We start from the raw sequence: 56,907 nt of genomic DNA, 5'->3' as shown, positions 1-56,907 counted from the left end.
CGACCGAAGACGATGGCGGTGAACGTCGTCGGTGACCTCGCACCGGGTGTTACCGCGAAAGACCTGGTGCTCGCCCTGATCGCCCAGGTCGGTACGGGTGGTGGCCGTGGGCATGTGGTGGAGTATCGAGGCGAGGCGATCCGGAAGCTGTCCATGGAGGGGCGGATGACCGTCGCCAACATGTCCATCGAGTGGGGCGCCAAGGCGGGGCTGATCGCCCCGGACGAGACGACGTTCGACTACCTCCGGGGACGGCCCAACGCTCCGTCCGGCGCCGACTGGGAGGCGGCGGTCGCGTACTGGCGGACGCTACCCACCGACGCGGGTGCGACGTTCGACTCCGAGGTGACCCTGGACGCGAGCCGGGTCACGCCGTTTGTGACCTGGGGCACCAACCCGGGGCAGGGCGCGTCGCTGGACGCGCGGGTGCCGAATCCGGAGGAGTTCGCCACCGAGCCGGAGCGGGCCGCCGCCCGTCGGGCGCTGGAGTACATGGACCTCGCCGTGGGCACCCCGCTGCGGGATCTCACCGTTGACGTGGTCTTCGTCGGCTCCTGCACCAATGGCCGGATTGAGGACCTGCGGGTGGCTGCCGACGTGTTGCGCGGGCGCCGGGTGGCCCCGGGCGTGCGGATGCTCGTCGTGCCGGGCTCCGCCGCGGTGCGGGAGAGCGCCGAGGCGGAGGGGCTGGACAAGGTCTTCGCCGAAGCCGGTGCTGAGTGGCGTTTCGCGGGCTGCTCGATGTGTCTGGGGATGAACCCGGACACGCTCCGGTCGGGCCAGCGCGCCGCCTCGACCTCGAACCGTAACTTCGAGGGCCGCCAGGGCCGGGGTGGGCGCACCCACCTGGTCTCCCCGCCGGTCGCCGCGGCCACCGCGGTGGCGGGCCGGCTGGCTGCCCCCGCCGATCTGTAGCAAGGGACACCGCTGATGGAGAAGTTCACCATCCACACCGGCACCGCCGTGCCACTACGTCATTCGAATGTGGATACCGACCAGATCATTCCGGCCGTGCACCTGAAGCGAGTAACGCGAACGGGTTTCGCGGACGCCTTGTTCAGTGCCTGGCGGGAGGATCAGGCGTTCGTCCTCAATAATGAATCATTTTCTGGCGCCTCGATTCTTGTTGCTGGTCCCGAGTTTGGCACCGGCTCGTCCCGAGAGCATGCCGTCTGGGCCTTGCGGGACTGGGGGTTCCGGGTCGTGCTGGCCCCGCGCTTCGGTGACATCTTCCGGGGCAACGCACTCAAGGGCGGGCTACTGCCGGTTGAGTTGGAACTGGAAGTGGTCGAAGAGATCTGGGATCGCGTCGAGGCCGATCCCAGCATGCCGATCACCGTCGACCTCACCGCCCGCCAGGTCCAGGTCGCGGATGCGACCTGGGCGTTCCCGCTGGACGACTTCAGCCGCTGGCGGCTGATGGAGGGCATGGACGACATTGGACTCACGCTTCGGCATGAACCCCTGATCGGTGCCTTCGAGGCGTCTCGGCAGCCGTTCCTACCCACCATCACATAGCCGCCTGCCCCGCCCCGCGAGGGAAAGTCGCCCCCACCGGCGTCGCTGGTGGGGGCGAATCTGTTGCGACACAAGGGTCTTTTTCTGTCGAATGTTTGTGTAGCGCCAGCACAGGGCATAACGTGCGCGCAGAATGGCTCGCGTCGAGTCAGTTGCACAATCGGGAGGAAGTCGTGAACAAGGCCGAGCTTATCGAGACGCTCGCCGTTCGCCTGGGGGACCGGAAGACGGCGACGGCCGCGCTCGACGCGGTCCTCACTGAGGTCCAGGCGGCGGTTACCAAGGGTGAAAAGGTATCGATCACCGGCTTCGGAGCGTTCGAGAAGCGTGTCCGGGGCGCCCGAACAGCGCGCAATCCACGGACCGGCGAGGCGGTGAAGGTCAAGAAGACCTCCGTCCCGACGTTCCGCCCGGGTACCGGGTTCAAGGAGATGGTGGCCAGCGGCAAGGTGCCGAAGGCCACGGCGGCGAAGAAGACCACCGCCGCCAAGGCGACCGGGGCCAGGAGCACCGGCGCCGCGGCCAAGAAGACCACCGCGGCGAAGGCGACGAAGACCACCGCCGCCAAGAAGACGACTGCCGCGAAGGCCACCGCGGCGAAGAAGACCGCCGCGGCCAAGGCCACTCCGGCGAAGAAGACCGCCGCGGCCAGGGCCACTCCGGCGAAGAAGACCGCGGCGAAGAAGACCGCCGCGGCCAAGACCACCCCGGCGAAGCGCGCCACCGCGACGAGGGCCACCGTGGCGCGGAAGTCCGCGACGAAGAAGGCGGCGCCCGCCACGAAGTCCACGGCGGCTCGGAAGAGCGCGGCGGCCACGAAGGCCACCGCGCGGAAGGCGCCGGCGAAGCGGGCGACCACCCGCTGAGCCGACACCGTCGGGGGCGTCCACCAGCACGGTGGGCGCCCCCGATGCGTTACAAGGGGCCGGTGGCGATGAGAGTCGTGCCGGCAAAGGCGAGCAGCCAACCACCTGCGTGCGCGGCGGTGAAGTCCACGCAGCGGCCGGAGAGGCGCTCCAGCGCCCCGGAAATCATCGGGCGCTGGCTACACACCACCGCCGACGTACCGGTGGCGCCGAAGGCGGCCAGGCGGGCGGCAGCGGCCAACGCGCACTCGTCCTGGCTCTGGCCCGCCCGCGGCTCGTCCAGCTCTTCGGTCACCTCAACGGACAGGTCGAGCAGGTCCGCCACCGGGCTGAGAGTCTGGACGCAGCGCCGGGCCGACGCGGCGAGCAGTCGTACCGGTGCAACCACGGCCACCAGCGGCGCCAGCCGTCGGGCCTGGGCCCAGCCGGCAACGGAGAGCGGTCGGCCGCCCTGGGAGCCGGCCCAACTGCTCCGCCCAACCGCGTGCGCGGGCCGCACCAACATGACTGTCGCGGTGACCGGTGGCAGGGCTGCGAACGCGCGGACCACCGCCGCGTCGTGCGGGTAACTGACCAACCGCACCGCTTGGTCCACCGCGAGCCAGCGCACCTCGTCAACCTCGTCGTCGGCCGGAAGGCCACCGGCCGCGACCGCCCGCATCGACCAGTAGTCGACCACCTTCGGTCGGCCCTGGCTGCGGTAACGCACCCTCGGCAGCCGGGCCTGTGGCACTGCCCGTGCGCCGGTCTCCTCGGCGACCTCCCGGAGCGCGGCGTGGAGCGGGTGCTCGCCCGGCCCGAGCCTTCCCTTCGGCAGGGACCAGTCGGCGTAGCGGGGGCGGTGCACCAGGCAGACCTCGACACCGCCCCGGACCGGCCGCCAGAGGAGTCCGCCGGCCGCTCGGATCCCGCTCGCCATCTGGCTAGCGTACGGCCGTGCCGCCAACTCGGCGTAACAGCAGGTCCTGCAGGTGCGCCCGGGGGGCGTCCCCGCTGCCCACGCGCCGGTGCCAGCTGCCCTCCGCGTCCAGCTCGAACGCCTCCACGTCGGGGCTGAACGCGGCGGTCAGCACGTGATCCAGCTCGGCTCGGGCTACCGGATCGGTGACCCGGACCAGTGCTTCGACCCGCCGGTCCAGGTTGCGGTGCATCAGATCGGCCGAGCCCATCCAGAACTCGGCGTCGCCGTCGTTGCCGAACCGGAAGATCCGCGAATGCTCCAGGAACCGGCCGAGCACCGATCGGACCCGGATGTTCTCCGACAGGCCCGGAACCCCGGGGCGGAGCGTGCACATACCCCGAATCAGCAGGTCCACGTGGACGCCGGCCTGGGAGGCCCGGTAGAGCGCGTCGGTGATCTCCTCGTCAACCAGCGAGTTCACCTTGAACTGGACCAGCCCCGACAGGCCGAGCCGAACGTTGGCGACCTCCCGTTCGATCCGTTCGATCAGGCCGCTACGGATTCCCTGCGGCGCCACCAGCAGCTGCCGGTACGTCGTCTGCCGGCTGTAGCCGGTCAGCACGTTGAACAGGTCGGTCAGGTCGGCGCCGACCTCCGGGTCGGCGGTGAGTAAACCGAAGTCCTCGTAGAGCCGGGCGGTTTTGGGATGGTAGTTGCCGGTGCCGATATGGCAGTAGCGGCGGATCTGGTTGCCCTCCTGCCGGACCACCAGCGCTGTCTTGCAGTGCGTCTTGAGGCCCACCAGGCCGTAGACGACGTGGCATCCGGCGCGCTCGAGCGTGCGTGCCCAGCCGATGTTGGCGATCTCGTCGAAACGGGCCTTCAACTCGACCAGCACCACCACCTGCTTGCCGGCCTCCGCCGCGTCCACCAGGGCGTCCACGATGGGGGAGTCACCGCTGGTGCGGTAGAGGGTCTGCTTGATGGCCAGCACGTTCGGATCAGCGGCGGCCTGCTCGATGAAGCGCTGCACGCTGGTGGCGAAGGAGCGGTACGGGTGGTGTACCAGCACGTCCCCATCGCGCAGGGTGGCGAAGACACTGCGTGGTACCTCGCCCTCGGCGAGCCGTGGGTGGGTGGCCGGCACGAACGGCGGATCCTTCAGGTCCGGCCGATCCGCCTCGCTGTAGAGCTGCCACAGCGCCGACAGGTCGAGCAGACCGTTGACCCGCTGGACATCCTGGATATCCATGTCCAGTTCACGGATGAGGAGCTCCAGCATGTGTTCGGAGATCGAGGCGGCCACCTCCAGGCGTACCGAAGGGCCGAATCGACGCCGGGCGAGCTCCCGTTCGAGGGCCTGCAACAGGTCCTCGTCCCGGTCCTCGTCAACCTCCACCTCGGCGTTGCGGGTCACCCGGAACAGGTGGCACTCCACCACCTGCATCCCGGAGAAGAGCTGGCCCAGGTGCACCGAGATCAGATCCTCGACCGGCAGCACCTGGACGCCCGGCTGGTCGCGGTGGACGCGGACGAACCGGGGTACGTTGTTGGGCACCTTGACCCGCGCGAACAGCTCCGGTCCGCCGTCCGGGGCGCAGACGGAGACCGCCAGGTTGAGGGAACGCCCGGAGATGTACGGGAACGGGTGGGCCGGGTCAACCGCGAGCGGGGTGAGTACGGGAAAGATGTGCTCACCGAAGTAGGTGTACAACCGGGTCTGCTCGGCGTCGGTCAGGTCCGCCCAGCGGAGGATGCGCAGGCCGGTGGCGGCCAGCTTCGGCAGGAGGTCGTCAACGAAGCAGGCAGCCTGCCGGGAAACCAGGGTGGCGGTCTTCTCCGCGATCAGCTCGAGCTGGGTGCGCAGCGGCATCCGGTCGCCACCGCGGACCGGTAGCCCCGCGGAGAGCCGTCGCTTCAGCCCGGCGACCCGCACCATGTAGAACTCGTCGAGGTTGCTGGCGAAGATGGCGAGAAACTTCGCCCGTTCCAGCAGCGGGGTGCGTGGGTCCTCGGCGAGCGCGAGGACCCGCGCATTGAAGTCCAGCCAGGAGAGCTCGCGGTTGAGGAACCGGTCGTCCGGCAGCGGTTGCGCGGCGGGCGGTTCGGCGGGCAGCGCCGGCTGGTCCGGCACCGGGTCGAGTGCCTCTGCCAGGCCGGCTGCGTCGTCGGCCGGTTCGGCGTCTGTCGGTTTGGCTGGCTCGATGTCCGTCGGCTCGGCCGGTGCGGCGCTGGTCGGCTCGGCCGGGTGGTCGGCGGTGTCGGTGCCCCGGGCGGACAGGAAGCGGCCGTTGGCCCCGCGCGGGCGGGACCCGTTGTGGGATGGAACCGCCGGTCGGCCGGCGACGGAGTCAGCGTGGTGCTCGCCAGGGGTGCTCACCCGCCCATCTTGACCTGAGCCCGGTTAACGCCAAATGAACTTGGCCGGGTTGCTCAGCTCATCGTCGGCAACGTCACGCGAATCACGGTTCCCGCCCCGTCGGTCTCCACCCGCAACCGTTGGCCGAGGCGGAGCAGCCGCAGGCCGGAGGCGTCGAAGGCCGGAGCCGGAAACGCCAGCTCGGTGCCGTCGTCGAGGAGGAGCACGCCGCTGCGGGTCGTCGCGTCATAGGTGGCCACCGTGCCCTGCATGACCGGCAGGCTACACCGGCCGACCGACGGTGGGGCGGCCGTGCCACACAGCGACGCGGTGCGCGCCCCCAGCCCGAGCCGGGTCGCCGCGGCCAGGTCGGCGGCGGTGTCGACATCCCGTCGCAGGCTCGGCCCGGCGCCGAGCAGGGGAAGTGCACCACTGGCCGCATGCGCGGCCGCGGAGCCGCCCCCGAAGCGGGGGTCCAGCGGCACGCCGGGCGGCGCGGCCAGCAGCACGGTGCCGGTGCCGGGGGCGTCGGGTACGTACCGGCGGGCCGTGGGGCCGGACCGTGCCGCCGACAGGGCGGCCGCCAACTCGACCGGGCGTAGCGCGGGCAGGTCCGCGGTGAGGCCCGCGACCCAGCCGGCCCCGGCGACTGCCGCGCCGTGGCGGAAGGCGGGGTTGAGCCCGCCGGTGGGGTGGTCGGGCACCACCCGGGCGCCGGCCGCCCCGGCCGCCGCCGTCACCGCCGGATCGTCTGTCACCACCAACACCCCGGCGACCACCGGACAGGCCCGTACCGCCTCGATCGTGTCGACCGCCAACGCCAGCGCCAACGCCTCGTGGGGCTGGCCTGGCAGCGCGCCGCGGAGCCGGCTCTTCGCCGCGTCCAGCCGCTTCACCGGCACCACCACGGTCCACACCTGGGTCACCCCGCCATCCTGCCAGCCCGGTGCCGGTACCCTCACTGGCCGGACCCGGGGCGAGCAGGCATGATTTCACCTCGCGGGCGTTGAACCGGGTGGGGCGTACCGGCGGGCCGGACGGTGGCGGTAGAAGGAGGCGTGGGTGGCGCGGCGCAGGATCGGGTTCTGGCCACGGTTCGCTGTGGTGCTGGTCAAATCCGTGATGACGATCTGGACGCGGCGGAGTTGGCGCGGCATGGAACACCTGGGTCGCTCCGGCGGGATGATCCTCGTGCCGAACCACATCTCGCACGCCGATCCGCTGGTCGCCGCGCACTTCATCTACGACTCCGGACGTTGGCCGCGGTTCCTCGGCAAGGCCAGCTTGTTTCGAATTCCGCTGGTCGGCCTGATCCTGCGCCGCTGCTGGCAGATCCCGGTCGAGCGCGGCACCACGGCCGCGGTGCAGTCGCTGGACCGCCTGGTCGAGGTGGTGAACAGCGGCGGTGCGGTGGTGATCTACCCGGAGGGGACCACGACCCGGGAACCCGAGCTGTGGCCGATGAAGGCCAAGACCGGAGCGGCGCGGCTCGCCCTGGCCACCGGCGCCCCGGTCATTCCGGTGGCGATGTGGGGGCCCGAGCGGATGTTCGATCCCCGGACCGCCCGGCTGAACCCGCGTCCCCGAATTCCGGTGACCGTCGTCGCCGGGCCCCCGGTCGACCTGGACCGGTGGGCCGGCGTCCCTCCGACGAAGGCGGTGCTTGAGGAGATGACCGAGGTCATCATGCTGCATCTGCGCGATCTGCTGGCCGAGGTCCGGCAGGCCGACCCGCCGGCGCTCTGGGAACGCCCCCACCGCCCCGAACGCCCGGGAGCGGCGGCATGAGCGGGCACGTCGCCGTGTTGGGGGCCGGGTCCTGGGGGACAGCCTTCGCCAAGATCCTCGGTGACGCGGGCCGGGAGGTCACCCTCTGGGCCCGGCGACAGTCGGTCGTGGCGGCCCTGCGGGCCGAGCGGAGTAACCCGGAGTACCTGCCGGGTCTGGTCCTGCCGGAGCGGGTGACGGCCACCGGTGACGCCGGGGAGGCGATCACGGGCGCTGAGCTGGTGGTGCTGGCGGTCCCGTCGCAGACACTGCGCGGCAACCTCGCCGAGTGGCTCCCGTACCTGCACCGCGACGCCACGCTGGTCTCCCTGATGAAGGGGATCGAACTCGGCACCACCAAGCGGATGAGCGAGGTGGTCATGGAGACTGCCCGCGTCCCCGCCGACCGGGTGGTCGTGGTCTCCGGGCCGAACCTGGCGCCCGAGATCGCCGCCGAGCAGCCCGCCGCCACCGTCGTCGCCTGCCCCGACGTTGACCGGGCCACCCTCGTGCAGCGGTCGATCACCACCCCGTACTTCCGCCCGTACACCAACGACGACGTGATCGGCTGCGAGTTGGGGGGCGCGGTCAAGAACGTCATCGCTCTCGCGTACGGGATCGCCACCGCGATGGGCTTCGGCCACAACACCAGGGCGATGCTGGTCACCCGCGGGCTGGCCGAGACCGCCCGGCTCGGGGTAGCGCTCGGCGCCGACCCGCTGACCTTCGCCGGCCTCGCCGGTATGGGTGATCTGGTCGCGTCCTGCTCCTCCCCGTCAGCCCGCAACCGCACCTTCGGCGAGCACCTCGGCCGGGGGGCGACCCTGGAGGAGGCCCGGATCGCCACCCGGCAGACCGCCGAGGGGGTCAAGAGCGCGCTGGCCATCCGGGATCTGGCCCGGGCACACCAGATCGAGATGCCGATCACCGAGCAGGTCGAGCTGGTCTGCCACGAGGGCGGGGACCCACGACGTGCGGTCGCGGCGCTGATGAGCCGTACGACGAAGCCGGAGTGAGGCGATGCCAGGCGACCGCGACGGAACCCGCTGTGTCCGTGCTGGGCTGCCGGAGCCGGTACCCGGGGATCCGTTCCTGCCCGGTCCGGTCTTTGCCGCGCCGTACCACCTCGATCCGGCGGCCGGTCCGGCGGGCACGCCGAACGGCTACGGTCGGACGGACAATCCGACCCGGCGGCGGCTGGAGGCGGCGATCGGTGAGCTGGAGGGGGCCGACTGTCGGGTCTTCGCCAGCGGCCAGGCGGCGATCACCGGGCTGCTGCTGAGTGTGTTGCGTCCCGGCGACACGGTGCTGCTCCCCGCCGACGGCTACTTTCCGGTGCGGGCGTTCGCCACCGAGACCCTGGCCGGCATCGGGGTACGGGTACTCCTCGCGCCGACCGCCGGGCCGTATCCGGAGCTCACCGGCGTACGTCTGGTGTTGGTGGAGTCCCCGGCCAACCCGGGCCTGGACGTCGTGGACCTGCCCGCGTTGGCGGCGCGGGCGCGGGCGGCGGGGGCCCTGTTGGTGGTGGACAACACCACCGCGACCCCGCTCGGGCTGCGTCCGTTGGAACTCGGCGCCGACCTGGTGGTGGCCTCGGGCACGAAGGCACTCACCGGCCACTCGGACCTGCTGCTCGGGTATGTCGGCACCCGGTCAGCCGAGCTACTCGCGGCGGTGACCCGGTGGCGGGACCAGACCGGCGCGGTCCCGGGCGCCTTCGACGCCTGGCTGGCACACCGATCCCTGGCCACCCTCGACCTGCGGCTGGCCCGGCAGACCGCGAACGCCGCGGCCCTCGCCGGGTTGTTGGCTGAGCAACCGGGGGTGACCGGGCTGCGCTGGCCGGGCCGACCGGAGGACCCGGCCTACCCGGTCGCCGTGGCGCAGCTGCGCCGGATGCCGGGGGTGCTCTCGTTTGATCTCGGCGACGCCGACCGGGTCGCCCGCTTCGTCGCCGCGGCTCGGCTGGTGGCGGCGGCCACCTCGTTCGGCGGGCTGCACACCACGGCCGACCGGCGGGCCCAATGGGGGGACGACACCCCGCCCGGCTTCGTCCGGCTCTCCTGCGGTGTCGAGGACACCGCCGACCTGGTTGCCGACGTGGCCGCAGCGCTGCGGGTCGTCAACTGCTGACCGCCGCCGGTTCCCCATGGCGGGTCACCGGCGTGGGAACTAGCCTCACGTCATCGTCTCCGGAGCGGGAGGGCAGACGTGGGCAGCGCGGCAACGCCGGTGGTCGTTGGTTTGGACAACGGCGGCACCAGCAACAACGCCACCGTTCTGACGGTGGATGGACGCTTCCTTGTGGACGGGTTGCTGGAGAGCCCGAGCGAGGTCCAGGCCGGTCCGCAGGCGGCGATCGAGGCTCTCGCGGGCGCCTTTGCCGGGGCATTGGCGTCGGCCGGGGTAGCTCGGGATCTGGTCCGGGCGGTGGGGCTGGACACCCCCGGACCGGCCAGCGCCGTCGGGGTGATCTCCTCGCGTGGTTCGACCAACTTCTCCCAGCCACAGTGGCGGGGTTACGACGTGCGGGGTGCACTTGAGCGGCGGCTCGGCCTGCCGGTGGTGTATCTCAACGACGGCAACGCCGCCGCCCTGTACGCGCACCACTCGTACTTTGGCGCGGATGCGGCGCGTCGCTCCTCGGCCTCCGTGGTGGTCGGTACCGGGCTCGGTGGTGGGCTGGTCGACGGCGGGCGAGTGATCGCCGGTGCGGCCGGCATGGCGGGTGAGTTGGGGCACGTACCGCTACCGCTGACCGGCCTGCTTGGCCCCGGTCAGCCGGATCCGGTCTGCGGCTGTGGGTTCGTCGGGGACGCGGAGAGCGTCGCGTCGCTGACCGGGATCGCCCGTAACCTGCTGCCGTACTGGCTGACCCGATTCCCCGGGCATCCGCTGACCGCGCAGCCGCTGGCGCGGGCCGCGAAGCTGGTCCGTGGGCTTGGCGAGCGGGGCGACCCACTGGCCCGGGAGATCTTCACCCAGCAGGCGAAGGCGATCGGCCGGCTGTTCACCCTCGTGGCGAATCTGGCTGACCCGCACGCCTACTTCGTCGGCGGGGGCGTGGTGGAGGCGGCCCCGGAGTTTCGCGACTGGTTCCTCGCCACTGTCCGCGAGCACACCGTGCTGCGGAAGGAGCAGGCGGCGGTGGCGACATTTGCGCTGGTGCCGGAGCGGGACATGGCCGGGGCCCGGGGGGTGGCCCTCGCGGCGCTGCGGGGGTGGTCGGCGCCGGGGCGATGACGGGTGCCCGGGCTTGACTACCGGTGGTCGGGCGACGGTGGGACCAGTACCGCCGCCCGACCGGTCATCGGCGTGGTGGCGCGGCGGTGAAGGTCGTCCAGGCTGCGGGGGTGAAGAGCAGCGCCGGGCCGGTGCGGTCCTTCGAGTCGCGCACGCCCACCACCTGCGGCAGCGTCGCGATCTCGACGCACGCCCCCTCGTCTCCGCTGTGGCTGCTGGTGCGCCAGTGGGCCCGGGTCAGCTCCGGGCCGAACGTCGGGGTCATCGTCCTACCGTCCCTCCATGAGGTGCCGAAGCTGGTCCCGGCTGTCTGCCGGGCTGAGGGCCACGCTCCGTAGGTGCTCCATGATTTTGGTGCAGGTGCGGAGGTCGCCGGGGCGGTCGAGGACCATCTGGCCGGCGACTGTCTCCACCGAGGCGATGACGGGGTCTTCGGGGTCCGCGAACTCCAGGATGTGTAGTGAGCCGCGGGTGCCACGGTGGTAGCCGGCGGCCAGTGGGATCACCTGGACGGTGACGTTGGGCAACTCGCTTGCCTTCAGCAGGTGGCCCAGTTGCGCCGCCATCACCGTCCGGTCGCCGACCGGTCGGAGTAGGGCGCCTTCGTCGATGATGGCGTCGAGGATCGGCGGGTGCGGTGCGGTGAGTCGCTGCTGCCGGTCGAGCCGAAGCTGGACCCGCTGCTCGACCTCGTCATCGATCAGGGTGTGTGGGCCGCCCCGCATCACGCCGCGGATGTAGTCGGCGGTCTGGAGCAGGCCGGGCACCACGGAGGGCTCGAAGTTGGCGATTCCGGTGGCCTCGGCCTCCAGCGCGATGAAGTCGATGGTGCGCCGGTCGAGAAGGTACGAGTAGGAGACCCACCAACCGGGCTTGCGTGCGTCCTTGGCGAGTTGTGCCGCTGCCGCGATCTCGTCTGGCGCGACACCGTAGAGGGTGAGGAGCGCGCGGACGACCGCCGGGCTCACCAGCGTCTGCGCGTTCTCGTAGCGGGACAGGGTGCTGCGGGTGCTGCTGATTTCGTCCGCTGCGGACTCCAGGGTGAGGCCGGCGGCCTCCCGGTGCATGCGCAGAGCGATGCCCAGCCGGCGGGCACGGGCGGTTTTCGGGGCCATGTATCGATCCTTGCACATATTTGGGAGGTGGTAAATGAGAGAACGCGGGTGAGAGTTGCATTCACGGCTGTCGCAGTGTCACTCTGTTATCAGGTCCTCGCTGGCGGTTGTCGTGGCGACGGTGGTGGCGAGCGACTCGGAGGGATGAGGCGCGCGGTGGTCGGGTTCCCTCCCCCGGACCCGATTGCCGCGTGCTGCCCCGATGGCTCGCCGTCCGGAGGGACTCGACATGCGAACTGCCCGGCTGCCCCGACAGGGCCGCGACGCCACCGAGTCCGGCCAGGTGGCGCTGACCCGATTCCTGGTGGTGCTCACCGATGTGCGCTCCCAGGACCGCGACCGGGACGAGCGGGCCAGCCCGGAGCGGCGGCGGCAGGTGGTGGGCGCGAGTAGCCGTGAGGCGGCCGAGCGCATCGCGGGAGCGTTCATGGCGCTGGGCATGGTGCGGGCGGGTCGGCAGCGGGTCAAGCTGATCGCGACCGGCCGGCGGCGCACCGGGGGGTAGTCGACGCCCCGGGCTTCCGGAAACAACCGGACCGTCTCCTTCCTGCCCGACTGAACCGATACATCCCAAAATTCGGTTACCCACCGTATTGTGGGGTCGCCTTGTTACCAAGCCCTCGCGCTCTCAACGGGGTATCGCCCGCCGACGTTCACCACGCACAGTAAGGTCACCAAGGTGAGCGCCCCGGCAGATGCGGCGAGCCGACGGAGAGGTGAGGGCCAGTGACCACCCCAGGCAAGACCCGCGTGGCGGTCGTGTTCGGCGGGCGTAGCCCGGAGCACGGCATTTCCTGTCTCAGCGCCGGCAGCGTGCTGGCGGCGCTTGACCCCGACGAATACGAGGTCGTGCCGGTAGGGATCAGCCGCGCCGGCCAGTGGGTGTTGACCGGAGGCGATCCGGGTCAGTTTGAGATCAGTGCCCGGCAGTTGCCGGAGATCACCGCCGAGAGCGGGGACGCCGTCATGCTGAACGCCGACCCGAGTAGCCAGGGGCTGCTGGTACTCGACGCGACCGAGGGCCCCCGGGCCCTCGCCGACGTGGACGTGGTGTTTCCGGTCCTGCATGGAGCGTACGGGGAGGACGGCACTATCCAGGGGATGCTGGAGATGGCCGGCCTCCCGTACGTCGGGGCGAACGTCTTCGCCTCCGCCGCCGCCATGGACAAGGAGTTCACCAAGAAGCTCTGCGCCGCTGAGGGGATTCCGGTCGGCCCGTACGCGGTGCTGCGCAGCGGCATGACCCTGACCGAGCGGGACAAGCAGCGCCTCGGCCTGCCGGTCTTCGTCAAGCCCTCCCGGGCCGGCTCATCCTTCGGGATCACCAAGATCAGCGACTGGGCGGAGTTGGACGACGCGGTCGCCACCGCCCGGAAGATCGATTCCAAGGTCCTCGTCGAGGGTGCTGTCGTTGGCCGTGAGGTCGAATGTGGCGTGTTGGAGGGCGAGGCCGGCGGGACGCCGGAAGCCTCCGTGCTCGCCGAGATCCGGGTGGTCGGGGAGCAAGCCTTCTACGACTTCGAGGCGAAGTACATCGACGCTGATCTCGCCTCGGAGTACGACATCCCCGCCGACCTGCCGGAGCGGGTCACCCGTCAGGTCCAGGAGTACGCGGTCCGCGCCTTCACCGCGCTCGACTGCGCCGGGCTGGCTCGGGCTGACTTCTTCATCACCCCCGAGCTGGATGTCTACCTCAACGAGGTCAACACGATGCCCGGCTTCACTCCGTCGTCGATGTTCCCGCGGATGTGGGCCGCCGCCGGCCTGGAGTACCCGAAGCTGATCAACCGCCTCGTCCGGACCGCCCTGCACCGTGGGACCGGGCTGCGCTGAGTCGCCTCGCCGCCGCCCGTTGGCGGCCGGTCCGGCAGGTCCGGTCGCGGCGGCCCGGTGACGGGTCTACGCGGGGCGGCAGCCCGTCGGGGCGTCGGCAACGGAGGGGACCGTAGCGATGATCGTCTCCGAGATGGGGGAGACCCACTGGAGCGGCTGGTCGTAATCGTCGGGCACCCGGACCGTGACCGTCGTCTCCCGGTCGACGGTGCTCAGCACGGTGCTGCCCGCCGCCTCGCTGCCGTACCAGCAGACCCGGTTGACCAACCAGAGCTTGTCGGTATCGGCGACGGCCGGCGCTGCGCCGCCGCAGGCCACGGTGAGGGCTGGGTCACCGTACGCGGCGTTCTGCTCGGGGCCGGCGGTGACCGGACGCTGCGGCAACTCCCGGATCGCCGGCGGAAGCTGGGAGAGCAGGGCCCGGCAGACGGTGGCGGGGCGCTCGGCCAGAGCCGGAGCGGCCATCTCCACCGGGGTGGTTGCGAGCGGCGCGGGAGCCGTCGCCGACGCACTCGGCTCGGATTCCGGCTGATTCGGGGCGAACTGGTTGAACGCCAGGACGCCGGCCAGCACGGTGGCCGGGAGCGCGACCGCCGTCGCGATCAGGGCCGCGCCGCGGTTGGAGCGGTCCCGGCCGCCCTCCGGAGACCCGTCGGTGGCCGCCGGGCGGGCGGCGGTGTCGTCTCCGAGGGCGGGCGCGGCGTCGCGGGCGGTGGTGGTTTCGGATGAGTCGGGCAGCTTGCTCACTTAGAGACGCACCACCGAACAGGTGAGGGTGCGGGTGATTCCAGGCACCATCTGCACCTTGCTGACGATGAGGTCGCCGAGTTCGTCCACGGTCGGCGCTTCGCAGAGCAGCACCACGTCGTAGGGCCCGGTGACGGCGTCGACGCGGACAACGCCGGTAATCTTCGCGATCTGACCGGCCACGTCACGCGCCTGGCCGACCTCTGTCTGGATGAGTATGTACGCCTGTACCACGTTCGACCTCCCTCCGTCGCCGCCGGATGCGCGGCCTGAAGGGAGAAAATACCCTACCGACCAGGCCGAATTCCGATCGGCGGAGAAGGAGAAGCGGTGAGCGAGCGCGGCAACGGCGTTTCGGGGCTGGGTGAGTTCGGTCTGATCGACCGGGTCACCGCTCGGTTGTCCTACGGACCAACCGTCCTGCTCGGCCCCGGAGACGACGCGGCGGTGGTGGCCGCCGCGGACGCCCGGGTCGTCGCCTGCACCGATGTGCTGGTCGAGGGGCGGCATTTCCGCCGGGACTGGTCCGCGGCGCAGGACATCGGCCACCGGGCAGCCGCGGCGAACCTCGCCGACATCGCGGCGATGGGTGCGCGATCGACCGCCCTGCTGGTCGCCCTCTGCATGCCACCGGAGCTGCCGCCCGGGTGGGCGGAGGAGTTGGCCGACGGCCTGGCCGCGGAGGCCACCATCGTGGGGGCCAGCGTGGTGGGCGGGGACATATCGGCGAGTCCCACCCTGACCATCGCGGTGACCGCACTCGGTGATCTCGGCGGCCGGGCACCGGTGACCCGGGCCGGGGCCCAGCCCGGTGACGTCCTGGCGCTCGCCGGTCGGACCGGGTACGCGGCAGCCGGCCTCACCGTCCTGTCCCGCGGCTTCCGGACCCCGCGGCTGCTGGTCGAGGCGTACCGACGACCCGAGGTGCCGTACCCGGCCGGACCGGCCGCGGCCGCCGCCGGGGCGACCGCGATGATCGATGTTTCGGATGGGCTCCTCGCCGACCTGGGGCATGTGGCCCAGGCGAGCGGGGTGGCGGTGGACGTGCGGCGGGACGCCTTCGCGGTGCCCCGGCAGATGCGCGATGCGGCCCAGGCGCTCGGCGTCGATCCGTACACCTGGCTGTTGACCGGCGGGGACGATCACGCCCTCGCGGCGACCTTCCCCCCGACGGCGGTGTTGCCGGCGGGCTGGCAGCCGATCGGTGCGGTCACCGCTGGCGCCGGGGTGACCGTCGACCAGCGGCAGTGGGAGGGCTCCGCCGGCTGGGACCACTTCCGGTAGGCGCACCGGACGGTCGTACCCTGCACTGGTGCAGAACCTGCAGATCTACCTCACCCGATTCGACTCGCCGACGGCGCAGCGGCTGATCAAGGCCGCCCTCGCCGACCTGGGCGTGCGATACGGCGGCAGCGGCGACGAGACCCCGGTGGACGCGGCCGAGTTCGAGCCGCCCGCCGGGACCTTCCTCGTCGCCGAGCTCGATGGCGAGTCCGTGGCCTGTGGCGGCTGGCGTAGCCACGACGGGTCGGTCGAGACAGCCGAGCTGAAGCGGATGTACGTGACACCGCACGTCCGGGGACGGGGCGTGGCCCGAGCCATGCTGGCGGCGGTGGAACAGTCCGCGCGTGAGCAGGGCCGGCAGCGGATCGTCCTGGAGTGCGGCGACCGGCAACCCGAGGCGCTCGCGCTGTACCGTTCATCCGGCTACGCGCGGATCCCGAACTTTGGCTTCTACAAGGATGCCCCGGGCTGCGTCTCGTTCGGCCGGGCCCTCTGAATCCGCGCTCCGCTCGGCGGCCGCCCCCAGGCTCCGCTCAGCGGACGACCGGCCCCGCTCGGCGGGCATGCCGCCTCCAGGCTCCGCTCAGCCGGTGCGCGGGGCCCAACAACGCGAAACCGGCGGACCCGTCAGGGTCCGCCGGCGCGTCTGGCTGGGCTACCGCGTCAGGCGCGGGTGACCTTGCCGGCCTTGATGCAGGACGTGCAGGCCTTCAGCTTCTTGGTGGTGCCACCACCGGCCGGGGTACGCACGGACTGGATGTTCGGGTTCCAGCGGCGGTTGGTCCGCCGGTGCGAGTGGGACACGTTGTGGCCGAAGCCCGGCCCCTTACCACAGACGTCGCACACGCTAGCCACGGGATACTCCTGGGATTGATCCGTTCATGAGGTCGTCACCAGGCGCTGCCCGGGCAACCCGGTCAGGTTACCCGATGCCTGCTCGCGATGCCCAACCCCCCTCCGTTCCGCCCCGGCCCTGGGCAGACCGCCCCGGCCTGGGCGGGACCCGTCCGGCGTTGCGCGGACACGCCCGGCGCGCGCCGCCGGGCCAGACGCGGGTCGGAGGGCGCCAGTAGGCTACTCACCGTGCTGGACACCCTCGATGCCGCCGCGGTCCGCCGTTGGTGTGCGGGTGGGCTGGTCGCGCTGAAACGCCACCAGGGCGAGATCGACCACCTCAATGTCTACCCGGTGCCCGACCGTGATACCGGCACCAACCTGGTCCTCACCCTCACCTCGGCGCAGCAGGCGTTGGCGATGGAGCTGGACAAGCTGCCCGACGACGGGCGCACCCCGCACGGGCAGGCGCTCCGGCTGATGGCGCGGGGTGCGCTGCTCGGGGCCCGGGGCAACTCGGGAGTGATCCTGGCGCAGATCCTGCGTGGCTTCGCGGACGCGCTGGCCGCGGTCCCGGTGGTGCGGGGCCGGGCGCTGGCCGCCGCCCTGCGCGCCGCCGCCACCGCCGCCTACGCCGCCGTCGCCGCTCCGGTCGAGGGGACGCTGCTCAGCGTGGCCGCCGCCGCGGCACGCGCCGCCGAGCGGGCCGGCCGGGACGAGCTGGGCACCGTGGTCCGGGCCGCGGCCGACGAGGCCGCCCAAGCCCTCGGCCGAACGCCCCAGCAGCTACCGGCGCTGGCCCGCGCGCGGGTGGTTGACGCCGGTGGGCGGGGCCTCTGTCTGCTACTCGACGCCCTGGTCGAGGTGGTCACCGGGGAGCGTCCGGCGCGTCCGGAGCTCACCGGCCGCTCGCCCCACCCGCCAGCCGACGATTCCCGCGAGCGCAGCGGGTCGACGTACGCCTACGAGGTGCAGTACCTGCTCGACGCCGAACCGGCGGCCGTGGCCCGGCTACGCGAGGAGCTCGGCGCTCTGGGCGACTCGCTGGCGGTCGTCGGCGACGGCGCGGTCTCCGGCGGCACCTGGAACGTCCACGTGCACGTGGACGATGTCGGCGCGGCAATCGAGGCGGGAGTGGTCGCTGGTCGTCCGCACCGGATCGCGGTGACCCGCTTCGCCGATCCGCCCCGGCCGCCCGCGTCGCCGGGGCCCGACCCGGCGCCGGACCGCCGGGCGGCGGTGGTGGTGGCCACCGGGGTTGGCATCGTCGAGCTCTGCGCCGCGGCGGAGGCGACGGTGCTGGAGGGCGTCTTCTCCACCGATGAGCTGTTGACCGCCGTCCGCGCCACTGGCGCGGCCCACGTCGTGGTGCTGCCCAACGACGCGGACACCCAGGCGATGGCGAACGACGTGACCCGAGCGGCGTACGAACTCGGCGTCAGGGTCAGCGTGGTCCCGACCCGGTCGCCGGTGCAGGCGCTCGCCGCGCTCGCCGTCCGGGACCCGGGTCGGCCCTTCGAGGACGACGTGATCGCGATGGCCGAGGCCGCCGGCGCCTGCCGGTACGCGGAGGTCTGCTACGCCAGCCGGGCGGCCCTGACGGTCGCCGGTCCCTGCCGGCCGGGGGACGTGCTCGCCCTGGTCGACGGCGAGGTACACCTCATCGGGGCGGACCTGCTCGACACCTGCACCGCTGTGGTCGACCGGATGCTCGGCGGCGGTGGCGAGCTGGTGACCCTGCTGGTTGGGGCGGACGCCCCCGCCGGCCTGGCCGAGGCGGTCCGCGAGCACGTGGTTCGCTCCTGGCCGTTCGTCGAGGCGCAGGTGTACCTGGGCGGGCAGCCGCACCACCCGCTCCTGGTGGGGGTCGAATGACCTCCGACCAGGCCACTGTCGACACCCCGTTGGGCAAGCTGGTCGGGGCGAAGACGGCCAAGGCGCTCGCCGCCCACCTTGACCTGCACACCGCGGGCGATCTGCTCTACCACGTCCCCCGCCGGTACGACGAGCGCGGTGAGCACACCGACATTCGGTCGCTCGATGTCGGCGAGCAGGTCACCGTCCTGGCTCAGGTGCAGCGCACCGCCGTGCGTCCGATGCGCCAGCGCCGCGGAAATCTGCTGGAGGTGACGGTCGGTGACGGTTCGGGGGGCGCGCTGACCTTGACCTTCTTCGGCAACCAGGTCTGGCGCGAGCGGGACCTACGCCCCGGCCGGTGGGGGCTGTTCGCCGGCAAGGTCACCGAGTTTCGGGGCCGCCGGCAGCTCAACGGCCCGGAGTACGTGCTCCTCGGCGACGGTGCTGAGGGCGAGGTGGCGGCCAGCGAGGAGGTCGAGGAGTTCGCGGGCGCGTTGATCCCGGTCTATCCGGCCGCCGCGGCGGTGCCGACGTGGGTGATCGCCCGGTGCGTGCGGGTCGTACTGGACACTGTCGACCCACCGGCGGATCCGGTACCGGCTACCGTGCGGAGCGCTCGTAACCTGGTCGGCCTCGGCATCGCCCTGCGCGAGGTGCACCGGCCGGCCAGTAAGGAGGCGCTCTACCGAGCCCGCCGCCGGCTGAAGTGGGACGAGGCCTTCGCGGTGCAGCTCACCCTGGTGCGACGCAAGCGGCAGGCCGCCGACCACCCAGCCCGACCACGACCCGGAGTGGACGGTGGCCTGCGAGACGCCTTCGACGCCCGCCTGCCGTACCAGCTGACGGCCGGCCAGCGGGAGGTCGGCACCGAGATCGCCACCGACCTGGCCACCGCCCACCCGATGCACCGGCTGCTCCAGGGCGAGGTCGGTTCCGGTAAGACGGTGGTCGCGCTGCGCGCGATGCTGCAGGTGGTGGACGCCGGTGGGCAGGCCGCCCTGCTGGCCCCGACCGAGGTGCTCGCCGCCCAGCACCACCGCGGCATCCTCGACCTGCTCGGGTCGCTGGGGCGGGCGGGCGAGCTGGACGCCGCCGAGCACGCCACCCGGGTGGAGCTGGTCACCGGGTCGCTGGGTGCCGCGGCTCGTCGCCGGGCACTGGGTGAGGTGCGTAGCGGCGCCGCCGGCATCGTGCTGGGCACACACGCCCTGCTGTACGAGGGCGTCGACTTCGCCGACCTCGGGCTGGTGGTGGTGGACGAGCAGCACCGCTTCGGCGTCGAGCAGCGGGACGCGTTGCGGGCGAAGGCGGAGCAGCCACCACACGTACTGGTCATGACGGCCACCCCGATTCCCCGTACGGTGGCCATGACCGTCTACGGAGACCTGGAGGTCTCCACCCTGTCGCAGCTGCCGCGGGGGCGTTCGCCGATCGCGTCGCACGTGGTTCCGGCCGCGGAGAAGCCGGCCTTCCTGGACCGGGCGTGGCGCCGGCTGCGGGAGGAGGTCACCGCCGGCCACCAGGCGTACGTGGTCTGCCCACGTATCGGCGACGGCCCCGCCGCCGACGAGGAGGCGGCGCCGGCGGACGACACCGCGCGCCGGCCACCGCTCGCGGTGACCGAGGTGGCGCCGCTGCTCGCCGAGGGGCCGCTGCACGGGCTGCGGATCGGGGTGCTGCACGGTCGACTTCCCGCCGAGGAGAAGGACGCGGTGATGCGTTCCTTCGCCGCTGGTGATCTCGATGTGCTGGTGGCCACCACCGTGGTCGAGGTCGGAGTGGACGTGCCGAACGCCACCGTGATGATCGTGCTGGACGCCGACCGGTTCGGGGTGTCCCAGCTGCATCAGCTGCGCGGTCGGGTCGGCCGTGGCTCCGCGGCGGGGCTCTGTCTGCTGGTCACCGAGGCGCTGGAGGGCAGTCCGGCGCGGGAGCGGCTGGACGCGGTGGGGTCGACAACGGATGGTTTCAAGCTCGCCGAGCTCGATCTGGAGCAGCGCCGCGAGGGCGATGTGCTCGGTGCCACCCAGTCCGGTCGCCGCTCGCAGCTGCGGCTGCTGTCGCTGCTGCGGGACGCGGACCTGATCCGCGACGCCCGGACCGAGGCGATCAACCTGGTCGAGGAGGATCCGGAGCTGGTGCGCCATCCGGCGTTGGCGGCGTCGGTGGCGGCCCTGGTGGACGCGGACCGCGCCGAGTACCTGGAGAAGGGTTAGCCGCGCCAGGGGCGGCGGCGACCAGAGCGGGATCGGTCCGGCATGGCCGGTCCGGCGGGATCGGGTCCGGCTCGGTAAGCCCGGACGGTATCGGTCCGGGCAACGGCGAAGGGCGGGCCGACCAACTGGTCGGCCCGCCCTCAGCGGTCAGTAACCCTCAGCTCAGGCGGTGAACCGGAGCTTGCGACGACGGGCCATGACGAACAGGCCGCCACCGATGGCCAGCAGTACGGCGGCGCCGGCGGCGATGCCGCCAGCCGCGGCACCGGTCACGGGCAGGCCCGGGTCGCCGCCGCCCTCACCGGGGGTGCAGTCCTCGGGCTTCTCCCAGGCGACCGGCTCGGGGTTCTCGATGCCCTCGCCACTCGGCGTGACGGTCAGGCCCTCCTCGGCCGGGAAGGACACGGTGCCGCTCATGCCCGGCTCGACGGTCAGCGTCTGCGGCTCGCCCTTGTTCGGGGTGAAGGTCGCGGTGACGGTCTTGCCGTCCTCGGGGTTGTCGATCTCGAAGATCAGCTCGTCGCAGGTGGACTTGTAGGCGCCGGTCGGCTCGCCCGGCTCGACGCAGTCGTCGGCCGGCTCCGGGGCGCCCTTGAAGAGCACCTCATCGGTGCCCTCTTCCCGCACCAGGATTTCGGTCGCCTGCTCCGCGGGAATCTGGATTGTTGCGCTCTCGCCAGGCTTGACGCTCGCCTCCTGGGTGGAGCCGTCGCCGCCCACCGCCGTAACAGTGAACTCCGCCGCGGCGGTCGCGTCGGCGGCGTTGTTGAGCGTGACGTGGACGACGCCCTCGCAGTCAGCCTGGATGCTCGCCGTCGGCTTGGGAGTCCCTGACGTGGGCGGGTCGGAGGGCGTCGGCGTCGGAGTGGTCGGCGTCGGCGTCGGAGTCGGCGGCTTACAGGTGCCGCAGATCTTGACCGTGGCCGGGCGCAGTCGGCGCTCCTTGAAACCGTTGTCCCATTCGACCCGGACGGCCAGCGACGCCTTGGTGACGTTGCGGTCCACTCGCAGGGAGGCGGTCAGCGTGTCGTTGATCGAGTGCGGGTACTCGTCGGTGACGGCGAGTTCGGGGATGGTGACGTCGGTGGCCTTCCGCCCGACGTAGGTCTTGGCCACCACCTCGACCAGCTTGAACTTCTCGACGTTCTTCGGGGTGGATGCGCTTTCGACGTTCCAGGTGACAACCCACTCGCCGGTGGCGGTGTCGCACTCGGCCGAGCCCGTGACGCTGCTGTGGTGGGCGCTGGCGGGGGTGGCGACGAGCGCTACCCCGGTGAGGCCGAGCAGCGCGCCGGCGGCGATGACGCCGGCACGTCGGAATAGGGCGTGGAGACGGTTCACGTCTGCTCCTGATAGAGGGGTCGGACGACGTGCCAGGCGGACGGGAGGTAGCGGTGACGCTGACGTGGACCGCGAGCTCACGGCGCTCGCTCGACACGGACTGTGCACCCACGGGGCGGGCACAGTGGGTGACTGTACTGACTTCCCATCGATCTCGTGGGCTGGGATGGGCGTCCCCCCAGGATGTTGCTGATTCGTGATCATTGATGTGCGGAGGGTCGCTGATTGGTGACCGTCCGATGTGTCGTATCGGTCTTTCTGGCGGTTACGGGGTCGTTGGGCGGTCCGCGCGGTCGTGGCCGCCCACACCGAGGGGCAGCCGGATTACGATCCGGCCAAGGTCGGCCGGGGCGAGTGACGTAGCGTCGGACCATGACCATGTCCATGACCAGGAGTAGGCGTTGACGCGCATCGTGGCGGGCGCGCTCGGTGGACGCCGCATCGCCACCCCGCCCGGCGCCGGCACGCGGCCCACCTCTGACCGGGTCCGGGAGGCCCTGTTCAGCGCCGTTGCGGCGGCCGACGACCTGGAGGGGGTCCGATTCGCCGACCTGTACGCCGGGTCCGGGGCGGTGGGGCTGGAGGCGCTCTCCCGGGGCGCCGCGCACGTGCTGTTGGTCGAGTCGAACCCGCGGGCCGCCCGGACGATCCGGGAGAACATGGCCGCCCTGCGGGCCGGTGCGGCTGCCCGCCTGGTCGCGGGGAAGGTGGCCACCGTGCTCGCGGCCGGCCCCGAAGACGGCCCGTATGACGTGGTCTTCGCCGACCCGCCCTACTCGGTGTCGGACGAGGAGGTTTCCGTCATGCTCGCCGCGCTCCTGGGGAACGGCTGGTTGGCGCCCGATGCCCTGGTCGTGGTGGAGCGGTCGAGTCGCAGCGGCCCGGTCGGCTGGGCGCCAGGTGTCACCGGCGAGCGCAGCCGGCGATACGGCGAAACCATCCTTTGGTACGGTCGCCGATCATGAGGCGTGCGGTCTGTCCCGGCTCGTTCGACCCGGTCACCAACGGTCATCTCGACATCATCGGCCGGGCCAGTCGGCTCTTCGATGAAGTGATCGTCGGAGTGCTGATCAACCAGTCGAAGACCGGTCTGTTCACCGTTGACGAGCGCATCGACATGCTCCGCGAGGCGATCTCGTCGTACGGCAACGTTCGGGTGGAGTCGTTCCGCGGCCTGTTGGTGGACTTCTGTCACGCCCAGCAGGCCAGTGTCCTGATCAAGGGGCTCCGGGCGGTCAGTGACTTCGACTACGAGTTGCAGATGGCCCAGATGAACATCGGCCTGGCCGGCGTCGAGACGCTCTTCATGCCGACCAACCCGCTCTACTCGTTCCTCTCCTCGAGCCTGGTCAAGGATGTGGCGAAGTGGGGTGGTGACATCTCCGCCCACGTGCCGGAGGTGGTTCGCGAAGCCCTGCTGGCCCGCCTCGACCCGCCGTCGCGTCCCTGACCCACGGTCGGCGTCTCGGTTCGTCGTTGGTGTCCCGGTTCAGGGGACGGCGTCTCGGTCCCGGTCCGCCGCACCATGCGCCCCCTCCCGGCGACGCGCCGGGAGGGGGCATGGTGCGCCGGTGGATGGCACAGCGCATCATGTGTGGGGGCGCCGAATCCGGGTTCAACCCGCATCATTGAGATCGGCCGACGAACAACAGGAGTGAGGTACCAGTGGACCCGCTCGATCGAATCGACGAACTGATCACCATGGTGGAGCAGGCCCGCTCCGTGCCCATGTCCCGCAACAACTGCATGTTCGACCGGGGCGAGATGATCGCTGTCCTCGACGAACTGCGTGCCGAGTTACCCGCGGACCTGCGTCGGGCCGCCGCGCTGCTCGATGAGCGCGACAAGATCATGGAGGCCGGGAAGCGGGAGGCTGACCGGATCATCGCCGAGGGGGAGACGGAGCACGCCCGACTCGTGTCGATGAACGAGATTACCGTCTCGGCCGAGCACGAGGGGGCGCGGATCGTCGCCGAGGCGCGGGCCGAGGCGCAGCGACTCCGGGACGAGGTGGACGACTACGTCGACACCGCGCTCGCCAACTTCGAGCAGTTCCTCACCCGCGCCCTCGCCTCGATCGAGCGGGGTCGGGACAAGATGCACGCCCTCCGGGAGATCGGTACGTTCAGCGGAGAAGAGGCCGAGCGGCCGTTGAACTTCTAGGGCCGGCGGCCAGGACCGCGGGTTGAGCCCTGCCGAACGGGCGCGGTACGCCGCCGCCGTGGGGTGGAAACGCCCCCGGTTCGACGTTGCGGCGACCACCCAGGTAATCTCGGGTGTCGGCCCTCCCACCGGCCGGAGTCTAACTATGCCCAAGCACACGCCTGCACCACTCGACCCCAGGTCGCCGCTGGTCCTCGACACGAGAGACCTGCCGCGTCGACCTGGCGCGTTGCGTACGGTCCGGCGGGTGGCGGCGGCACCGGCGGACCTCGGCGTGGAGTTGATCGGCGTGCCGGCCGGTGCTGATCTCGACCTCGACCTGAGGTTGGAGTCGGTATCCGAGGGGGTGCTCGTCTCCGGGACCATCAGTGTTCCCATCAGGGGCGAGTGCAGCCGCTGCCTGCGCGAGATCGACGACGTCGCGGCCGTCCCGGTCCAGGAGCTGTACGCGTACGAGAACAGCACCACGGACATGACGGCCGACGAGGACGAGGTGGGCCGGATGCAGGGCGATCTGATCGACCTGGAGCCGGTGCTGCGGGACGCGGTGGTGTTGACGCTGCCGACCAACCCGCTCTGCCGGGAGGACTGCCCAGGCCTCTGCCCCGACTGCGGGGTGGGCTGGGCTGAGCTGCCGGCCGATCACAGCCACCAGCAGGTCGACCCGCGTTGGGCGGCCCTGTCGCAACTGACCCGTAAAGAGGAGTAAGAACCGTGGCCGTCCCCAAGCGCAAGATGTCGCGCAGCAACACCCGGTCCCGTCGGGCGCAGTGGAAGACCGCGGCGGTTGCGACCGTGGCCTGCCCGCAGTGCAAGTCGGCCAAGCTGCCGCACGCCGCCTGCTCCGTCTGCGGCACCTACAACGGCCGCCAGGTCCTTGAGGTCTGACCTGGACGACGAGTGACGCCCCCGACCTCTGGTCGGGCGGCGCGTGCGCCCCGGCGCGCGCCCGATGCCCCGGCTCCCATCGCCACCGGCTGGCCTGTTCCGGTCGAGGTCCCGGCGGAGCCGGGCATCGTGCGGATCGCCGTCGACCTCCTCGGCGGGGACGACGCTCCCGCCGTCGTGGTTGACGGCGTTCTGCGGGCCGTCCGTGCCGACCCCGACCTACACGTTCTGCTCGTCGGCCCGCCCGAGGCCGTCGGCGAGCTGACCGCCACCCTCGATCCGGCGCAGCGCGTCCGGATCACGACTTGCCCCGCTGAGCGGGGAGACCACACCACCGCCCGCGCCAACTCCACCGTTGGCGCCGCGGTGGACGCTGTCCGGGACGGCGCCGCCGACGCGCTCGTCTCCGCTGGTTCGACCGGGGCCACCGTCACCGCTGCTGCGCTCGGGCTCGGCCGCTGGCCCGACGTCCGGCAGCCAGCCCTGGCCGCCACCCTGCCCGGGGTCAACGGTCCGGTGGTCCTCCTGGACGTCGGCGGCTCGTTGGAGCCCCGTCCGGCTACCCTCGCCCGGCACGCGGCGCTCGGTGCCGCGTACGCCGTCGTCACGCATGCGCTTGAGTCACCGCGGGTCGGGTTGCTCTCGATCGGCACCGAGCCCGGCAAGGGCGATCGCGCGCGACGCCTGGCCGATCCCGCCCTCGCCACGGCGCTGCTGCCGTGCGCCGCCCGCTATATCGGCTTGGTCGAGGGATACGACGTCGCGTCCGGCGCGCGCGCCGATGTGGTGGTCACCGACGGATTCACCGGTAACGTGCTGCTCAAGGCGATCGAGGGCGCGTACGCGTTGACCGGTGGCCCACCGGCTGGCGGCCGGGCTCCCCGGGCCGCCGCCCTGCTCGGCGTCGCTGGCACGGTGGTGGTGTGCCATGGTGCTGCCCACGGAGGGGACATCGCCTCGGGTATCGCGTTGGCCGCCCACCTGGCCCGGCGTGAGGCCACCGACCAGGTCCGTGCGCTTCTCTCCGATCTCGGCACGGAAGCTCCCACGGACCGCTACGACCGCATCACCGACACCGAGGTACGCACATCATGAGCATCGACAAGCGTCGGCGACCGGCCGTCGGACACCTGGAGGCGGCGTTCGGCGTGGCGCTGGACCCGGAGTTGCTGGAGCGGGCGTTGACCCACCGTTCGTACGCGTACGAGAACGGCGGTCTGCCCACCAACGAGCGGCTGGAGTTTCTCGGCGACTCGGTGCTCGGCGTGGTGATCACGACCGCGTTGTTCCACAACCACCCCGACCTGCCCGAGGGGCAGCTGGCAAAGCTGCGGGCCAGCGTGGTCAACATGCGGGCCCTCGCCGAGGTGGCCCGCGGTTTGGGACCCACCGGCCTCGGCCCGTATCTGCTGCTCGGCAAGGGGGAGGAGAGCACCGGCGGGCGGGACAAGGCGAGCATCCTCGCCGACACGCTGGAGGCGCTGCTCGGTGCGATCTATCTCGAGAGCGGCCTGGAGACCGTGGCGAGCGTCATCCACCGGCTCTTCGACCCGTTGATGGCCGAGTCGGCCGGGCGCGGCGCGGCGTTGGACTGGAAGACCAGCCTGCAGGAGCTGACCGCCGCGCAGGGGTTGGGCGTCCCCGAGTACCGAATCGAGGGCACGGGGCCGGACCACCTGAAGACCTTCACCGCCTGGGTGGTGGTGGCGGGCCGGCGGTACGGCGGCGCGGAGGGGCGGAGCAAGAAGGAAGCCGAGCAGCGGGCCGCCGAAGCGGCCTGGCGGACGCTGACCGAGCAGGCGGGGCAAGAACCGGCCAGCGCCGGCAGCGGGGCAGCCGGCAGTGCCTGAGCTGCCGGAGGTCGAGACCGTCCGGCAGGGGCTGGCGCAGTGGGTGATCGGCCGGCGGATCGCCGAGGTGCGGGTGCTGCACCCGCGGGCGGTACGCCGACACGCTGCGGGTGTCGCCCACTTCGCCGATGTGCTCGTCGGGACGACGGTCCGGGACGTGCGGCGGCGCGGAAAGTACCTGTGGCTACCGCTGGACAGCGGCGATGCGGTGATCGGGCACCTCGGTATGTCGGGGCAACTGCTCCTGCAGCCCGCTGCGGCGCCGGACGAAACCCACCTTCGGGTCCGGTTTCGGTTCGCGGATGACGGACCCGAGTTGCGCTTCGTCGACCAGCGAACGTTCGGCGGCTTGTCGGTCAGCGCCGGGGGCGCGGAACTACCCGCGGAGATCGCGCACATCGCCCGGGACCCGCTGGACCCGGAGTTCTCCGACGCCACCTTCGTCGCGGCGCTACGCCGCCGCCGCTCCGAGATCAAGCGGGCGCTGCTGGATCAGACGCTGCTCTCCGGCGTGGGCAACATCTACGCCGACGAGGCGCTCTGGCGGGCTCGGTTGCACGGCGCCCGGCCCGCCGACGGGCTGACCGGCCCGGCCGCACTGCGCCTACTCGGGCACGTCCGGGACGTGCTCGGCGAGGCGATCAAGGAGGGCGGAACGAGCTTCGACGCCCTGTACGTCAATGTCAACGGCGAGAGTGGTTACTTCGACCGGGCGCTGAACGTATACGGGCGGGCGGACCAGCCATGCCGGCGGTGCGGTGCGCCGGTGCGCCGTGAGGCGTTCATGAACCGCTCGTCGTTCAGCTGCCCGCGCTGCCAGCCGCGGCCGCGTGGGCCGGCATCCTGAACGCCGCGCCGTCGCGGTTGCCTCCCCAGCCGCCGCGCGGCTGAACCGAAGGCGCCCGGTTGAGGCACGCCGTTCGGCGCTGCCCAACCGGGCACCCAGGTGGTGGATGACGCGGACGACGACCCGTGGTCAACGGGGCGCGGCGAAGACCTGCGTCCAGTAGGGTCCGTTGCTGTTCGCGATGCCGACCCCGATTTCGGTGAAGGAGCAGTTCAGGATGTTCGCCCGGTGGCCGGGGCTGTTCATCCAGGCCTTCATCACCGCCGCCGGCGACTGCTGGTTCCAGGCGACGTTCTCCCCGATGGAGCTCCACTGGTAGCTGACATTGTTGACGCGGTCGCCGAGGCTACTGCCGTTGCTGCCTGTGTGTGTCATCTTCTTGTTGTCGGCCTGGTCCTGGCTGTGTCGCTGGGCGGCGGTCATCAGCTTGTCGTCGATGCCCAACGCCCCGCAGCCGGCTTTCGCGCGCTCAACGTTGGCCAGGCGCACCACCTCGGCGGCGTCTTTGCCGACGTCGCCGTTGGCGGGCTTGGTGGTGTTGGGGGGCGCGGTGCTACGGGTCGGGGCGGGCTGGGAGGTGGCGGTGGAGCGCGACGCCGTCGGGCTCGGCTTACGACTGGGGCTGACCGACGGCGACGGCGTGGGCGACGCCGTGGTCGGTGTGGCGCTGGGGCTGGCGGAGGTCGGTGATGTGTCGGGGAATCCACCCTCCGCGGTCGGGCTGGTCGCCACGATGTCGTCGATGGCCGAGGTGGGGCTGGCCCCACCACCACCAGAGAGGGCGGCGGCGCCGACCCCGAGGCTCACCACCAGTGTGGCTGCCGCCGCAGCTCCGCCGATGAGCAGCGGTCGCCGGTTCCGCCGGCCGGGCCGATCCTCGTCGGCCGCCAGCTCACCGGTTGGTGCAGCGGCTTCCACGACGGGCGGCATGCTGGTCGTCGGTTCGTCGGCGTACCAGTCGGTCGGCTTCGGGGGCGGCCACTGGCCGGTGGGTTCGGGCTGCCCGGCGGGGGTGGCCGCGCCGTGCCGGCTGCCGGTGGATTCGTCCGGCCGGCCCGCGACCCGCCAGTCGCCCGACCGGTCGGGCTGCCAGCTCTGGGTGGGCTCTCCGTGCTGCCGGTTCGGGGTGGCTTCCCAGCCCCGCGTGGGCTGCTCCTGGTAGGGGTCACCGGAGCGTCCGTGGCGCGGCTGCTCCCCGGCTCCCCAGCCCCGGGCGGGCTCGGAGTCGGGCCCCCAGCGCGCGGTCGGCTGCTGCTTGTCCCACTCGTTGGCGGGCCGGTCCCATCGGTCGGTGGGCTGCTCCCAGCCGCCGGAGGGGTTGTCCGGCTCGTCACCGAACAGGTAGGCAGAGCGTGGCTCCGGGCGGTCCGTCGGCCACGCTGGTTGGTCAGCCGGCGGTTCTGGTTGCCGACGACTACCGTCCGGGTTCCTCGGGTCGTTCCAGCCGTACACGACGGTCGCCTCCACGGGTTGAGGTGCGGGCCGGGGCGACGCTACGTCGCAGCCGCTGCCTGCGGCAACGTGGCTAAGAAAGAGTTAAGGGGAACCCGGACTCGCGGGGTGGGGAGTTGGCGGAAGTAGTGCGTACAGTTAAGTGGTCCGGACAGCGCATGTCCGCGCCGAGAGGCAGCCCCCGTTAGGTGGACAGGTCGACGTGGAGATGGTCACGGCCTGTAGCAACTTGACGAAGGAGGGGGTGTCAGCTCAATATGTAGGTGTCGCCAGTCGCGCCCGGTCATGCCCAGAATTTGCTGGATTGACAGTCGCGTACTAACTGGGCGCGCGTTGGCCGGCTCTTCCGGCAGCGCATATCAAGGAGTCAACATGGCGAAGGCCCTGTACGGCCACGTAGGTGCGGCGCCCGATCGGCGCCTGCTCGACGAGGTCACCCGACTGCGTGCCACGGTTCAGGCACTGGAGTTCGAGATCACGCGGTTGCGTGCCGAGAACGATCGGCTCGCGGCAGCGGCGGCCGAGGCGGATGACCTACTCCGTCTCGCTGAGCCCGCGCTGACCTGATCCACCAGGTCCGCACTGGTCCGCAGTCCGTAGAAAACCGAATCGCACCAGGTAAGAAGCGCGCCGACACGACCGTGCCGGCGCGCGGTTCTGTGTAGCCCGTCACCCGGTGCGCATCGCCAGCTGGGTACGTCAGCGCTGGTGCCCCCGGCAACTGTGGCTCCCGGCACCTGTGGCTCCCGTCACCTGTGCGGTCCGGCACCTGATTCGGTGCCAGGGGAGCCGCATCAGGGCCCCGAGTCACCGTGCGTCCTGCTCGACTCGGGCGGAAACCTGAATCGGAGCTGCCCGGCGGTCGCGCCGCAGGCGGGTCGCGTGCGCGGTGGCTGCCGACAGCGGGTTAGTCTGCGGGTTCACCAGGTCCGCGCGGCCGGGCGACGGTACGGCGGCCACCGGACGAGGATCGAGAAGGTGTATCTCAAGAGCCTGACGGTCAAGGGCTTCAAGTCCTTCGCCTCAGCGACGACGCTGAAGTTGGAGCCGGGCATCACCTGCGTGGTGGGTCCGAACGGCTCCGGCAAGTCAAACGTTGTCGACGCTATCGCCTGGGTCCTCGGCGAGCAGGGCGCGAAGGCACTGCGGGGCGGCAAGATGGAAGATGTCATCTTCGCCGGCACCGCCGGGCGGGCGCCGCTGGGCCGGGCCGAGGTGACCCTCACCATCGACAACACCGACGGCGCGCTGCCCATCGAGTACACCGAGGTTTCGATCACCCGCCGGATGTTCCGCTCCGGTGAGAGCGAGTACGAGATCAACGGTGACTCCTGTCGGCTGCTCGACATTCAGGAGCTGCTCAGCGACTCCGGTATCGGCCGGGAGATGCACATCATCGTCGGCCAGGGGCGGCTCGACGGCATGCTGCACGCCAAACCGGAAGACCGGCGGGCCTTCATCGAGGAGGCGGCCGGCGTCCTCAAACACCGCAAGCGCAAGGAGAAGGCGCTGCGGAAGCTCGACGCGATGCAGACCAACCTGAACCGGCTCACCGACCTCACCGCCGAACTGCGCCGCCAGCTCAAGCCACTCGGCCGGCAGGCCGAGGTGGCCCGCCGGGCCGCGGTTATCCAGGCGAACCTGCGGGACTCCCGGCTCCGACTGCTCGCCGACGACCTCGCCACCCTACGCAGCACCCTGGCCAAGGAGATCGCGGACGAGACCGCGCTGCGCGAGCGGCGCGAGCGAACAGAGGCCGAGCATGCCGAGGTGCAGGCCCGCCTCGGCGAGCTGGAGGCGGCGCTCGCCGAGGACGCCCCACTGCTCGCCGCCGCCCAGGACACCTGGTACCGGCTCTCGGCGCTGCAGGAGCGATTCCGGTCGATGGAGCAGCTGGCCCGGGAGCGGCGGCGCCACCTGAGCGCCACGCCGGACGATGAGCGGCCGGGTCGGGACCCGGACCAGCTCGAGGTGGAGGCGGAGCACGTCCGCGAGCAGGAGGAGGAGCTCCGCGCGGCACTCACCGACGACCAGGTGCGGCTGGCCGAGGCGGTGGAGCACCGCCAGGAGTTGGAGCAGCAGCTCGCCGCCGCCGAGCGGGCGCTGGTGACGGCGGCGAAGGCCATCGCCGACCGGCGGGAGGGGCTGGCCCGGCTGGCGGGGCAGGTCAACTCCGCCCGTGCCCGCACGGCCACCGCCGGTGAGGAGATCGAGCGCCTCAGCACCGCGCACGCCGACGCTTCGGCTCGGGCGGAACGGGCCCAGGCCGAGCTGGACGCCGTGGCGGAGCAGTCCACCGAGGCCGATCGGGACAACGCCGGCCTGGACGCCCGCCACGCGGAGGCGGTCGCCGTCCAGGAGCAGGCACAGGCGGGGGTGCGGTCGTGCAGCGACGCCGAGCGGTCCGCGGAGAAGGAAGCCGCCACCTGGAAGGCCCGCGAGGAGGCGCTCGCCCTGGGCCTGCGCCGTAAGGATGGCGCGGGCGCCCTGCTGGCTCGGGCGGGTGAGGTGCCGGGGCTGCTCGGCGGCCTCTCCGGGCTGCTCACCGTCGCGCCCGGGCACGAGGCTGCGCTCGCCGCTGCGTTGGACGGGCTCGCCGACGCCGTCGTGGTCAGCGGCGTGGACGAGGCGGCCGAAGCGATCCGCCTACTCAAGATTTCCGATGCTGGTCGCGCTGGTCTGCTGGTGGGTAGCCCGGCCGGCCCCGGCATGACCGGCCCAGCCGACGCGCTGCGCCCCAAGCTGCCGGACCGGGCCCAGTGGGCGCCAGACCTCGTGGAGTGCGACGGACAGCTCCGTCCAGCCGTACACCGGGCACTGCGGGATGTCGTCCTCGTCCCCGACCTCGTCACCGCCGCCGAGGTCATCGGCGACAATTCCGAGCTGCGGGCGGTGACCCCGGAGGGGGACGTGCTCGGGGCGTACGCGGCCGCCGGCGGGTCGGCCAAGGCGCCGAGCTTCATCGAGGTGCAGGCCGCCGTGGAGGAGGCGCGGACCCATCGCGCTGCCGCCGAGCAGACCGCTGCGCAGCTGCGTGAGCAGCTGGTGCAGGCCCGGGCCGAGGTGGCGGTGGCGAAGGAGGCGGTGCAGCAGGCCGCCGCGGCGAAGCGGGAGGCTGAGGGGCACCGCAACGCCGCCGCTCGCCGCCTCGCCGAACTGGGGGCCGCGGCCCGGTCCGCGCAGGCCGAGACCGAACGGCTCGGTGCGGCCCGCTCCCGCGCCGTCGAGGCCCGCGAGCGGGACCTCACCAGCCTGACCGAGCTGGCCGAGCGGCTGCGGCTGGCCGAGGAGGCACCGGTGGACGCCGAACCCTCCACCGAGGAGCGCGACGAACTCGCCGCGGCCCTCCCCCGAGCCCGGCAGAACGAGATGGAGGTACGGCTGGCGGTGCGTACCGCCGAGGAGCGGGTCTCCTCGATCGCCGGCCGGGCCGACTCGCTCCGCCGGCAGGCCACGGCTGAGCGGGCCGCCCGGGAGCGGGCGGCGGCGCGGCGGGCGGTACGTACCCGGGGGGCCGCGGTCGCCGGGGCGGTGGCCGCCGGAGCGCACACGGCGCTGGCCCGGCTTGAGGTCTCCATCGACCAGGCGGCGCAGCAGCGGGACGCCGTGGCCAGCCAACGCGCGGCCCGGGAGGCCGAGCTCGCCGAGGTGCGCGGCGCCGCGAAGCGCCTCGGGGCGGAGCTGGAGCGGCTCACCGGCCAGGTGCACCGGGACGAGGTCGCCCGCGCCGAGCAACGGCTGCGGATCGAGCAGCTGGAGGCGAAGGCGGCCGAGGACTTCGGCCTGGACCTGGCGACCCTGATCGCCGAGTACGGTCCGACCCAGCCGGTCCCGCCGACCGACGCCGAGGTCGCCGCCGCCGAACGGGACGGCCAGCCCGTGCCCGAGGCGGTCGGGTACGAGCGGGCGGTGCAGGAGAAGCGGGCCGCCAAGGCGGAGCGGGAATTGACCCTGCTCGGCAAGGTCAATCCCCTCGCGCTGGAGGAGTTCGCGGCGCTGGAGGAGCGGTACAAGTTCCTGACCGAGCAGCTGGAGGACCTGAAGGCCACCCGGCGGGACCTGTTGACCGTGGTCAAGGATGTGGACGACCGGATCCTGTCGGTCTTCGCCAGCGCGTTCGCCGACACCGCCCGGGAGTTTGAGCAGGTCTTCGGCGTACTCTTCCCCGGCGGTGCGGGGCGGCTGGTCCTCACCGATCCGGACGACCTGCTCACCACCGGCGTCGAGGTGGAGGCCCGCCCGCCGAGCAAGAAGATCAAACGGTTGTCGCTGCTCTCCGGTGGGGAGCGGTCGCTGACCGCGGTGGCGATGCTGGTGGCGATCTTCCGGGCTCGGCCCAGTCCCTTCTACATCATGGACGAGGTGGAGGCGGCGCTCGACGACGTGAACCTGGGTCGCCTGCTCACACTGCTCACGCAGCTGCGGGAGAGGAGCCAGCTGATCGTCATCACGCACCAGAAGCGGACGATGGAGGTCGCGGACGCGCTCTACGGCGTGACCATGCGAAACGGGGTTACCCAGGTAATCAGCCAGCGGCTCGACCGAGCCGGGGGCGGGCAGGAGGATAGCGAGTGAGTCGGGAACGAGCGACGGCGTTGTTGGTGGACTTCGATGGGGTGCTGCGCCGCTGGGACCCGGCGGTCGCCGCCGGCGTCGAGCAGGCGTACGGGCTCACCGAAGGTGTCCTCAACGAGATCGCGATGTCCTGGGGGCTGCTCCAGCCGGTACTGACCGGCCGGGTGAGCCACGCCGAGTGGATGGCCAGCGTGGCCGCGGCGCTGGCCCCGTCGGTGGGGGAGCAGCAGGCTCAGGCGGCTGTGCACGAGTGGCAGCGCTACCGGGGCGAGGTCGACCCGCAGGTGCTGACGTTCGTCCGGGAGGTCCGGGCGTCCGGGGTCCCGGTCGGGCTCGCCACGAACGCCACCGACGTACTCGATGCCGACCTCGCCGCCCTCGGGCTCGAGGGTGAGCTGGATGTGGTGGTCAACTCGTCGGTCGTCGGCACGCACAAGCCGGCGAAGGAGTACTTCGAGGCGGCCTGCGAGGCGCTGCGCACCTCGCCGTCGCGGGTGCTGCTCGTTGACGACGACGACCGGGTGGTCGCGGGGGCCCGGGTGGCCGGCCTGTCGGCGCACCGTTGGAGCGGCCCCGGCGACCTGCGCTACCTGCGGGCCGCCCTGGCCCCGGCCGGCTGACGATCAGTCTCCGGTGACGCCGTCGAGGCGTTCCCGGATCAGGTCGGCGTGGCCGTTGTGCCGGGCGTACTCCTCGATCATGTGGAGGTAGACCCAGCGCAGGCTGAGCTGGTCGCTGCCGCCGTCCCGTCGGCGCATCGTGAACTCCTCGTCGAGGTCGCGCCCGGCGGCGGCGGCGTCAGCGGCCGCGATCTCGGCCCGGAGCGCGGCGAAGTCGGCCTCCGGGTCGGCGGTCTCCACCCGAAACTCCGCGTCCGGATCAGCGGTGAAGTCGAACAGGTCGGGCAGGTCCTGCCCGGCGAAACGCTGCCGGAACCACGCCCGCTCGACGTAGGTCATGTGCCGAACCAGGCCGAGGAGGGAGAGCGGGGACGGTGCGACGCTCGCGGTGCGTAGCTGGTCGACGGTCAGGCCCGCGCACTTGTGCAGCAGGGTGTCTCGATGGTAGTCGAGCCAGCCGGTGAGCAGGGTACGTTCCGTGCCGAGGTCGGGCTCGGGCCGGCGGTCGATCTCAGGTGCTTTCCAGATCATGGCCGTATCCTCGCGTAGCGGGTCCGGGACGAGCGCACTACCCCCGGCGAGGGCTCATGCCGGCGCCATCTGGACCGGACCCGGCGCCGTCCGGCGAGCCGGGACGGCCTTCGGTGTTGGCCGGGCGTCAGCCGCTGGTGAGCTGGTGGCGCATCACCTCCTGCAGCCCACCCGCGCCGGTGGTGCCCGCGATCGTCACCTCGGCTGTCCGCCCGTCGTGTCGCAGCGTGCCGATGGCGTTGCCGAAGTACGGTCCGGCCAGCTTCGTCCAGCGCAGCGCCGGCCGGCCGGTCCCGGCGGTGCGGGACAGCGCTCGGGCAGCGATGGCCAGGGCAGGTGACCAGCCCAGCCGCAGCGGTAGCCGCATCGCGGCCGGCACCTGGTTGTGCAGCGGGGAGCAGGTGAGCTGGTGTACGGGGGTGACCACCGCGGGATCGGCGAACCGGGCCCGGGCCACGTACGAGTGGTGCACGTCGCCGCTGAGGACACTGATCGACGCCGGCGCGGCGCCCGGGGCGCGCTCCGCCGGCTGCCCGGGCTGCCCCGGCTCACCACCCGGCTGCCCGGTCCCACCCGGCTGCCCCAGCTCACCCGACTCACCCGACTCACGGCGAGGCCGGGTCGTCCCGTCCGGTGCGCCGCCACCGATGCGGGCGAAGAGGGCGCCGAGCGCGTCGAAGGAGCGACGAAACGCCGCCCAGTGCTCGAGGTCGACAGCGCGGCGCAGCTTCTCCGCCGCGTCAGCCACCCAGCGTCGGCGCGAGTCGGCGAGCACCTCGTTCCACGCCTCCACGTGGTGGATGCCGGGCGGCAGCAGCCAGGGCAGGGACGAGCCCACCACCAGGTGGTCGTAGCTGCCGTGGGCCTGGTCGACCAGCCAGGACCACTCGGCCGGCGGGAGCATCGCCCGCCGGCCCGGCTCCAGCACCCGGCTGCACCGGTTGTCGAGCATGACCAGGCGGGTCCGGCCGACTCCGAGCGCGAAGCTCCACTGGTACCGCTTCGCCCGCCATGGTTCGGGGCCGGGCGCGAGGCCGGACTCCTGGTCGACCTGGTGACCGAAGTCGCGGAGTGTGTCGGTGGCGTCCTCGGCCGCGGTCACCCTCGCGTAGAGCGGGTCGGCCGCGATCTCCGCCGGGGCGAGGTTGCCGAGGTGCTGGTAGACCCAGTAGGAGGCGAGCCCGCTGCTGATGCGCTCGCCCCACCAGGGCTGGGCGCGGGCGTGGGCGCGCCAGGCGGCGGAGGTGTTCCAGTCGTCCACGATCTCGTGGTCGTCGAAGATCATGACGCTCGGCACGGTGGAGAGTAGCCAGCGGGTCTCCGGGACGCGCCACGACTCCAGGTAGAGCTTGGTGTACTCGTCGAAGCTGACCACCTGGTCCACCGGCGCGCCCACCGGCCGCCGCCGGCGCCGCCGGAGCAGCCGTCGTACGGTCGGTGAGGTCTCGTCGGCATAGACCTGGTCGCCGAGGAGCACCAGCAGGTCGGGCAGGTCCGCCGGGTCGGGGGTGGCGGCCAGCCCACGGGCGTACGCGTCGAGTGCGTCCGGGGGCAGCTCGCGGCCGGTGGCGTGCTGGGTGGCTTCCCGGCACGAGCCGAACACCAGGCGTACCGGCTGGTCCCGGTCGTCGGCGGCCCGGGTACGGATGACGCTGGGCGGGTACGGGCCGGGCAGTGGCCAGACGAGCTCCCCTCCGAGCAGTACCTCGTAGCTGCTGGCGGCGCCGGGGGCCAGCCCGGAGACCACGACCAGGGCGTAGTGGTGCTGGTAGGCGGAGAAGGTGGGTGCGGTGCCGGTGGCGCCGTCGGCGGTACGGACGGTGACGGTCGCCGGGGCGCTGGTCTCCACCCAGATGGTGGCCTGCGTGCCGACCACCCGGCGGAGCAGCGGGCCGACCAGCAGGTCTGTGGCGGGCATGGTGGGCCTCCCGAGGAGCGTGTCGTCCCTGCTGTCCGGCCGGCGGGCGCAGCAGGGGTGCGGACGAGCCTATTGCCCGCCGGGTCTCCGGTGGGGGTGCGGTGGTGGAGACGCGGTCGCCCGCGTCTGACAGGATTTCGGGCATGACGGATTACCTCCTCATCGCACTCGCCCTGCTCGGCGTGCTGATTCTCGGCACCGTCGGGCTGGTGGCGCCGAAGCTGCGTCGCCGTCGGGAGCCCCCGTTGCCGACGACGGAGGTCGAGACCCGCGCCGAGGAGGACGTTGCCGGACCGCCGGTCGAGGCGGCCGAGGCGGCGCCCACCGGGATCCTGGTCGAGCCGGCGCCGGCTCCCCCGGTGCAGGTGCCGGAGGTCCCGGTTGAGGTCCCGGTGGAGGTCCCGGAGCCGACCGCCGGCCGGTTGGTTCGGCTTCGTTCCCGGCTGTCCCGCTCGCAGAGCGTGTTCGGCAAGGGGCTGTTGGGCCTGCTCAGTCGGGACCGCCTCGACGAGGAGACCTGGGAGGAGATCGAGGACAGCCTGATCACCGCGGACGTCGGCATCGACTCCACCCGGGAGATCGTTGACCGGCTCCGCGAGCGGACCCGGGTGCTCGGCACCCGCACCGTCGCCGAGCTGCGGGCGCTGCTCGCCGCCGAACTGGTCAACGCCCTCGACCCGGAGCTGGACCGCGCCCTGCACACGGCGCCGAAGGACGGCGTACCGGCGGTGCTGTTGGTGGTGGGGGTCAACGGGGCCGGGAAGACCACCACCTGCGGCAAGGTCGCTCGGGTGCTGGTGGCGGATGGCCGGAGTGTGATCCTCGGCGCTGCCGACACGTTCCGTGCCGCCGCCGCGGACCAGCTGGAGACCTGGGCCGGCCGGGTCGGGGCGGAGACCGTCCGGGGCCCGGAGGGGGCCGATCCGGCCAGCGTCGCCTTTGACGCGGTCAAACGCGGGATCGAGACCGGGGTGGACACGGTGTTGGTCGACACCGCCGGCCGGCTGCAGAACAAGGTCGGCCTGATGGATGAGCTGGGCAAGGTCAAGCGGGTGGTGGAGAAGCACGGCCCGATCGACGAGACGCTGCTGATCCTCGACGCCACCACCGGCCAGAATGGTCTGGAGCAGGCGCGGGTCTTCACCGAGGCGGTGGACGTGACCGGCGTCGCGCTCACCAAGCTTGACGGCACCGCCAAGGGCGGCATCGTGATCTCCGTGCAGCGCAAGCTGGGCATCCCGGTGAAGCTGGTCGGTCTCGGCGAGGGGAAGGACGACCTGGCGCCGTTCGACCCCGCGCAGTTCGTGGACGCGTTGCTGGGCGCCGAGGCCGGGTCGGACGCGTAACCCCACGGTGATGACCAACGATCGCGCCCACCCCGGTTGGCGCGACCCGCGCCGCCCGACCTCCCGCCTCGGGCGGCCCTATGTGATGGCCCAGGAGATCCCGCTGCGCGGCGGCAATGTGAGCACGGTGGTCCGGGTCGGGGACACGGTTCGGCGCAACGCCGGCCCGTGGACACCGTCGGTGCACGCCCTGCTGCGGCACCTGGAATACGTGGGTTTCACCGGCGCGCCTCGGGCGCTGGGGATGGATGAGCGGAACCGTGAGGTGCTGTCGTACCTGGAGGGGGAGTGCGGGGAGTACCCGCTGGCCCCGCACTGGGTCACCGACGAGGCGCTGGTGACGGTCGCGACGATGCTGCGGATGTTTCACGACGCGCAGTACGGCTTCGTCCTGCCGGAGGGGGCGGTGTGGCGTTCCTTCGGGCCGTCGCCGGAGAGCGAGGTGATCTGCCATCACGACGCCGCCCCGCACAACGTGATCTGGCGCCCGGACGGCACCCTCGGAATGATCGATTTTGATCTCGCCTCGCCGGGCTCCCGCATCTACGACGTCGCCTACGCGGCGTGGACCTGGGTGCCGGTCTTCGCCGACCGGGACTCGATCACCCTCGGGTGGCGGCGTCCGGACCGGCCGCGGCGGCTGCGGCTCTTCGCCGACGCGTACGGGCTCATCCCGCGCGACCGGCATCGGCTGGTGCGCACCATCCGCAAGCGGATCGTCGACCATGTGGAGGGCATCCGGCGGATGGCCGCTGCCGGTGATCCGGCCTTCGTGCGGATCGTCAACCGTGGGCACCTCCGTCGCCCGCTGCGGGACCTGCGCCTGCTCGACTACGAGCAGCACATCCTGGAGGACGCGCTTCGGGTTCCGGGGTAGTCGTGCCGGGAGCGTATCCGCTAGTTCATATGGGTATCTTTTTCGGGTTCATGTTTATTTGGGTTTCATGTCGGTTTTGCTCGGTGGTGGCTGCTACTGCCTGCCTGGTAGCCGAGGAACGCCAACCGGGCTACCCGGGGCGGTGCGTTCCTCGTCCATGACGGGGGAAGGGACACCGAAACGACATGAACCATCAGCACCACACCCACACACCTGCTCGCCCCGACCGGGTTCGGGCGAGATCACGATGGTGGGCCGTCGGGCTCGCCGGTGTGACCGGCCTGGCCCTCACCGCCACCATTGGCGTCGCGACCTCCGCCGCCGGCGCGGACGGGCGCTCCGGCGCCACCAGGGGAGACCACCGGACGGGCATCCCCGTCCCCTGTGACGCGGACAAACTGATCGCCGCGATCACGCTCGCCAACGCCCGCGGCGGTGCTGTCCTCGACCTCGCCAAGGACTGCACCTATCTACTCACCGCCGAACTCGACGATGCCGGCCTCCCCACCATCACCACCCCGATCACCCTCAACGGCGGAAAGCACACCACCATCAAACGCGCCGCCGCGGTCGACCCGTTCCGCATTCTCGCCGTGGACGTCGGTGGTGACCTCACCCTCAAACACCTCACCGTCACCGGCGGGCAGACCGCCAGCGGCGACGGGGGCGGCCTCCTGGTGAACGCTGGTGGCCGCGCCACCCTGAAGCACGTCGAGGTCGTGACCAACGTGTCCGACCAGGACGGTGGAGGGGTGGCCAACAGTGGGACGGTTGTTGTCGAACACTCCAGCATCAGCCGTAACATCGCCGCCGTGAACGGTGGTGGTGTCTACACCACGGGTCAGCTCACGGTCAGGTCCTCACGGGTGGACAAGAACACGGCTAGCAATGGGGCTGGCATTGGGAGCGCCCCTGGTGGTGCGATCCGGATCGAACACAGCTCCATCACGGGAAACCAGGCCGAAACCAGTATCGGAGGCATCCAGCTGGAGGGGATCGGCTACATCGCCGATTCGAAGATTGCGGACAACACCGCCGGCGAGACGGGGGGCGTCGCGGTATTCGGTCAGACCACGATGCGACGCGTCGGCATCATCAACAACACCGCGACCGGGCTCACCGCGGGCGGGCTGTTCGTTGCGGCGGGGCTTCCGGTGTCCCCCGTGGCAGTCCTCGAGGACAGCCGGATCGAGGGCAACACCGCTGCCACCGACGGTGGGGGGATCCTCAACGGTGGACAGGTGGTACTGCGGCGGACGTCGGTCGCCGGCAACCAGGCGGGTGACGAGGGTGGTGGCATCTTCAACTCCGCCACCGGTACGGCCACCCTGTTCACTTCCAAGATTGTCAAGAACATCGCTGTCACCGACGGCGGCGGTATCTTCAACGAGGTGGGTGGAACGGTGAACCTGAACACCGCCACCGGCACCATCGTGGCGAAGAACCGGCCGAATAACTGCGTCAACGTACCCGGCTGTTCCGGGTAGCGGGCCGGCCGCGCCGGATCCACCAGGCCCCGTTCCCACCGGTTCTCCGGTGGGAACGGGGCCACTGTCGTGCTGCGTGAACAAGGCGGGAGTCGAGCGTGGGCTTAGCTCTGGGGGTGTACCGAGCCGGCGATCGGCTGGTCTCGGCATCATCCGTTCGGTTGGTCAAGGCCCGCTTCACACATACGAAACAAGTCGTCATCGACTGGAAATCGGCGGGTGACGTTGCAGGAAACAGGGGGCGAGCAGGATTCGGAGTGACCGGTGGACGGGCAGTGCTGCCTCGGAAGCCGTTAGGGAGGGAACTTTACTTAGGAGGCAAGCGTGCCCGAAGCACCGACCATCGACACCGGCAACACCGCGTGGCTGCTGGTGTCGAGCGCGATCGTGCTGCTCATGACGCCCGGACTGGCACTGTTCTACGGCGGCCTGAACCGGGCCAAGGGCGTCCTCAATATGATTATGATGAGCTTCTCCGCGATCGGGCTCGTCAGTATTCTCTGGTTGTTCTACGGTTTCTCCGCCGCTTTCGGCACGGACCAGGGTGGGGTCATCGGCGACCTCGGCCAGTATCTCGGCACCAAGACCTTCATGGCGGAGACCGACCTGTGGGGTGAGACCGGCATCCCGCTCTACGTCTTCATGGCGTTCCAGATGATGTTCGCGGTCATCACGGTCGCCCTGATCAGCGGTGCGATCTCCGACCGGGCCAAGTTCTCCGGCTGGCTGTTGTTCGTCGTCGGCTGGGCGAGTCTGGTCTACTTCCCGGTCGCCCACTGGGTGTGGGGCGGCGGATTCATCGGTGCCGAGCTCGGTGCGCTCGACTTCGCCGGTGGGACCGCGGTGCACATCAACGCCGGTGCGGCGGCGCTGGCCCTGGTGCTGGTGCTGGGTCGACGGCTCGGCTGGCCCCGGGAGACGATGAAGCCGCACAACGTTCCGATGGTCGCGCTCGGCGCCGGCCTGCTCTGGTTCGGCTGGTTCGGCTTCAACGCCGGCTCCGAGTTGACCGCGGACCTGACCACGGGGCTGGCCTTCGTCAACACCCAGGTGGCGACCGCCGCCGCCGTACTCGGCTGGTTGCTGGTGGAGAAGGCGCGGGACGGCCGGCCCACCCTGGTCGGCGCCTCCTCCGGCGCCATCGCCGGGCTGGTCGCGATCACCCCGGCCTGTGCCTTCATCACCCCCTGGGCCGCGGTGCTGCTCGGCCTGGTCGCCGGTGCGGTCTGTGCGTTGGCGGTGAGCCTGAAGTACCGGCTGGGCTTCGACGACTCGCTCGACGTCGTCGGCGTGCACTTCGTCGGTGGCTGGATCGGCTGCCTGTGGATCGGTCTCTTCGGCACGTCGTCGGTCAGCTCGCTGGTCACCGACGAGGGCCTCTTCTACGGGGGCGGGGTGGCCCAGCTGGGCGTCCAAGCACTCAGCGCGTTGATCGTCACCGGCTACTCCTTCGCGGTGGCCCTCGTCCTCGCCCTCGTCCTGGAGAAGACGATCGGCTTCCGGGTCAGCAGGGCGGCCGAGGTCGAGGGGATCGACATCGCCGAGCACGCCGAGAGCGGCTACGACCTCTCGCCCGCCGCCGGCTCGGCCGGCGGCAGCGCGTACGCGGCGGCGGGCCTGGCCGGCGGGAAGCACGCCGGGGAGAGCAGCGCCACGGAGCAGGTCGCGTCGGCGCCGTGGGCGGGCGGCCGGCGGTGAGCCCCGCCGTCGAGCAGGTCGCTGGTTAACGTTCCGGGAATGGAGGGGTTGGACATGAAGTTGGTGACCGCGGTCATCAAGCCGTACCAGCTGGACGCGGTGAAGGAGGCGCTGCACGCGCTCGGGGTGGCTGGCCTGACCGTCAGCGAGGTCCAGGGCTACGGCCGCCAGAAGGGGCACACCGAGGTGTATCGGGGCGCCGAGTACACGGTGGAGTTTCTGCCCAAGATCCGGGTGGAGGTACTCACCGACGAGCTGGATGTCGCCAAGATCGTCGATGCCGTCGTCGCCGCCGCCCGGACCGGCAGGATCGGTGACGGCAAGGTGTGGGTCACCGCGGTCGAGGAGGTCGTCCGGGTCCGTACCGGCGAACGCGGCCTCGACGCCGTGTAGGCACCCACCGGCGGGAGGAGGTACCGATGACCTTGTTGCACCAGAGGCGTACGGCCAGACCGGGCCTCCTGATCAACAAGGTCACCGGTGCTCCCGGCGGGATCGACGCCGCCGCCCGGGCAGCCCGGGCGGCGGCGATCGACGGCTGGCTCGCCGGGCTGCTGCCCCGGCGGGACGGGGTCGCGCTGGTCGCGGTGGGCGGGCTCGGCCGTCGTCAGTGCGCCCCACACGGGGACCTCGACCTGCTGTTGCTGCACGCCGACGTACCCGAGGTGGACGAGTTGGCCGCCAGCATCTGGTATCCGGTCTGGGACGCCGGGCTGCGCCTCGACCACTCGGTACGAACGGTCCCCGAGGCCCTCGCGGTCGCCCAGGATGATGTCCGGGTGGCTCTCGGTCTGCTCGACGCCCGCCTCGTCGCGGGTGACGAGGCGCTGGCCGACCGGCTGGTTCGTTCGGCCGTCGACCACTGGCGACGGAGCGCGGTGCGCCGACTGCCGGGGCTGCGCGAGCTGACCGAGGCCCGGTGGGCGGCCCACGGGGAACTGGCATTCCTGCTCGAGGGGGACCTCAAGGAGGCGGCCGGTGGGCTTCGCGACGTGGGACTCCTCCGGGCGATCGCCCGTGCCGGCGTCACCACCGCGCTCCGGCCCGCGGTCCGCGCCGCCCACCTGCGGCTACTGGACACCCGCGACGCGCTGCACCTGCGCGCCGGTCGGCGGGTGGACCGGCTGGTCGCCCCAGAACGCGACGGGGTCGCCGCCCTGCTCGGGCTGCGCCAGCCGCGGACCGACCCGGCGGCGGAGCCGGTGGACGAGGGGGATCTGCTGCTGCGCCGGGTCGCCAACGACGCCCGGACCGTCAGCCACGCCCTGGACGACGCCTTCCGGGCGGCCGGCCGGCTCCGCGCCCAACGCCGGGGCGCCGACGGACGACCGCTCCGGCGGCCGGTGGCCCGGGACGTGGTCGAGCACGACGGTGAGCTGGTGCTCGCCCGCGCGGTGATCGGGGTACGTCCGGAGCCGAGCCTGTCCCTGCGGGTCGCCGCCGCGGCGGCGACCACCGGTCTGCCGATCGCGGCGGCCACCTGCGAGTGGCTGGCCGCCTACTGCCCGCCGCTGCCGACTCCCTGGCCGGCCGCGGCGCGCACCGCCCTGGTCACGCTCCTGGGCGCGGGGCCGGGGCTGGTGTCGGTGTGGGAGACGTGCGACCGGTACGGGCTGGTTGACGGCTGGTTACCGGAGTGGACCCGAATCCGGAGCCTGCCGCAGCACCACCCGGTGCACCGGTTCACCCTCGACCGACACCTGGTGCAGACGGCGTACGAGGCCAGTCGGCTTACCCGGGAGGTGGACCGGCCGGACCTGCTGCTGCTCGGCGCCCTCCTGCACGACGTGGGCAAGGGGCTACCCGGTGACCACAGCCAGGTCGGCGCGCCGATCGCGGAGGCGGTCGCCGCCCGGATCGGCCTGCCCGCGGCCGAGGTGACGCTGATCGGGCGGCTGGTCCGGCTGCACCTGCTCTTGCCCGAGGTGGCGACCCGGCGCGACCTCGCCGATCCGGTGACCGTGGCCGGCGTGGCGGCGAAGGTCGTCGACACCAACACCCTGGAGCTGCTGCACGCCCTGGTCCGGGCCGACGCGGCTGCCACCGGCCCGGCCGCCTGGTCACGCTGGAAGGAACGGCTCGTCGCGGATCTGGTGGCCCGGGTACGCACCACACTGGACACCGGTCGGCCACCCGAACCGCCGGTACCGGATCCGGCGTTGGTCGCTGGCCCGCTGCCGGTGGTCCGGCTGACCGGGGACGAGGTGGCGGTGGCGGCGGCCCACCGGCGTGGCCTGCTCACGACGGTGGCCGGTTGCCTGGCCCGGCACCGGCTCGACGTGATCTCCGCGGACGCCTCGACGGTGTCCGGGCGGGCGTTGGTCGAGTTCCGGGTCCAGCCACGGTACGGCCTCGCGCCGGACCTGGTGGCGCTCGGCGCCGACCTGCGTCGGGCCGTAACCGGCGACGGGTCGGTGGTCCAGCGGCTGCGGGAGCGGGCCGTCGCCGTCGGTGGCGCGGGGCCGGCGCCCCAGGTGCGGTGGTATCGGGAGGCGGCCACCGACGCGGTGGTGTTGGAGCTGCGGGCGGCCGACGCCGCCGGTCTGCTCTACCGGGTCAGCGCGGCGCTGGACGAGGTGGGCGTGCAGCTACGGGCGGCGCGGATCTCTACCCTCGGTGCTGCCGCTGTGGACGCGTTCTACCTGGTCGGCGTCGGGCCGGACGCCGAGACCCAGGCCCAGATCTCGGCCGCTGTCCTGGCTGCGGCGCGATGAGAGGGGGCGAATGCCGTCGGCTGGAGGGCGGGTACGCGGGCGGCGCCGGGGGTGTCGGGTGCGCCGCGTGTGCCGGCCGGAAGCGGGTGGATCGCGGGCCGGATACCCTAGCGGTGGCTGGACAGCTCGTTCGGCCGTGCTCGTGCTCACCAGAACTCTGACAAACGGGATGTTCGCGTGTTTGACACCTTGAGTGACCGCCTGTCCGGGATCTTCACCAAGCTCCGCGGTAAGGGACGGCTCACCGACGCCGACATCGACGCCACCGCCCGCGAGATCCGCCTCGCGTTGCTGGAGGCGGACGTGGCGCTGCCGGTGGTCAAGGGCTTCATCGCGCGAGTCAAGGAGCGGGCGCGGGGCGCCGAGGTCTCCCAGGCGCTGAACCCGGCCCAGCAGATCGTCAAGATCGTCAACGAGGAGTTGGTCAACGTCCTCGGTGGCGAGGCGCGGCGGCTTCAGTTCGCCAAGCAGCCGCCGACCGTGATCATGCTGGCCGGTCTCCAGGGCTCCGGCAAGACCACGCTCGCCGGCAAGCTGGCCGGTTGGCTGCGCGGCCAGGGCCACCAGCCGCTGCTGGTCGCCGCCGACCTGCAGCGCCCCAACGCCGTCGGGCAGCTCCAGGTGCTCGGTGGTCGCGCCGGCGTCGAGGTGTACTCACCGGAGCCCGGCAACGGCGTCGGCGACCCGGTGCAGGTGGCTCGCGCCTCGATCGAGCACGCTCGTCGGGCTGCCCGGGACATCGTCATCGTGGACACCGCGGGCCGCCTCGGTATCGACGCCGAGATGATGCAGCAGGCCGCCGACATCCGGGACGCGGTCAACCCGGACGAGGTCATCTTCGTGATCGACGCCATGGTCGGCCAGGACGCGGTGCGCACCGCGGAGGCGTTCCGGGACGGCGTCGGCATCACCGGTGTGGTCCTCTCCAAGCTCGACGGTGACGCCCGTGGTGGTGCCGCGCTGTCGGTCCGGGAGGTCACCGGCCAGCCGATTCTCTTCGCCTCCACCGGTGAGAAGCTGGAGGACTTCGATGTCTTCCACCCGGATCGGATGGCCAGCCGGATTCTCGGCATGGGGGATGTTCTCACTCTGATCGAGCAGGCCGAACAGGCCTTCGACGTCGATCAGAAGGAGAAGATGACCGCCAAGCTGATGGGCGGTGAGCAGTTCACCCTGGAGGACTTCCTCGACCAGCTCATCGCGGTACGGCGGATGGGTCCGATCGCCAACGTGCTGGCCATGATGCCCGGCATGGGGCAGATGAAAGACCAACTCGCCGAGGTGGACGACAAGCACTTCGACCGGGTCACCGCGATCATTCGGTCGATGACCCCGGCCGAGCGCACCAATCCGAAGATCATCAACGGCTCGCGCCGGGCCCGCATCGCCAACGGCTCCGGGGTCACCGTGATGGACGTCAACCAGCTGCTCAACCGCTTCACCGACGCCCAGAAGATGATGAAGCAGATGGGCGGCATGATGGGTCTGCCCGGAGGGCGCCGAAAGGCGACCAAGTCGCCGAAGAACAAGCGTAAGGGCGGGAAGGGTGGCGGTCGGTCGCGGACCGGCGCGGGGGCGCGGGGCGGTCTCCCCGCCGGCATGCCGCAGCTGCCGCCCGGCCTGGGCCCCGACGACCTGGCCGGCCAGGGACTCCCCCCGGGATTCAAGCTTCCGAAGATCGACTTCAACAAGCTCGGCAAGGGGGATCAGCGCCCCCGTTGACCGAGGCGAACGGCCAGGTCGGTGCTGACGGCGGCTGATCCGGCGCCGGCCACGGCCCGTCGGTGGTGGGCTGCCCGCGCGCCGCGGCGGGCGATCCGGTAGGACTGAGCGTATGGCTTTGCACGTGCGTGGTGTGCTCCTGCCCGAGGACGAGGTCCGAGACATCTGGCTGGTCGGTGACCGGGTGACCCTCGAGCCGGTGGCCGGCGCGGAGACCATCGCCGACGGTGGCTTCCTGCTCCCCGGTCTGACCGACGCGCACTGCCACATCGGCATCGCCCGGGGCGGGACGCCGATCACCTCGCTCGACCAGGCCCGCGAGCTGGCCGAGGTCAACCGGGATGCCGGGGTGCTCGCCATCCGGGACGCCGGCTCCCCGTACCCGTATCCGGAGCTCGACGACGCCCCAGACCTGCCGCGGCTGGCCCGGGCCGGCCGGCATGTCGCCCCACCGAAGCGCTACCTGCGCGGGGTCGGGGTGGAGGTCGGCGCGGCAGAGGTGGCCGCGACCGTCACCGCGCAGGCCGACGCCGGCAACGGGTGGGTCAAGCTGGTCGGCGACTGGATCGATCGTGGTGTCGGCGATCTCGCCCCTGCCTGGGACGCGGAGACCATGACCGCCGCGGTTCGGGCCGCCCACGCCGCCGGGGCCCGCGCCGCGGTGCACACCTTCTCCGAGTCCGCCGTGGAGATCATGGTGCGGGCCGGGGTCGACTCGGTGGAACACGGCACCGGCCTGAGCCTGGATCTGATCGACGTGATGGCCCGGCAGGGCACCGCGCTGGTACCCACCATGATCAACATACGTACCTTCGGCGGCATCGCGGACCAGGCGCGGGCGAAGTTCCCCAGCTACGCCGACCACATGCTCGCCCTGCGAGACCGCTTCCCCGAGGTGGTCCGCGCCGCACACCAGGCCGGCGTGCCGATCTACGTGGGCACGGATGCCGGCGGTGGCATCGCACACGGTCTGGCCGCCGAGGAGATGCTGCTGCTGCACGAGGAGGCCGGGATCCCCGCCGAGGCCGTCCTCGCCGCCGCCTCCTGGCGGGCCCGCGAGTGGCTCGGCTTCCCCGGCCTGGTCGAGGGGGGCCTGGCCGATCTGGTCGTCTACCCGCAGGATCCGCGGCGGGACCTCCGCGTCGTCCGGGCCCCCGACCGGGTCGTCCTCCGCGGCCGGGTCCTGCGCTGATCCACCGGGGCGGGTCGGCGGTCGGGGGTGGAGCGACCGCCCGCCGGCGGCGACCGCTCCGGCGGCACATAGGATGTGCGGTCATGGCGCGCGTGCTCACTCCCCGTGCGGAGGACTTCCCCCGCTGGTACCAGGACCTGATCGCCAAGGCGAAGCTGGCCGACAACGGCCCGGTCCGGGGGACCATGGTGATCCGACCAGCTGGCTACGCCATCTGGGAGCGGATGCAGGCCGAGATGGACAACCGGATCAAGGCTGCCGGCGCGGAGAACGCGTACTTCCCGCTCTTCATCCCGGAGGGCCACCTCAAACGCGAGGCCGAGCACGTCGAGGGCTTCTCGCCGGAGCTGGCGGTGGTCACCCACGGTGGCGGCAAGCAGCTCGCCGAGCCGGTCGTGGTCCGTCCGACCAGCGAGACCGTCATCGGCGAGTTCATGGCCAAGTGGGTCGACTCGTACCGGGACCTGCCGTTGCTGCTCAACCAGTGGGCGAACGTGGTCCGCTGGGAGCTACGCCCCCGCATCTTCCTGCGGACCAGCGAGTTCCTCTGGCAGGAGGGGCACACCGCGCACACGACCCGCGAGGACGCCCGCGCCTACGCGCGGCGGATTCTGCACGAGGCGTACGAGGACCTGCTGGTCAACGTCCTCGCCATCCCGGTGCAGGTGGGTCTCAAGACCGCCCGGGAGCGGTTCGCCGGTGCGACCGCCACCTACACCCTCGAGGGCATGATGGGCGACGGCAAGGCGCTCCAGCTGGGCACCAGCCACGAGCTGGGGCAGAACTTCGGCCGCGCCTTCGACATCAGCTACACCTCGGCCGAGGGGGGACGGGAGTACGCCTGGACCACCTCGTGGGGCACCTCCACCCGGATGCTGGGTGGCCTGATCATGTGCCACGGCGACGACAACGGCCTGCGGGTGCCGCCGAAGCTCGCGCCGGTCCAGGCGTACGTCATGGTCGTCAAGGACGGCGAGGGGGTCGGCGAGGCCGCGACACGGCTGCACGACGCGCTGCGGGATGCCGGTGTCCGGGTCGCCCTCGACGACCGGACCGACACCCCCTTCGGGCGTCGCGCGGTCGACGCGGAGTTGCGCGGCTACCCGATCCGCGTCGAGATCGGCCCCCGCGACCTGGCGGCGGGGAACGCGGTCGTGGTTCGGCGGACGGACGGCTCGAAGTCCCCGGTTCCGGTGGCCGACGTGGTCGGCGTGGTGCGCGCGGCGCTCGACGCTGACCAGCAGGCGCTGCACGACCAGGCGCTCGCCAGCCGGCAGGCGCGGACCCACGAGGTGGGGACGCTCGCCGAGGCGATCGAGGCGGCGGCGACGGGCTGGGCCCGGGTGCCGTGGTCGGTGGTCGGCACCAAGGGCGAGGTGGAGGCGAACGCCCAGGGTGTCACCGTGCGATGCCTGATCCGGGCAGATGGCTCGGTGCCCGACAACGAGGACGAGCCGGACCTGGTCGCCATTCTGTCCCGGGCCTACTGAGCTGCGTCCACGCCCGAGCCCGGTACGGCCGTCGAGCCGGTCCGACCGGTCCGACCCAAGCTGGCCCGAGCGGGCTCGAGCGCCCTTGTGGGGCAGCTCGACAGCGAGTGGAGCGAACCGGGTCCCCGGCGTTGCGACCGGTCGTCGGTTGGGTGGGCTTGGCGTTCCGACCGGTCGTCGGCGGGCGGTAGGGTCGGCCAGGTGAGATTCGAGCCTGGGCGGTTGGTGGTGCACCGCAACGTGCGGCGGGGGCAGATCGGCTGGGTTCGTCCGGCGCGCGTGGTCAGCGATGACCACCGGGGGCTGCTGCTCTGGATCCCCCGGGGCTCCGAGGTGGCCAGCGAGACCACCGACGCCGGAGTCGGGATGCGGGCGATCCCGTTCGCCGAGTGGATCGTCTCCGCGCGCCGGCTGACGCGCACGCGGTGGCAGGGGCCACCCCTGCTGAAGTTCCTGCCGGTCGGGGCCGCGCACTCGGTCTGGTTCTTCCAGGACGAGCAAGGGCATTTCGCCCATTGGTACGTCAACCTCGAGGAACCTGGTGTTCGCTGGGCCGACGGTGGACTCGCCGGCGTTGACGTGGTGGACCAGGACCTTGACGTGCTGATCCACGCGGACCGCCGCTGGGCGTGGAAGGACGAGGACGAGTTCGCCGAGCGGCTCGACTTCCCGGCGCACTACTGGGTGCCCGACCCGGACGCCGTCTGGGCCGAGGGAAAGCGGGTGATCGGCCGGGCCGAGGCGGGTGAGTTCCCGTTCGATGGCACCTGGTGTGACTTCGTGCCGCCGGCCGAGTGGGCAGCCCCGCTGGACCTGCCGCCCGGGTGGGATCGGCCGCCGGCGCGCTGACGGCGCCCACCCGGCTGCCGGAACCGACGCTGCCCACCCGGCTGCCCGATACCGACTGCCGTGAGCGTGGCGGCCTACCCTGACCGAATCCGTGTGCTCTTCGTCATAGGCGAATGGTGCGCCGGGGCCGGTCCGATGTGAGGCTTCTCGGTCCGATCTGGCAGAATGGCTGGCTGGTATCCGACGTGGGTCCGGCGCCCTCTACCCGGGCACCACGTCAGTCCACCCGAGCAACCTCCGGCCCAACCCCACTGTGCCGGAGAGCGCGCTCAACCGTGCACCGCCCGTCCAGAGGCGGTGGAAACAACAGGAGCGAAAACACTGTGGCCGTAAAGATCCGGCTCCTGCGGATGGGCAAGATCCGCAACCCGCAGTACCGCATCGTCATCGCCGATTCGCGCACCAAGCGTGACGGCCGGGCGATCGAGTTCGTCGGGATCTACCAGCCGAAGCATGACCCTTCGGTGATCGAGGTCAAGTCGGACCGGGTGCAGTACTGGCTCTCCGTGGGCGCGCAGCCGAGCGAGGCGGTGCAGCGCCTGCTGGAGAAGACCGGCGACTGGCAGAAGTTCAAGGGCCTGCCGGCCCCCGAGCCGCTGAAGGTCGCCCCCGAGCGGGTCGACCGCAAGGCGGCGTACGAGGCTGAGGCGAAGGCCGCCGCTGGTCTGGCGGAGGCTCCGACCAAGCCGGCGAAGAAGGCCGCCAAGGCCGAGGCGGCGCCGAAGACCGACGAGGCGGCGCCGAAGACCGAGGAGCAGGCCGGTGCGGGCTCCGGCGAGCAGGGCTGACGTGGCACTGCGTCCGGCGCTGGAGCATCTGGTCAAGGGCATCGTCGACAACCCCGACGATGTCCGCGTCCGGCTGGTCGACTCCCGGCGGGGCAAGCGGCTCGAAGTCCGCGTGCACCCGGAGGACCTCGGCACGGTGATCGGGCGGTCCGGGCGGACCGCCAAGGCGCTGCGCCAGGTCATCGGTTCCATCGGTGGACGCGGCGTACGCGTCGACATCGTCGACTCGTACTGATGCTCGTCGTCGGCAGGATCGGCAAACCGCACGGGATCCGCGGTGAGGTGACCGTGGAGGTGCGGACCGACGAACCTGAGACGCGGTTCGCCCCGGGCTCGGTGCTGCGCACCGAGCCCGGGGCGAACCTACCCGGGGCGAGCGTGCCCGCCCACCCCGAGGCGTACCGGGTGCCGGGTGAACTGACCGTCGAGGCGGCGCGGTGGCATCAGGGGCGGGTGTTGCTGGTGGCGTTCGAGGGTGTGCTCGACCGCAACGTCGCCGAGGCGCTCCGCGGCACCCTGGTCGGCGTGGACCTCGCTGACGTGGCTCCGCCGACGGACCCGGAGGAGTTCCACGACCAGCAACTGGTCGGCCTGGCCGTGGTCACCCCGGCTGGGGAACGGCTGGGTGAGGTCTCCCGGATCGACCACGCCCCCGCCGCGGACCTGCTGGTGCTGCGCCGTTCCGGCCGTCGGGACGTGTTGATCCCGTTCGTCCGGGCGATCGTCCCCGAGGTTGATCTCGCCGGCGGTCGGGTGGTCGTGGATCCGCCCGGCGGCCTGCTTGACCTCTGACCCCGGCGGTCAGCGCTACCCCGGGCGGTATCCGGTGGCCCGGCCGTCCGGCCCGCACAGCTGTTGGAGCCCCCGCAATGCGTGTAGACGTCGTGTCGATCTTTCCGGAGTACTTCGCTCCGCTGGACCTGTCGCTGATCGGCAGGGCCCGGGCCGGTGGCGCCCTCCAGTTGGCTGTGCACGACCTCCGTACCTGGACCCACGACGTGCACCGCACGGTCGACGACACGCCGTACGGTGGGGGCCCGGGGATGGTGATGCGGCCGGAGCCGTGGGGGGAGGCGCTGGACGCGCTCGCCCCGCCGGGAGGTAACCCGCCCCGGCTGCTGGTGCCCACGCCGGCCGGTGTTCCGTTCACCCAGGCGCTGGCCCACGAACTGGCCGCCGAGCCGCACCTCCTCTTCGCCTGTGGCCGGTATGAGGGGATCGACCAGCGGGTGCTCGAGCACGCCGCGAGCCGGATGCCGGTCACCGAGGTTTCCCTCGGTGACTATGTGCTCTTCGGCGGTGAGGTGGCGGTGCTGGTGATCCTGGAGGCGGTGACCCGGCTGCTACCCGGGGTGCTCGGCAACGTTGGCTCGCTGGATGACGAGTCGCACGCCCACGGGTTGCTGGAGGCGCCGATGTACACCAAGCCGGCTGCCTGGCGGGGTCAGGAGGTGCCGGCGGTGCTTCGCTCGGGGGACCACGGGAAGATCGCCCGTTGGCGCCGGGACGAGGCCCTGGCGCGGACGGTCGTCCGGCGGCCCGACATGATCGCCGCGCTGGCTCCGGAGTGCCTGGACCCGCAGGACCGGGCGATGCTGGAGCGGGCCGGGTTTCCGACCGCCCCCGGGGGTGTGGCAAAATAGGGGGTTGCCGCAGTCGACCGCGCCGCGGGTGGCTGCGAGGACCCTCGACCGGGGTCGGCGAGTGCCGGCGGCCACCCGGGGGTCAGAATCACCCATTCGCGCATCGACTGACGATGCGCCGTGAGCCTCGCGAGGACGCAGCGATGAACATCCTGGACGCGCTTGACGCCCAGTCGAAGCGGACCGACGTTCCCGATTTCCGCGCCGGTGACACCGTCAAGGTGCACGCACGGGTCGTCGAGGGAAACCGGTCCCGGGTCCAGATCTTCCAGGGCGTCGTCATCCGTCGTCAGGGTGACGGTCTGCGGGAGACCTTCCTGGTCCGCAAGATCAGCTTTGGGGTGGGGGTCGAGCGCACCTACCCGATCAACAGCCCGGCCATCGACCGCATCGAGGTCGTGACCCGCGGTGATGTCCGGAGGGCCAAGCTCTACTACCTCCGCGAGCTGCGCGGCAAGAAGGCCAAGATCAAGGAGAAGCGGGAGAAGCAGCCGAGCTGAATCGTGCTGCACCACCCGTCCTGAGCTGCACGTATGGTGTACGAACCGGAGGGCACCACCCGGGACGTAGCAGCGCAGCCGGATGCCCCCGCCCAGCGGCGGGGCAGGTGTCCACTGCCGCCCGGAGGCCTCGACCAGGCCCCCGGGCGGCAGTGTCGTTTCGGCGGACCGGGGAGGCGTGGTGCAGACGCGCGATGAGGACGGCACGGTCGATCCACGCCGTCGTCGGGCCCGGCGACGCCGCCGCCCGTTGCCGCTCTGGCAGGAGCTGCCGCTGCTGCTGACCGTCACCTTCTGCCTCGCGGTGCTGATCCGGACCTTCCTGCTTCAGGTGTTCTACATCCCATCCGGCTCGATGACCGAGACGCTGCTCGTCGGGGACCGGGTGCTGGTCAACAAGGTCGTCTACGACGTACGGGACCCGGTGCGGGGCGAGGTGGTGGTATTCCGCGGCACCGAACGGTGGGCCGACCAACTCGACGGGGAGCCCGACCCCGGATTCCTGCGCCGGCTCACCGCCACCTTCGCTGATCTGGTGGGCGTCGGCGGCCCCGGCGAGCAGGACTTCATCAAGCGGGTGATCGGGCTGCCGGGCGACCGGGTGAGCTGCTGCGACGAGCAGGGGCGAGTGCTCGTCAACGGCGTCGCCATCGACGAGCCGTACGTGTGGCGCGACTCGCCGCTGGACCTCCCGCCGAATCCGGGGGAGTGCCGTGCGCGGCGCTTCGACGAGGTGATCGTCCCACCCGGGCAGCTCTTCGTGCTGGGTGACAACCGGTTGGTCTCCCAGGACGCCCGGTGCCAGGGCCCGGTGCCGATTGACAATGTGGTCGGACGGGCGGTCGGCGTGGTGTGGCCGTCGTCGCGGTGGGCCGCACTCTCCACTCCGGAGGTCTTCGCGAGCGTTCCGGCGTCGGCGGGTTCCCCGACCAGCGAGCCACCGCCGGTTGGGCCGAACCCTGACGGTGGCGCGTTGCTACTCCTTCCGCTCCCAGCCGCGTGGCTCAGTTCTCGCGCGTTCCGTCCCGTGCCGCCCAGCTTGGCAACGTAGGCTCCATTCCGTGATTGACGAGCAGACCGACAAGTCCCGCAACTCCTTCTGGAAGGAGCTGCCAATTCTCCTGGGCGTGGCGATTCTGGTCGCGGTGCTGGTACGTGCCTTTGTGCTGCAGACCTTCTTCATCCCGTCGCCGTCGATGGAGAACACCCTCCAGATCGACGATCGGGTGCTGGTCAACAAGTTGGTGTACGACTTTCGCTCGCCGAAACGCGGCGAGGTGGTCGTCTTCAAGGCGCCGACCTCCTGGAGCCCAGACGAGGAGGATTTCATCAAGCGGGTCATCGGCATCGGCGGCGACCACGTGGTCTGCTGCGACGAACAGGGGCGGATCACAATCAACGGGGTCGCCCTGGACGAGCCGTACCTCTACTCCGTCGGCGGCGAGCGGGACCAGCCCGCTGACCAGGACTTTGATATCACCGTCCCGCGGGGGCGGCTGTGGGTGATGGGCGACCACCGGTCGGCCTCGGGCGACTCGTTGCAGCACTGGCAGCAGTCGGGGGAGGACGTCCACCAGGCGACGGTGCCCGAGGATCGTCTCGTCGGCCGCGCCTTTACGATCTTCTGGCCGCTGGACCGGGCCCGCTGGCTGAGCGTGCCCGAGCAGTACGGCCCCATTCCCCGGCCCGGAACCTGAGCCGGTGAGCCGGGTAGGCCCGGTAGGCGATGGCGAAGCCGTCTGGCAGGCTGGGACGATGACCGTCGCCCACGCCCTACGTCGCCCCATCCGGGCGCCGCTCGTCGCCGAGCCCGGCCGCCGCCTGCTCGTCGAGCGGTGGGTGAGCGCGGACAGGGGTGGGCCGTGCTGACGCCGCCGCGTACCGTCGTCCGCCGCGACGGCGGGCTCTACGCGCTGGAGCGTGCCCTGCAACGACGCGGATTTCGGCAGGTGGCCGGCGCGGACGAGGCCGGTCGGGGCGCCTGCGCCGGTCCGCTGGTGGCCGCCGCCGCCATCCTGCCCCCAGGGCGGCGCGGGGAGATCGACGGACTCGCCGACTCCAAGCTGCTCACCCCGGCCAGCCGGGAGCGGGTGTACGCGGAGGTTGTCGCCCGGGCGTCGGCGTACGCGGTGGTGGTGATCCCGGCGGCGGAGGTGGACCTGCGCGGACTGCACGTGTGCAACCTGGCGGCGATGCGTCGTGCGCTGGCGTCGCTGGCGACCCGGCCGGAGTATGTGCTGACCGACGGCTTCGGGGTGGACGGGCTGGACGTGCCCGGGTTGGCGGTCTGGAAGGGTGACCGGGTGGCGGCCTGTGTCGCGGCAGCCAGCGTGCTGGCCAAGGTCACCCGAGATCGGATCATGGTGGAGCTGGATCTGGAGTTCCCTGGTTACGGGTTCGCGGAGCACAAGGGTTACATCACCGCCGAGCACTCGGCTGCGCTGCGGGAACGCGGGCCGTGCCCGGAACACCGGTTCTCGTACGTCAATGTCGCCACCGTCTCCGGTCGGCACGGGGCCCCGCCCCGGGCTCGTCGGCCTTTGGTCGCCGCGGCCGACGAGGCGATGGAACGCGCTGGGGCGGTAGAGGGTACCGTCGGCGTGGCGTTGGGCGACCGACCCTGGGCTGCGGCGTCGGTGGGGAATGATGTGGCCATGGAAGGCGGGATGGGATGAGCGCGGAAGATCTCGAAAAGTACGAGACGGAGATGGAGCTGCAGCTCTACCGGGAGTACCGCGACATCGTCCGCCAGTTCTCCTACGTCGTGGAGACCGAGCGTCGGTTCTATCTGGCAAACCAGGTCGACCTGCACGTGCGTAACTCGGACGGTGAGGTCTACTTCGAGGTCGAGATGCACGACGCCTGGGTGTGGGACATGTATCGTCCTGCCCGCTTCGTCAAGAATGTCCGGGTAATGACGTTTAAAGACGTCAATGTGGAAGAGCTGGAGAAGCCGGACATCTCGCTGCCGGCCGACTCAGGGTTCGGCAACTGACCTCCGGACCTCGCTGACTCTCCCGTTCCCCAGCGGGCCCAGTTCCTGCCGCCCTGACCGGACGCCGCTCTGACCGCACGTCCCGCTGACTCCCCTGGCAGGCCCAGGCCGGCCTCGTTCAGCAGATCGAGGCGCTCCCCGCACTCTTGTCCACAGTGTTGTGGCTATCCACAGGGTGAGCTGGGTGGGGGTGGCCATCGGCTGGCTGTTCGAACAGGCTGCCGCCATGGAGCCGTCCCCGATCCTCGCCATCCTGCTCAGCACTGGGCTGGTCACCACGCCCGCCGTGCCCGCGTCGCCGGTGGTGGGGCCGGCGTCGTGGGTGGTGGGGTCCACGTGGTGGGTGGTGGGGCCCGCGTCGCCGGTGGTGGAGTCCTCGCTTGGGGTTGGTTCCACGCCGAGTGCGGCGGGCTCCCCGTCGCCCGAGGCGGTCCCGGCTTTCCAGTGGCCGCTGCCCGGGGAGCCACCGGTCGTGCGACGGTTCGATCCACCGCCGCAGCCCTGGTTGCCCGGCCACCGCGGCGTTGACCTGGCAGCCGCCGCGGGCACGCCAGTGTTGGCGGCGGGCGATGGGGTGGTCACCTTCGCCGGCGCCGTGGCCGGCCGCCCGGTGCTCACCGTGACGCACGCCGCTGGCCTACGGACCACCTATGAGCCGGTGTACTCCGATGTCGAGGTGGGCACACCGGTCCTGGCCGGAGTGCCGATCGGCCGGCTGCGGGCCGGGCACCCGGGCTGTGTGGCTCCGGCGTGCCTGCACTGGGGTCTGCGTCGAGGTGGCACCTACCTGGACCCGTTGGCGCTGCTCGGTCGGGGGCCCGTGCGGCTGCTGCCACTCGACGGTACGCCTCGGTAGCGGGTGTTTCGGCCCTTGAAAA

General features: G+C 71.6%; 55 protein-coding genes and 1 pseudogene (1 of these 56 running past the window's edge). 44 read left to right on the top strand and 12 right to left on the bottom strand.

Going from position 1 to position 56,907, the window contains the following annotated elements:
- The 3 genes from leuC to SALPAC3_RS26835 form a co-directional block, all read left to right on the top strand.
- On the top strand, positions 1-915 hold the 3' portion of the coding sequence (gene leuC, locus SALPAC3_RS0108255) for a 3-isopropylmalate dehydratase large subunit (protein ID WP_018220768.1). 531 nt of this gene lie to the left of the window's left edge; the window shows 915 of its 1,446 coding nt (coding positions 532-1,446); its start codon lies beyond the left edge, outside the window; its stop codon occupies positions 913-915.
- Positions 916-930: 15 nt separating this feature from the next.
- The gene (gene leuD / locus SALPAC3_RS0108250; RefSeq protein WP_018220767.1) at positions 931-1,518 is read left to right on the top strand and encodes a 3-isopropylmalate dehydratase small subunit; all 588 of its coding nucleotides are present in this window, start codon (positions 931-933) and stop codon (positions 1,516-1,518) included.
- Between the two features lie 173 nt (positions 1,519-1,691).
- Complete coding sequence (locus SALPAC3_RS26835; RefSeq protein WP_018220766.1) at positions 1,692-2,384, top strand: HU family DNA-binding protein; 693 nt, start codon at positions 1,692-1,694, stop codon at positions 2,382-2,384.
- Positions 2,385-2,433: 49 nt separating this feature from the next.
- Here SALPAC3_RS26835 and SALPAC3_RS0108240 read toward each other — a convergent pair whose 3' ends face one another.
- The 3 genes and pseudogenes from SALPAC3_RS0108240 to cofC all read right to left on the bottom strand — a co-directional run.
- Positions 2,434-3,303 carry an NUDIX hydrolase gene (locus SALPAC3_RS0108240; RefSeq protein WP_018220765.1) on the bottom strand — a complete coding sequence of 290 codons (870 nt, stop codon included), beginning with the start codon at positions 3,301-3,303 and terminating at the stop codon, positions 2,434-2,436.
- 4 nt (positions 3,304-3,307) lie between these two features.
- Positions 3,308-5,665 carry an RNA degradosome polyphosphate kinase gene (locus SALPAC3_RS0108235; RefSeq protein WP_018220764.1) on the bottom strand — a complete coding sequence of 786 codons (2,358 nt, stop codon included), beginning with the start codon at positions 5,663-5,665 and terminating at the stop codon, positions 3,308-3,310.
- Positions 5,666-5,946: 281 nt separating this feature from the next.
- A pseudogene (cofC, locus tag SALPAC3_RS25525) lies at positions 5,947-6,570 on the bottom strand (2-phospho-L-lactate guanylyltransferase); the annotation flags it as partial.
- Between the two features lie 136 nt (positions 6,571-6,706).
- On the opposite strand from cofC, the gene SALPAC3_RS0108220 reads away from it, so the two are divergent.
- From SALPAC3_RS0108220 to SALPAC3_RS0108205, 4 genes are all read left to right on the top strand, one after another.
- Positions 6,707-7,432 carry a lysophospholipid acyltransferase family protein gene (locus SALPAC3_RS0108220; protein ID WP_018220762.1) on the top strand — a complete coding sequence of 242 codons (726 nt, stop codon included), beginning with the start codon at positions 6,707-6,709 and terminating at the stop codon, positions 7,430-7,432.
- Positions 7,429-8,427: an NAD(P)H-dependent glycerol-3-phosphate dehydrogenase gene (locus SALPAC3_RS0108215; RefSeq protein ID WP_018220761.1), complete on the top strand. Its 999-nt coding sequence runs from the start codon at positions 7,429-7,431 to the stop codon at positions 8,425-8,427. The genes SALPAC3_RS0108220 and SALPAC3_RS0108215 overlap by 4 nt, the downstream gene beginning before the upstream one ends.
- 4 nt (positions 8,428-8,431) lie before the next feature.
- A complete protein-coding gene (locus tag SALPAC3_RS0108210) occupies positions 8,432-9,547 on the top strand; it encodes a cystathionine gamma-lyase (protein WP_018220760.1) in 1,116 nt (371 codons plus the stop codon).
- A 78-nt stretch (positions 9,548-9,625) separates the two neighbouring features.
- Positions 9,626-10,657, top strand: coding sequence for an ROK family protein (locus SALPAC3_RS0108205; RefSeq protein ID WP_018220759.1), 1,032 nt, complete (start codon positions 9,626-9,628; stop codon positions 10,655-10,657).
- 64 nt (positions 10,658-10,721) lie between these two features.
- Here the strand turns inward: SALPAC3_RS0108205 and SALPAC3_RS0108200 are convergent, their stop codons facing one another.
- Positions 10,722-10,922 carry a DUF397 domain-containing protein gene (locus tag SALPAC3_RS0108200; RefSeq protein WP_018220758.1) on the bottom strand — a complete coding sequence of 67 codons (201 nt, stop codon included), beginning with the start codon at positions 10,920-10,922 and terminating at the stop codon, positions 10,722-10,724.
- 4 nt (positions 10,923-10,926) lie between these two features.
- A complete protein-coding gene (locus SALPAC3_RS0108195; protein WP_018220757.1) occupies positions 10,927-11,772 on the bottom strand; it encodes a helix-turn-helix domain-containing protein in 846 nt (281 codons plus the stop codon).
- A 229-nt stretch (positions 11,773-12,001) separates the two neighbouring features.
- On the opposite strand from SALPAC3_RS0108195, the gene SALPAC3_RS0108190 reads away from it, so the two are divergent.
- Together SALPAC3_RS0108190 and SALPAC3_RS0108185 are read left to right on the top strand one after the other, a co-directional pair.
- Positions 12,002-12,277, top strand: a complete 276-nt coding sequence (locus tag SALPAC3_RS0108190) for a hypothetical protein (protein WP_018220756.1) — start codon at positions 12,002-12,004, stop codon at positions 12,275-12,277.
- A 221-nt stretch (positions 12,278-12,498) separates the two neighbouring features.
- The gene (locus tag SALPAC3_RS0108185; RefSeq protein WP_018220755.1) at positions 12,499-13,605 is read left to right on the top strand and encodes a D-alanine--D-alanine ligase family protein; all 1,107 of its coding nucleotides are present in this window, start codon (positions 12,499-12,501) and stop codon (positions 13,603-13,605) included.
- Positions 13,606-13,671: 66 nt separating this feature from the next.
- Here the strand turns inward: SALPAC3_RS0108185 and SALPAC3_RS0108180 are convergent, their stop codons facing one another.
- A complete protein-coding gene (locus SALPAC3_RS0108180) occupies positions 13,672-14,352 on the bottom strand; it encodes a DUF3515 family protein (RefSeq protein ID WP_018220754.1) in 681 nt (226 codons plus the stop codon).
- Positions 14,353-14,586, bottom strand: coding sequence for an Lrp/AsnC ligand binding domain-containing protein (locus tag SALPAC3_RS0108175; RefSeq protein WP_018218919.1), 234 nt, complete (start codon positions 14,584-14,586; stop codon positions 14,353-14,355).
- A 96-nt stretch (positions 14,587-14,682) separates the two neighbouring features.
- Between SALPAC3_RS0108175 and SALPAC3_RS0108170 the strand changes: the two genes are divergently transcribed.
- Positions 14,683-15,636, top strand: a complete 954-nt coding sequence (locus SALPAC3_RS0108170; RefSeq protein WP_018220753.1) for a thiamine-phosphate kinase — start codon at positions 14,683-14,685, stop codon at positions 15,634-15,636.
- 28 nt (positions 15,637-15,664) lie between these two features.
- Positions 15,665-16,132 (top strand): GNAT family N-acetyltransferase, encoded by a 468-nt coding sequence (locus tag SALPAC3_RS0108165; RefSeq protein WP_018220752.1) that lies wholly within the window; start codon positions 15,665-15,667, stop codon positions 16,130-16,132.
- Between the two features lie 167 nt (positions 16,133-16,299).
- On the opposite strand, the gene rpmB is transcribed toward SALPAC3_RS0108165, so the two are convergent.
- Positions 16,300-16,491, bottom strand: coding sequence for a 50S ribosomal protein L28 (gene rpmB, locus SALPAC3_RS0108160; protein WP_026185040.1), 192 nt, complete (start codon positions 16,489-16,491; stop codon positions 16,300-16,302).
- 228 nt (positions 16,492-16,719) lie between these two features.
- Here rpmB and SALPAC3_RS0108155 point away from each other — a divergent pair, with 228 nt between their 5' ends.
- Positions 16,720-18,345, top strand: a complete 1,626-nt coding sequence (locus SALPAC3_RS0108155; RefSeq protein ID WP_018220751.1) for a DAK2 domain-containing protein — start codon at positions 16,720-16,722, stop codon at positions 18,343-18,345.
- Complete coding sequence (gene recG / locus SALPAC3_RS0108150) at positions 18,342-20,543, top strand: ATP-dependent DNA helicase RecG (protein WP_018220750.1); 2,202 nt, start codon at positions 18,342-18,344, stop codon at positions 20,541-20,543. Before SALPAC3_RS0108155 ends, recG begins: the two co-directional genes overlap by 4 nt.
- A gap of 162 nt (positions 20,544-20,705) precedes the next feature.
- On the opposite strand, the gene SALPAC3_RS0108145 is transcribed toward recG, so the two are convergent.
- Positions 20,706-21,884 carry a hypothetical protein gene (locus tag SALPAC3_RS0108145; protein WP_018220749.1) on the bottom strand — a complete coding sequence of 393 codons (1,179 nt, stop codon included), beginning with the start codon at positions 21,882-21,884 and terminating at the stop codon, positions 20,706-20,708.
- A gap of 401 nt (positions 21,885-22,285) precedes the next feature.
- Here SALPAC3_RS0108145 and rsmD point away from each other — a divergent pair, with 401 nt between their 5' ends.
- The 8 genes from rsmD (at position 22,286) to mutM (ending at position 27,632) form a co-directional block, all read left to right on the top strand.
- The gene (rsmD, locus tag SALPAC3_RS0108140) at positions 22,286-22,849 is read left to right on the top strand and encodes a 16S rRNA (guanine(966)-N(2))-methyltransferase RsmD (RefSeq protein WP_026185348.1); all 564 of its coding nucleotides are present in this window, start codon (positions 22,286-22,288) and stop codon (positions 22,847-22,849) included.
- Entirely contained in the window at positions 22,846-23,334 is a 489-nt protein-coding gene (gene coaD / locus SALPAC3_RS0108135) for a pantetheine-phosphate adenylyltransferase (protein ID WP_018220747.1), read from the top strand. The genes rsmD and coaD overlap by 4 nt, the downstream gene beginning before the upstream one ends.
- A gap of 215 nt (positions 23,335-23,549) precedes the next feature.
- Positions 23,550-24,047: an SPFH domain-containing protein gene (locus SALPAC3_RS0108130; protein WP_018220746.1), complete on the top strand. Its 498-nt coding sequence runs from the start codon at positions 23,550-23,552 to the stop codon at positions 24,045-24,047.
- Between the two features lie 145 nt (positions 24,048-24,192).
- Positions 24,193-24,756 carry a YceD family protein gene (locus tag SALPAC3_RS0108125; RefSeq protein WP_026185347.1) on the top strand — a complete coding sequence of 188 codons (564 nt, stop codon included), beginning with the start codon at positions 24,193-24,195 and terminating at the stop codon, positions 24,754-24,756.
- A 5-nt stretch (positions 24,757-24,761) separates the two neighbouring features.
- On the top strand, positions 24,762-24,935 hold the full coding sequence (gene rpmF / locus SALPAC3_RS0108120; protein ID WP_012181392.1) for a 50S ribosomal protein L32: 174 nt from the start codon (positions 24,762-24,764) through the stop codon (positions 24,933-24,935).
- 78 nt (positions 24,936-25,013) lie between these two features.
- Positions 25,014-26,030 carry a fatty acid synthesis plsX protein gene (locus tag SALPAC3_RS0108115; RefSeq protein ID WP_050563734.1) on the top strand — a complete coding sequence of 339 codons (1,017 nt, stop codon included), beginning with the start codon at positions 25,014-25,016 and terminating at the stop codon, positions 26,028-26,030.
- Complete coding sequence (rnc, locus tag SALPAC3_RS0108110) at positions 26,027-26,785, top strand: ribonuclease III (protein WP_018220743.1); 759 nt, start codon at positions 26,027-26,029, stop codon at positions 26,783-26,785. The genes SALPAC3_RS0108115 and rnc overlap by 4 nt, the downstream gene beginning before the upstream one ends.
- Positions 26,778-27,632: a bifunctional DNA-formamidopyrimidine glycosylase/DNA-(apurinic or apyrimidinic site) lyase gene (mutM, locus tag SALPAC3_RS0108105; RefSeq protein WP_018220742.1), complete on the top strand. Its 855-nt coding sequence runs from the start codon at positions 26,778-26,780 to the stop codon at positions 27,630-27,632. The genes rnc and mutM overlap by 8 nt, the downstream gene beginning before the upstream one ends.
- A 129-nt stretch (positions 27,633-27,761) precedes the next feature.
- Here mutM and SALPAC3_RS0108100 read toward each other — a convergent pair whose 3' ends face one another.
- On the bottom strand, positions 27,762-29,099 hold the full coding sequence (locus SALPAC3_RS0108100; RefSeq protein WP_018220741.1) for a CAP domain-containing protein: 1,338 nt from the start codon (positions 29,097-29,099) through the stop codon (positions 27,762-27,764).
- 357 nt (positions 29,100-29,456) lie between these two features.
- Here SALPAC3_RS0108100 and SALPAC3_RS0108095 point away from each other — a divergent pair, with 357 nt between their 5' ends.
- The 3 genes from SALPAC3_RS0108095 (at position 29,457) to SALPAC3_RS0108085 (ending at position 34,279) form a co-directional block, all read left to right on the top strand.
- Positions 29,457-29,651 (top strand): hypothetical protein, encoded by a 195-nt coding sequence (locus SALPAC3_RS0108095; RefSeq protein ID WP_012181397.1) that lies wholly within the window; start codon positions 29,457-29,459, stop codon positions 29,649-29,651.
- Between the two features lie 411 nt (positions 29,652-30,062).
- Positions 30,063-33,659 carry a chromosome segregation protein SMC gene (smc, locus tag SALPAC3_RS0108090; protein ID WP_018220739.1) on the top strand — a complete coding sequence of 1,199 codons (3,597 nt, stop codon included), beginning with the start codon at positions 30,063-30,065 and terminating at the stop codon, positions 33,657-33,659.
- On the top strand, positions 33,656-34,279 hold the full coding sequence (locus tag SALPAC3_RS0108085; protein WP_018220738.1) for an HAD family hydrolase: 624 nt from the start codon (positions 33,656-33,658) through the stop codon (positions 34,277-34,279). Before smc ends, SALPAC3_RS0108085 begins: the two co-directional genes overlap by 4 nt.
- A gap of 3 nt (positions 34,280-34,282) precedes the next feature.
- Here the strand turns inward: SALPAC3_RS0108085 and SALPAC3_RS0108080 are convergent, their stop codons facing one another.
- Both SALPAC3_RS0108080 and SALPAC3_RS0108075 read right to left on the bottom strand, forming a co-directional pair.
- On the bottom strand, positions 34,283-34,810 hold the full coding sequence (locus SALPAC3_RS0108080; protein ID WP_018220737.1) for a DinB family protein: 528 nt from the start codon (positions 34,808-34,810) through the stop codon (positions 34,283-34,285).
- 127 nt (positions 34,811-34,937) lie between these two features.
- Positions 34,938-36,728, bottom strand: a complete 1,791-nt coding sequence (locus SALPAC3_RS0108075) for an alkaline phosphatase D family protein (protein WP_018220736.1) — start codon at positions 36,726-36,728, stop codon at positions 34,938-34,940.
- Between the two features lie 143 nt (positions 36,729-36,871).
- Between SALPAC3_RS0108075 and ftsY the strand changes: the two genes are divergently transcribed.
- The 20 genes from ftsY (at position 36,872) to SALPAC3_RS0107970 (ending at position 56,885) form a co-directional block, all read left to right on the top strand.
- Entirely contained in the window at positions 36,872-38,074 is a 1,203-nt protein-coding gene (gene ftsY / locus SALPAC3_RS0108070; RefSeq protein ID WP_018220735.1) for a signal recognition particle-docking protein FtsY, read from the top strand.
- Positions 38,075-38,084: 10 nt separating this feature from the next.
- Positions 38,085-38,951: an aminoglycoside phosphotransferase family protein gene (locus tag SALPAC3_RS0108065; RefSeq protein ID WP_018220734.1), complete on the top strand. Its 867-nt coding sequence runs from the start codon at positions 38,085-38,087 to the stop codon at positions 38,949-38,951.
- Between the two features lie 272 nt (positions 38,952-39,223).
- A complete protein-coding gene (locus tag SALPAC3_RS0108060; protein WP_018220733.1) occupies positions 39,224-40,438 on the top strand; it encodes a right-handed parallel beta-helix repeat-containing protein in 1,215 nt (404 codons plus the stop codon).
- A 324-nt stretch (positions 40,439-40,762) separates the two neighbouring features.
- Positions 40,763-42,136 carry an ammonium transporter gene (locus SALPAC3_RS0108055; protein ID WP_018220732.1) on the top strand — a complete coding sequence of 458 codons (1,374 nt, stop codon included), beginning with the start codon at positions 40,763-40,765 and terminating at the stop codon, positions 42,134-42,136.
- 54 nt (positions 42,137-42,190) lie between these two features.
- On the top strand, positions 42,191-42,529 hold the full coding sequence (locus SALPAC3_RS0108050; protein ID WP_033660444.1) for a P-II family nitrogen regulator: 339 nt from the start codon (positions 42,191-42,193) through the stop codon (positions 42,527-42,529).
- Positions 42,530-42,555: 26 nt separating this feature from the next.
- On the top strand, positions 42,556-44,850 hold the full coding sequence (locus SALPAC3_RS0108045; RefSeq protein WP_018220730.1) for a [protein-PII] uridylyltransferase: 2,295 nt from the start codon (positions 42,556-42,558) through the stop codon (positions 44,848-44,850).
- 177 nt (positions 44,851-45,027) lie between these two features.
- Positions 45,028-46,572, top strand: a complete 1,545-nt coding sequence (gene ffh, locus SALPAC3_RS0108040; protein WP_018220729.1) for a signal recognition particle protein — start codon at positions 45,028-45,030, stop codon at positions 46,570-46,572.
- 112 nt (positions 46,573-46,684) lie between these two features.
- The gene (locus SALPAC3_RS0108035) at positions 46,685-47,764 is read left to right on the top strand and encodes an amidohydrolase family protein (protein WP_018220728.1); all 1,080 of its coding nucleotides are present in this window, start codon (positions 46,685-46,687) and stop codon (positions 47,762-47,764) included.
- A gap of 83 nt (positions 47,765-47,847) precedes the next feature.
- Positions 47,848-49,254, top strand: a complete 1,407-nt coding sequence (gene proS, locus SALPAC3_RS0108030; RefSeq protein ID WP_018220727.1) for a proline--tRNA ligase — start codon at positions 47,848-47,850, stop codon at positions 49,252-49,254.
- A 201-nt stretch (positions 49,255-49,455) separates the two neighbouring features.
- On the top strand, positions 49,456-50,103 hold the full coding sequence (locus SALPAC3_RS0108025; protein WP_026185346.1) for a ribonuclease FAU-1 family protein: 648 nt from the start codon (positions 49,456-49,458) through the stop codon (positions 50,101-50,103).
- Between the two features lie 323 nt (positions 50,104-50,426).
- Positions 50,427-50,891, top strand: coding sequence for a 30S ribosomal protein S16 (gene rpsP / locus SALPAC3_RS0108015; protein WP_011905207.1), 465 nt, complete (start codon positions 50,427-50,429; stop codon positions 50,889-50,891).
- Positions 50,866-51,126, top strand: coding sequence for an RNA-binding protein (locus SALPAC3_RS0108010; protein ID WP_011905208.1), 261 nt, complete (start codon positions 50,866-50,868; stop codon positions 51,124-51,126). The genes rpsP and SALPAC3_RS0108010 overlap by 26 nt, the downstream gene beginning before the upstream one ends.
- Entirely contained in the window at positions 51,126-51,683 is a 558-nt protein-coding gene (gene rimM, locus SALPAC3_RS0108005) for a ribosome maturation factor RimM (RefSeq protein WP_018220724.1), read from the top strand. Before SALPAC3_RS0108010 ends, rimM begins: the two co-directional genes overlap by 1 nt.
- A gap of 77 nt (positions 51,684-51,760) precedes the next feature.
- Positions 51,761-52,534: a tRNA (guanosine(37)-N1)-methyltransferase TrmD gene (trmD, locus tag SALPAC3_RS0108000; RefSeq protein WP_018220723.1), complete on the top strand. Its 774-nt coding sequence runs from the start codon at positions 51,761-51,763 to the stop codon at positions 52,532-52,534.
- A gap of 143 nt (positions 52,535-52,677) precedes the next feature.
- Positions 52,678-53,034: a 50S ribosomal protein L19 gene (gene rplS / locus SALPAC3_RS0107995; protein ID WP_018218952.1), complete on the top strand. Its 357-nt coding sequence runs from the start codon at positions 52,678-52,680 to the stop codon at positions 53,032-53,034.
- Positions 53,035-53,212: 178 nt separating this feature from the next.
- Complete coding sequence (gene lepB / locus SALPAC3_RS0107990) at positions 53,213-54,085, top strand: signal peptidase I (RefSeq protein ID WP_018220722.1); 873 nt, start codon at positions 53,213-53,215, stop codon at positions 54,083-54,085.
- 10 nt (positions 54,086-54,095) lie between these two features.
- Positions 54,096-54,731, top strand: a complete 636-nt coding sequence (gene lepB / locus SALPAC3_RS0107985; protein WP_018220721.1) for a signal peptidase I — start codon at positions 54,096-54,098, stop codon at positions 54,729-54,731.
- A 165-nt stretch (positions 54,732-54,896) separates the two neighbouring features.
- Positions 54,897-55,709 (top strand): ribonuclease HII, encoded by an 813-nt coding sequence (locus SALPAC3_RS0107980; protein WP_018220720.1) that lies wholly within the window; start codon positions 54,897-54,899, stop codon positions 55,707-55,709.
- Positions 55,706-56,029 (top strand): DUF2469 domain-containing protein, encoded by a 324-nt coding sequence (locus tag SALPAC3_RS0107975; protein WP_018218957.1) that lies wholly within the window; start codon positions 55,706-55,708, stop codon positions 56,027-56,029. Before SALPAC3_RS0107980 ends, SALPAC3_RS0107975 begins: the two co-directional genes overlap by 4 nt.
- Before the next feature lie 226 nt (positions 56,030-56,255).
- The gene (locus SALPAC3_RS0107970; RefSeq protein ID WP_050563733.1) at positions 56,256-56,885 is read left to right on the top strand and encodes a M23 family metallopeptidase; all 630 of its coding nucleotides are present in this window, start codon (positions 56,256-56,258) and stop codon (positions 56,883-56,885) included.
- Positions 56,886-56,907 lie beyond the last annotated feature (22 nt).

This window comes from Salinispora pacifica DSM 45544 (genome assembly GCF_000378845.1).
Lineage (GTDB): Bacteria > Actinomycetota > Actinomycetes > Mycobacteriales > Micromonosporaceae > Micromonospora > Micromonospora pacifica.
This window is presented reverse-complemented; position numbering and strand designations above follow the sequence as displayed.

Excerpts from the sequence above, each read along its gene's own strand:
- leuD (WP_018220767.1), top strand. The coding sequence starts at position 931 with ATGGAGAAGTTCACCATCCACACCGGCACCGCCGTGCCACTACGTCAT.
- SALPAC3_RS0108240 (WP_018220765.1), bottom strand. The coding sequence starts at position 3,303 with ATGGCGAGCGGGATCCGAGCGGCCGGCGGACTCCTCTGGCGGCCGGTC.
- SALPAC3_RS0108215 (WP_018220761.1), top strand. The coding sequence starts at position 7,429 with ATGAGCGGGCACGTCGCCGTGTTGGGGGCCGGGTCCTGGGGGACAGCC.
- SALPAC3_RS0108210 (WP_018220760.1), top strand. The coding sequence starts at position 8,432 with ATGCCAGGCGACCGCGACGGAACCCGCTGTGTCCGTGCTGGGCTGCCG.
- SALPAC3_RS0108200 (WP_018220758.1), bottom strand. The coding sequence starts at position 10,922 with ATGACCCCGACGTTCGGCCCGGAGCTGACCCGGGCCCACTGGCGCACC.
- SALPAC3_RS0108195 (WP_018220757.1), bottom strand. The coding sequence starts at position 11,772 with ATGGCCCCGAAAACCGCCCGTGCCCGCCGGCTGGGCATCGCTCTGCGC.
- SALPAC3_RS0108190 (WP_018220756.1), top strand. The coding sequence starts at position 12,002 with ATGCGAACTGCCCGGCTGCCCCGACAGGGCCGCGACGCCACCGAGTCC.
- recG (WP_018220750.1), top strand. The coding sequence starts at position 18,342 with ATGACCTCCGACCAGGCCACTGTCGACACCCCGTTGGGCAAGCTGGTC.
- coaD (WP_018220747.1), top strand. The coding sequence starts at position 22,846 with ATGAGGCGTGCGGTCTGTCCCGGCTCGTTCGACCCGGTCACCAACGGT.
- SALPAC3_RS0108125 (WP_026185347.1), top strand. The coding sequence starts at position 24,193 with ATGCCCAAGCACACGCCTGCACCACTCGACCCCAGGTCGCCGCTGGTC.
- rnc (WP_018220743.1), top strand. The coding sequence starts at position 26,027 with ATGAGCATCGACAAGCGTCGGCGACCGGCCGTCGGACACCTGGAGGCG.
- SALPAC3_RS0108095 (WP_012181397.1), top strand. The coding sequence starts at position 29,457 with ATGGCGAAGGCCCTGTACGGCCACGTAGGTGCGGCGCCCGATCGGCGC.
- SALPAC3_RS0108080 (WP_018220737.1), bottom strand. The coding sequence starts at position 34,810 with ATGATCTGGAAAGCACCTGAGATCGACCGCCGGCCCGAGCCCGACCTC.
- SALPAC3_RS0108075 (WP_018220736.1), bottom strand. The coding sequence starts at position 36,728 with ATGCCCGCCACAGACCTGCTGGTCGGCCCGCTGCTCCGCCGGGTGGTC.
- ftsY (WP_018220735.1), top strand. The coding sequence starts at position 36,872 with ATGACGGATTACCTCCTCATCGCACTCGCCCTGCTCGGCGTGCTGATT.
- SALPAC3_RS0108065 (WP_018220734.1), top strand. The coding sequence starts at position 38,085 with ATGACCAACGATCGCGCCCACCCCGGTTGGCGCGACCCGCGCCGCCCG.
- SALPAC3_RS0108050 (WP_033660444.1), top strand. The coding sequence starts at position 42,191 with ATGAAGTTGGTGACCGCGGTCATCAAGCCGTACCAGCTGGACGCGGTG.
- SALPAC3_RS0108045 (WP_018220730.1), top strand. The coding sequence starts at position 42,556 with ATGACCTTGTTGCACCAGAGGCGTACGGCCAGACCGGGCCTCCTGATC.
- SALPAC3_RS0108035 (WP_018220728.1), top strand. The coding sequence starts at position 46,685 with ATGGCTTTGCACGTGCGTGGTGTGCTCCTGCCCGAGGACGAGGTCCGA.
- proS (WP_018220727.1), top strand. The coding sequence starts at position 47,848 with ATGGCGCGCGTGCTCACTCCCCGTGCGGAGGACTTCCCCCGCTGGTAC.
- rimM (WP_018220724.1), top strand. The coding sequence starts at position 51,126 with ATGCTCGTCGTCGGCAGGATCGGCAAACCGCACGGGATCCGCGGTGAG.
- trmD (WP_018220723.1), top strand. The coding sequence starts at position 51,761 with ATGCGTGTAGACGTCGTGTCGATCTTTCCGGAGTACTTCGCTCCGCTG.
- rplS (WP_018218952.1), top strand. The coding sequence starts at position 52,678 with ATGAACATCCTGGACGCGCTTGACGCCCAGTCGAAGCGGACCGACGTT.
- SALPAC3_RS0107975 (WP_018218957.1), top strand. The coding sequence starts at position 55,706 with ATGAGCGCGGAAGATCTCGAAAAGTACGAGACGGAGATGGAGCTGCAG.
- SALPAC3_RS0107970 (WP_050563733.1), top strand. The coding sequence starts at position 56,256 with ATGGAGCCGTCCCCGATCCTCGCCATCCTGCTCAGCACTGGGCTGGTC.